53 protein-coding genes, 3 tRNA genes and 1 other RNA gene are annotated in these 55941 nt (G+C 71.4%); 36 read left to right on the top strand and 21 right to left on the bottom strand.

Annotated features, from left to right (window positions below; genetic code table 11):
* Positions 1 to 12: 12 nt before the first annotated feature.
* The gene (locus tag FHY05_RS06705) at positions 13 to 1398 is read right to left on the bottom strand and encodes a M17 family metallopeptidase (protein ID WP_183943626.1); all 1386 of its coding nucleotides are present in this window, start codon (positions 1396 to 1398) and stop codon (positions 13 to 15) included.
* A gap of 77 nt (positions 1399 to 1475) precedes the next feature.
* Here FHY05_RS06705 and trxB point away from each other — a divergent pair, with 77 nt between their 5' ends.
* Complete coding sequence (gene trxB, locus FHY05_RS06700; protein WP_183943625.1) at positions 1476 to 2444, top strand: thioredoxin-disulfide reductase; 969 nt, start codon at positions 1476 to 1478, stop codon at positions 2442 to 2444.
* A 3-nt stretch (positions 2445 to 2447) separates the two neighbouring features.
* On the opposite strand, the gene FHY05_RS06695 is transcribed toward trxB, so the two are convergent.
* Positions 2448 to 2705 (bottom strand): acyl carrier protein, encoded by a 258-nt coding sequence (locus FHY05_RS06695; RefSeq protein WP_183944006.1) that lies wholly within the window; start codon positions 2703 to 2705, stop codon positions 2448 to 2450.
* Positions 2706 to 2865: 160 nt separating this feature from the next.
* Here FHY05_RS06695 and FHY05_RS06690 point away from each other — a divergent pair, with 160 nt between their 5' ends.
* Positions 2866 to 4353 (top strand): acyl-CoA ligase (AMP-forming), exosortase A system-associated, encoded by a 1488-nt coding sequence (locus FHY05_RS06690; protein ID WP_183943624.1) that lies wholly within the window; start codon positions 2866 to 2868, stop codon positions 4351 to 4353.
* Positions 4350 to 5576 carry a pyridoxal-dependent decarboxylase, exosortase A system-associated gene (locus tag FHY05_RS06685; protein WP_183943623.1) on the top strand — a complete coding sequence of 409 codons (1227 nt, stop codon included), beginning with the start codon at positions 4350 to 4352 and terminating at the stop codon, positions 5574 to 5576. The genes FHY05_RS06690 and FHY05_RS06685 overlap by 4 nt, the downstream gene beginning before the upstream one ends.
* Positions 5577 to 5822: 246 nt before the next feature.
* Here the strand turns inward: FHY05_RS06685 and FHY05_RS06680 are convergent, their stop codons facing one another.
* Positions 5823 to 6899, bottom strand: a complete 1077-nt coding sequence (locus FHY05_RS06680) for a 1,9-bis(guanidino)-5-aza-nonane synthase (RefSeq protein ID WP_183943622.1) — start codon at positions 6897 to 6899, stop codon at positions 5823 to 5825.
* Positions 6900 to 7001: 102 nt separating this feature from the next.
* Positions 7002 to 8234, bottom strand: a complete 1233-nt coding sequence (locus tag FHY05_RS06675) for a type III PLP-dependent enzyme (RefSeq protein ID WP_183943621.1) — start codon at positions 8232 to 8234, stop codon at positions 7002 to 7004.
* A 140-nt stretch (positions 8235 to 8374) separates the two neighbouring features.
* Between FHY05_RS06675 and FHY05_RS06670 the strand changes: the two genes are divergently transcribed.
* Together FHY05_RS06670 and FHY05_RS06665 are read left to right on the top strand one after the other, a co-directional pair.
* The gene (locus FHY05_RS06670) at positions 8375 to 9382 is read left to right on the top strand and encodes a threonine/serine dehydratase (protein WP_311732386.1); all 1008 of its coding nucleotides are present in this window, start codon (positions 8375 to 8377) and stop codon (positions 9380 to 9382) included.
* Complete coding sequence (locus tag FHY05_RS06665) at positions 9379 to 9558, top strand: hypothetical protein (protein WP_183943619.1); 180 nt, start codon at positions 9379 to 9381, stop codon at positions 9556 to 9558. The genes FHY05_RS06670 and FHY05_RS06665 overlap by 4 nt, the downstream gene beginning before the upstream one ends.
* Positions 9559 to 9861: 303 nt before the next feature.
* On the opposite strand, the gene FHY05_RS06660 is transcribed toward FHY05_RS06665, so the two are convergent.
* Positions 9862 to 10518 (bottom strand): alpha/beta hydrolase, encoded by a 657-nt coding sequence (locus tag FHY05_RS06660; RefSeq protein WP_183943618.1) that lies wholly within the window; start codon positions 10516 to 10518, stop codon positions 9862 to 9864.
* 81 nt (positions 10519 to 10599) lie between these two features.
* Between FHY05_RS06660 and FHY05_RS06655 the strand changes: the two genes are divergently transcribed.
* From FHY05_RS06655 to mdoH, 7 genes are all read left to right on the top strand, one after another.
* Entirely contained in the window at positions 10600 to 11685 is a 1086-nt protein-coding gene (locus FHY05_RS06655) for a cysteine desulfurase family protein (RefSeq protein WP_260181324.1), read from the top strand.
* Entirely contained in the window at positions 11682 to 12758 is a 1077-nt protein-coding gene (locus tag FHY05_RS06650) for a cysteine desulfurase family protein (RefSeq protein WP_183943617.1), read from the top strand. Before FHY05_RS06655 ends, FHY05_RS06650 begins: the two co-directional genes overlap by 4 nt.
* A complete protein-coding gene (locus FHY05_RS06645; protein WP_183943616.1) occupies positions 12755 to 13066 on the top strand; it encodes a 2Fe-2S iron-sulfur cluster-binding protein in 312 nt (103 codons plus the stop codon). Before FHY05_RS06650 ends, FHY05_RS06645 begins: the two co-directional genes overlap by 4 nt.
* A gap of 55 nt (positions 13067 to 13121) precedes the next feature.
* The gene (locus FHY05_RS06640) at positions 13122 to 13439 is read left to right on the top strand and encodes a hypothetical protein (RefSeq protein WP_183943615.1); all 318 of its coding nucleotides are present in this window, start codon (positions 13122 to 13124) and stop codon (positions 13437 to 13439) included.
* Between the two features lie 39 nt (positions 13440 to 13478).
* An RNA gene (gene ffs / locus FHY05_RS06635) (signal recognition particle sRNA small type) lies at positions 13479 to 13576 on the top strand.
* Positions 13577 to 13673: 97 nt separating this feature from the next.
* Positions 13674 to 15185, top strand: coding sequence for a glucan biosynthesis protein (locus FHY05_RS06630; RefSeq protein WP_183943614.1), 1512 nt, complete (start codon positions 13674 to 13676; stop codon positions 15183 to 15185).
* On the top strand, positions 15182 to 16999 hold the full coding sequence (gene mdoH / locus FHY05_RS06625; protein ID WP_311732385.1) for a glucans biosynthesis glucosyltransferase MdoH: 1818 nt from the start codon (positions 15182 to 15184) through the stop codon (positions 16997 to 16999). The genes FHY05_RS06630 and mdoH overlap by 4 nt, the downstream gene beginning before the upstream one ends.
* 68 nt (positions 17000 to 17067) lie before the next feature.
* On the opposite strand, the gene FHY05_RS06620 is transcribed toward mdoH, so the two are convergent.
* The 6 genes from FHY05_RS06620 to FHY05_RS06595 all read right to left on the bottom strand — a co-directional run bounded on the left by FHY05_RS06620 (position 17068) and on the right by FHY05_RS06595 (position 23472).
* Positions 17068 to 17316 carry a hypothetical protein gene (locus FHY05_RS06620; RefSeq protein WP_183943613.1) on the bottom strand — a complete coding sequence of 83 codons (249 nt, stop codon included), beginning with the start codon at positions 17314 to 17316 and terminating at the stop codon, positions 17068 to 17070.
* Positions 17317 to 17450: 134 nt separating this feature from the next.
* Entirely contained in the window at positions 17451 to 18236 is a 786-nt protein-coding gene (locus FHY05_RS06615; RefSeq protein ID WP_183943612.1) for an SDR family oxidoreductase, read from the bottom strand.
* A 12-nt stretch (positions 18237 to 18248) separates the two neighbouring features.
* Positions 18249 to 19427, bottom strand: a complete 1179-nt coding sequence (locus FHY05_RS06610) for a zinc-dependent alcohol dehydrogenase (protein ID WP_183943611.1) — start codon at positions 19425 to 19427, stop codon at positions 18249 to 18251.
* The gene (locus FHY05_RS06605; RefSeq protein WP_183943610.1) at positions 19424 to 20014 is read right to left on the bottom strand and encodes an SRPBCC family protein; all 591 of its coding nucleotides are present in this window, start codon (positions 20012 to 20014) and stop codon (positions 19424 to 19426) included. Before FHY05_RS06605 ends, FHY05_RS06610 begins: the two co-directional genes overlap by 4 nt.
* A 96-nt stretch (positions 20015 to 20110) precedes the next feature.
* Positions 20111 to 21106, bottom strand: a complete 996-nt coding sequence (locus tag FHY05_RS06600; protein WP_183943609.1) for an SDR family oxidoreductase — start codon at positions 21104 to 21106, stop codon at positions 20111 to 20113.
* A gap of 329 nt (positions 21107 to 21435) precedes the next feature.
* A complete protein-coding gene (locus FHY05_RS06595) occupies positions 21436 to 23472 on the bottom strand; it encodes an NAD(+) synthase (protein WP_183943608.1) in 2037 nt (678 codons plus the stop codon).
* Positions 23473 to 23562: 90 nt separating this feature from the next.
* On the opposite strand from FHY05_RS06595, the gene FHY05_RS06590 reads away from it, so the two are divergent.
* From FHY05_RS06590 to FHY05_RS06555, 8 genes are all read left to right on the top strand, one after another.
* The gene (locus FHY05_RS06590; protein ID WP_183943607.1) at positions 23563 to 26445 is read left to right on the top strand and encodes a PAS domain-containing protein; all 2883 of its coding nucleotides are present in this window, start codon (positions 23563 to 23565) and stop codon (positions 26443 to 26445) included.
* A gap of 90 nt (positions 26446 to 26535) precedes the next feature.
* Positions 26536 to 27462 (top strand): RcnB family protein, encoded by a 927-nt coding sequence (locus FHY05_RS06585; protein ID WP_260181290.1) that lies wholly within the window; start codon positions 26536 to 26538, stop codon positions 27460 to 27462.
* Between the two features lie 58 nt (positions 27463 to 27520).
* Entirely contained in the window at positions 27521 to 28273 is a 753-nt protein-coding gene (locus FHY05_RS06580) for a 2OG-Fe(II) oxygenase (RefSeq protein WP_183943606.1), read from the top strand.
* Between the two features lies 1 nt (position 28274).
* Entirely contained in the window at positions 28275 to 29315 is a 1041-nt protein-coding gene (locus FHY05_RS06575; RefSeq protein WP_183943605.1) for a COX15/CtaA family protein, read from the top strand.
* A gap of 149 nt (positions 29316 to 29464) precedes the next feature.
* On the top strand, positions 29465 to 29944 hold the full coding sequence (gene rplM, locus FHY05_RS06570) for a 50S ribosomal protein L13 (protein ID WP_132907965.1): 480 nt from the start codon (positions 29465 to 29467) through the stop codon (positions 29942 to 29944).
* On the top strand, positions 29944 to 30492 hold the full coding sequence (gene rpsI, locus FHY05_RS06565) for a 30S ribosomal protein S9 (RefSeq protein ID WP_132907964.1): 549 nt from the start codon (positions 29944 to 29946) through the stop codon (positions 30490 to 30492). The genes rplM and rpsI overlap by 1 nt, the downstream gene beginning before the upstream one ends.
* Before the next feature lie 300 nt (positions 30493 to 30792).
* Positions 30793 to 31434 carry a class I SAM-dependent methyltransferase gene (locus FHY05_RS06560; RefSeq protein WP_260181282.1) on the top strand — a complete coding sequence of 214 codons (642 nt, stop codon included), beginning with the start codon at positions 30793 to 30795 and terminating at the stop codon, positions 31432 to 31434.
* Positions 31434 to 32078 (top strand): Mpo1-like protein, encoded by a 645-nt coding sequence (locus tag FHY05_RS06555; RefSeq protein ID WP_221191062.1) that lies wholly within the window; start codon positions 31434 to 31436, stop codon positions 32076 to 32078. The genes FHY05_RS06560 and FHY05_RS06555 overlap by 1 nt, the downstream gene beginning before the upstream one ends.
* Positions 32079 to 32217: 139 nt before the next feature.
* Here FHY05_RS06555 and FHY05_RS06550 read toward each other — a convergent pair whose 3' ends face one another.
* Complete coding sequence (locus tag FHY05_RS06550; protein ID WP_183943603.1) at positions 32218 to 33873, bottom strand: aminotransferase class III-fold pyridoxal phosphate-dependent enzyme; 1656 nt, start codon at positions 33871 to 33873, stop codon at positions 32218 to 32220.
* A 38-nt stretch (positions 33874 to 33911) separates the two neighbouring features.
* On the opposite strand from FHY05_RS06550, the gene asd reads away from it, so the two are divergent.
* Positions 33912 to 34763, top strand: coding sequence for an archaetidylserine decarboxylase (gene asd, locus FHY05_RS06545; RefSeq protein WP_183943602.1), 852 nt, complete (start codon positions 33912 to 33914; stop codon positions 34761 to 34763).
* Positions 34764 to 34948: 185 nt separating this feature from the next.
* Here the strand turns inward: asd and acs are convergent, their stop codons facing one another.
* From acs to FHY05_RS06515, 6 genes are all read right to left on the bottom strand, one after another.
* A complete protein-coding gene (acs, locus tag FHY05_RS06540) occupies positions 34949 to 36877 on the bottom strand; it encodes an acetate--CoA ligase (RefSeq protein ID WP_183943601.1) in 1929 nt (642 codons plus the stop codon).
* Between the two features lie 43 nt (positions 36878 to 36920).
* Positions 36921 to 37622, bottom strand: a complete 702-nt coding sequence (locus tag FHY05_RS06535) for an inner membrane-spanning protein YciB (protein WP_183943600.1) — start codon at positions 37620 to 37622, stop codon at positions 36921 to 36923.
* Positions 37619 to 38551, bottom strand: coding sequence for a signal recognition particle-docking protein FtsY (gene ftsY / locus FHY05_RS06530; protein ID WP_132907957.1), 933 nt, complete (start codon positions 38549 to 38551; stop codon positions 37619 to 37621). The genes FHY05_RS06535 and ftsY overlap by 4 nt, the downstream gene beginning before the upstream one ends.
* Positions 38548 to 39732 (bottom strand): MiaB/RimO family radical SAM methylthiotransferase, encoded by a 1185-nt coding sequence (locus FHY05_RS06525; protein ID WP_183943599.1) that lies wholly within the window; start codon positions 39730 to 39732, stop codon positions 38548 to 38550. The genes ftsY and FHY05_RS06525 overlap by 4 nt, the downstream gene beginning before the upstream one ends.
* Positions 39733 to 39818: 86 nt before the next feature.
* Entirely contained in the window at positions 39819 to 40385 is a 567-nt protein-coding gene (locus FHY05_RS06520; RefSeq protein WP_221191061.1) for a DUF2199 domain-containing protein, read from the bottom strand.
* A 155-nt stretch (positions 40386 to 40540) separates the two neighbouring features.
* On the bottom strand, positions 40541 to 41446 hold the full coding sequence (locus FHY05_RS06515; RefSeq protein WP_183943598.1) for a diacylglycerol kinase family protein: 906 nt from the start codon (positions 41444 to 41446) through the stop codon (positions 40541 to 40543).
* Positions 41447 to 41524: 78 nt separating this feature from the next.
* Here FHY05_RS06515 and hemB point away from each other — a divergent pair, with 78 nt between their 5' ends.
* From hemB to FHY05_RS06495, 4 genes are read left to right on the top strand one after another with little or no spacing between them, the layout of a single operon-like run.
* Positions 41525 to 42517 (top strand): porphobilinogen synthase, encoded by a 993-nt coding sequence (gene hemB / locus FHY05_RS06510; RefSeq protein ID WP_183943597.1) that lies wholly within the window; start codon positions 41525 to 41527, stop codon positions 42515 to 42517.
* Positions 42514 to 43047 carry a GNAT family N-acetyltransferase gene (locus tag FHY05_RS06505; RefSeq protein WP_183943596.1) on the top strand — a complete coding sequence of 178 codons (534 nt, stop codon included), beginning with the start codon at positions 42514 to 42516 and terminating at the stop codon, positions 43045 to 43047. Before hemB ends, FHY05_RS06505 begins: the two co-directional genes overlap by 4 nt.
* A complete protein-coding gene (locus tag FHY05_RS06500) occupies positions 43044 to 43577 on the top strand; it encodes a GNAT family N-acetyltransferase (RefSeq protein ID WP_183943595.1) in 534 nt (177 codons plus the stop codon). The genes FHY05_RS06505 and FHY05_RS06500 overlap by 4 nt, the downstream gene beginning before the upstream one ends.
* 46 nt (positions 43578 to 43623) lie before the next feature.
* Positions 43624 to 45771 carry a spermidine synthase gene (locus FHY05_RS06495; RefSeq protein ID WP_183944001.1) on the top strand — a complete coding sequence of 716 codons (2148 nt, stop codon included), beginning with the start codon at positions 43624 to 43626 and terminating at the stop codon, positions 45769 to 45771.
* Between the two features lie 171 nt (positions 45772 to 45942).
* Here the strand turns inward: FHY05_RS06495 and FHY05_RS06490 are convergent, their stop codons facing one another.
* Complete coding sequence (locus FHY05_RS06490; RefSeq protein WP_183943594.1) at positions 45943 to 46473, bottom strand: hypothetical protein; 531 nt, start codon at positions 46471 to 46473, stop codon at positions 45943 to 45945.
* 83 nt (positions 46474 to 46556) lie between these two features.
* Here FHY05_RS06490 and FHY05_RS06485 point away from each other — a divergent pair.
* Together FHY05_RS06485 and FHY05_RS06480 are read left to right on the top strand one after the other, a co-directional pair.
* Positions 46557 to 46633 (top strand) — tRNA-Arg (locus FHY05_RS06485).
* Between the two features lie 54 nt (positions 46634 to 46687).
* Positions 46688 to 46764, top strand: a tRNA-Arg gene (locus tag FHY05_RS06480).
* 74 nt (positions 46765 to 46838) lie between these two features.
* On the opposite strand, the gene FHY05_RS06475 is transcribed toward FHY05_RS06480, so the two are convergent.
* Together FHY05_RS06475 and FHY05_RS06470 are read right to left on the bottom strand one after the other, a co-directional pair.
* A complete protein-coding gene (locus tag FHY05_RS06475; RefSeq protein WP_183943593.1) occupies positions 46839 to 47021 on the bottom strand; it encodes a hypothetical protein in 183 nt (60 codons plus the stop codon).
* Positions 47022 to 47145: 124 nt separating this feature from the next.
* Positions 47146 to 47235 (bottom strand) — tRNA-Ser (locus tag FHY05_RS06470).
* A gap of 97 nt (positions 47236 to 47332) precedes the next feature.
* On the opposite strand from FHY05_RS06470, the gene FHY05_RS06465 reads away from it, so the two are divergent.
* The 9 genes from FHY05_RS06465 to FHY05_RS06425 all read left to right on the top strand — a co-directional run.
* Positions 47333 to 48391, top strand: a complete 1059-nt coding sequence (locus FHY05_RS06465; RefSeq protein WP_183943592.1) for a lytic transglycosylase domain-containing protein — start codon at positions 47333 to 47335, stop codon at positions 48389 to 48391.
* A gap of 64 nt (positions 48392 to 48455) precedes the next feature.
* Positions 48456 to 49628 (top strand): D-alanyl-D-alanine carboxypeptidase family protein, encoded by a 1173-nt coding sequence (locus FHY05_RS06460; RefSeq protein ID WP_183943591.1) that lies wholly within the window; start codon positions 48456 to 48458, stop codon positions 49626 to 49628.
* Entirely contained in the window at positions 49628 to 50266 is a 639-nt protein-coding gene (tmk, locus tag FHY05_RS06455; protein WP_183943590.1) for a dTMP kinase, read from the top strand. Before FHY05_RS06460 ends, tmk begins: the two co-directional genes overlap by 1 nt.
* On the top strand, positions 50263 to 51252 hold the full coding sequence (locus tag FHY05_RS06450) for a DNA polymerase III subunit delta' (protein ID WP_183943589.1): 990 nt from the start codon (positions 50263 to 50265) through the stop codon (positions 51250 to 51252). The genes tmk and FHY05_RS06450 overlap by 4 nt, the downstream gene beginning before the upstream one ends.
* 10 nt (positions 51253 to 51262) lie before the next feature.
* On the top strand, positions 51263 to 52813 hold the full coding sequence (metG, locus tag FHY05_RS06445) for a methionine--tRNA ligase (RefSeq protein ID WP_183943588.1): 1551 nt from the start codon (positions 51263 to 51265) through the stop codon (positions 52811 to 52813).
* On the top strand, positions 52813 to 53592 hold the full coding sequence (locus tag FHY05_RS06440; protein WP_183943587.1) for a TatD family hydrolase: 780 nt from the start codon (positions 52813 to 52815) through the stop codon (positions 53590 to 53592). Before metG ends, FHY05_RS06440 begins: the two co-directional genes overlap by 1 nt.
* A complete protein-coding gene (locus FHY05_RS06435) occupies positions 53589 to 54353 on the top strand; it encodes an MBL fold metallo-hydrolase (protein ID WP_183943586.1) in 765 nt (254 codons plus the stop codon). Before FHY05_RS06440 ends, FHY05_RS06435 begins: the two co-directional genes overlap by 4 nt.
* Positions 54350 to 54514, top strand: coding sequence for a hypothetical protein (locus FHY05_RS06430; RefSeq protein ID WP_183943585.1), 165 nt, complete (start codon positions 54350 to 54352; stop codon positions 54512 to 54514). The genes FHY05_RS06435 and FHY05_RS06430 overlap by 4 nt, the downstream gene beginning before the upstream one ends.
* Positions 54515 to 54665: 151 nt before the next feature.
* Positions 54666 to 55941 (top strand): ISNCY family transposase (locus FHY05_RS06425; protein WP_260181280.1); only part of this gene is annotated, 1276 nt, incomplete at its 3' end.

Here is a 55941-nt window from a genome sequence, read left to right as displayed (position 1 = left end):
CGCGCGCTCACCTTAGCCGAATCGCGCCTTCAGCAGCGCGTAGGCGGCGCGCAAGCCGTAGGCCTCGCCCCCACGGGGGCGCGCCGACTTGGCGGTGGGGCGCCAGGCGAAGGTGTCGAGATGCGCCCAGGGCAGCGTCGCGGGCACGAAGCGGCGCAGGAACAGCGCCGCGGTGATCGCTCCCGCGAAGCCGCCGTCGGGCGCGTTGACCAGGTCGGCGACGTCCGACTTGAGCATCTCGTCGTAGCCGTTCCACAGGGGAAGCCGCCACAGCGGGTCGCGCACCGCCTCGCCCGCGCCGAGCAGCTCGGCGGCGAGCGCCTCGTCCTGCACGAAGGTCGCGGGCAGGTCGGGGCCGAGCGCGACGCGAGCGGCGCCGGTCAGCGTCGCGAAGTCGATCAGCAGGTCGGGCGAATCCTCCACCGCGCGCGCGAGCGCGTCGCCCAGGATCAGCCGGCCCTCGGCATCGGTGTTGGTGTTCTCCACGGTGAGGCCGAGCCGGGTCCGAAGCACGTCGCCCGGGCGGAAGGCGCTGCCGGAGATCGCATTCTCCACCGCCGGGATCAGCACGTGGAGCCGCACCCGCAGCCGCGCCTGCATCACCAGCCCGGCCAGTGCCAGGGCGTGCGCGGCGCCGCCCATGTCCTTCTTCATCAGCCGCATGCCCGCCGACGGCTTGATGTCGAGCCCGCCTGAGTCGAAGCACACGCCCTTGCCGACGAGGGCCACGCGCGGGTGCGCAGGATCGCCCCACAGCAGCTCGATCAGCCGCGGCGCGCGCTCGCGCGTCGCCGCCCGCCCGACCGCGTGGATCATCGGGTAGCCGGCGGCGAGTGCGTCACCGCGCGTGACGGTGACGGTCGCGCCGTGCGCGCGGGCCAGCGCGTCCGCCTCTGCCTCCAGCTCGGCGGGTCCGAGGTCGCTCGCGCCGGTGTCGACCAGGTCGCGCACGCGCGCGGTCGCGGCAGCGAGCCGGATCGTCTCGTCGATCGCGCCGACGTCGGGTGTGAGCAGCACGCGCGGCCGCGCCGGCTCGGGCTTGCGGTAGCGTCCGAAGCGGTGCTGCGCGAGCAGCCAGCCGAGCCCCGCCGCGCCGAGCGGGGTCGCTCCGGCGAGCCGGTACGTGCCCTCCGGCAGGGACTCGCCGAGCGAGGCGATCCGCCACGGCGACGCCGGCTCGTCGTCGCACACCAGCAGCGCCGCCCAGTCCTCCGCACCGTCGCCGGGCAGGATCGCGCGGTCGCCCGCCTTGCCCGTCACGCGCGCCGCCGCCGCGGCGGCGCGCGCGCGCGCCGGCTGGGTGGCGAGCCAGGCGTCATAGGCGTCAGGGTGGAGGACGTGGAGCAGCCGCGCGGGCTGGCCGCGATCGGGCTGGAGGAGCGCGGTGAGATCGGTCATCGCGCGACCAAAGCAGGACTCGGCCCCCTGCGCAACGCGCGGTTCCCTTCGCGCCGCCGGCACCTTACATCGCCGCCATGACCACGCACACGACTCGCATGCTGATCCTCGGCTCGGGCCCGGCCGGGCTCTCGGCCGCCATCTACGGCGCGCGCGCCGGCATGGCGCCGATCGTCGTCCAGGGCATCCAGCCCGGCGGCCAGCTCACCACCACGACCGACGTCGAGAATTATCCCGGCTTCCGCGAGGTGATCCAGGGTCCCTGGCTGATGGAGCAGATGCAGGCGCAGGCGGAGCATGTCGGCACGCGGCTGATGTGGGACACGATCGTCGAGGTCGACCTGACGCGACGCCCCTTCCGTCTGATCGGCGACGGCGGGGACGTCTACGAGGGCGAGGTGCTGGTGATCGCCACGGGCGCGCAGGCCAAGTGGCTTGGGCTCGACAGCGAGGACGCGATGAAGGGCAAGGGCGTCAGCGCCTGCGCCACCTGCGACGGCTTCTTCTATCGCGGCAAGAAGGTGGCGGTGATCGGCGGCGGCAACACCGCGGTCGAGGAGGCGCTGTACCTCACCAATCACTCGGACGACGTCACGCTGATCCACCGCCGCGACTCGCTGCGCGCCGAGCGGATCCTGCAGCAGCGGCTCTTCGCCCATCCGAACGTGAAGGTCCTCTGGAACAAGGAAGTCCGCGAGTTCGTCGACGGCGGCGGGAACGCCGGCCTCGTGGCGCTGGAACTCGAGGACACCCGCACCGGGGAGCGTTCGCGGCTCGACGTCGACGGCGGCTTCGTGGCGATCGGTCATCATCCCGCGACCGAGCTGTTCCGCGGCCATCTCGCGCTCGACGAGGACGGCTATATCGCGGTGGAGACCGGCTCGACGCGCACCAGCGTGCCCGGCGTGTTCGCGTGCGGCGACGTCATGGACAAGGTCTATCGCCAGGCGGTCACCGCGGCGGGCACGGGCTGCATGGCCGCGCTCGACGCCGAGCGCTTCCTCGCCGCCGCGGAGTTCGCCGAGATCAGCGAGGCGGCCGAGTAAGGCTCAGACCAGCGCCTTGCTCGCGGCGAAGCGGGTCAGCGCGCCGAACGTCTCGAGCATCTCGCCGTCGACTTCGTCGTCCTCGATGACGATCCCCAGTCGGTCCTCCAGCTCGGTCAGCACGCCCGCCACCGCCATCGAGTCGAGCTCCGGGAGACCGCCGAACAGCGGCGTGTCGGCGCGAAAGCTGTCGACCCGCTCGGGGGCGAGCGCCAGCACGTCGGCGAGTACCGCGCGGACCGTCGCCTCGACCTCACACATGCCTTCCGGGATCACGCTGCCTCCTCGCTCGCGCCGCGGTGAGCGGCGATGCGCGCGGCGTTAGGCGGCGACGCGGCGGAGCGCAACCGCGGGCGCTTTCCTCCGTGCGTGACGACGCGGGTGCTACTGTCCGCGCGCGATCCGCTCTAAGGCTGAGATCATGGTACCGCTCGATCCCGTCCCGCTGCCGATCGACCATGTCCTGCGCGGTGAGCCGGACACGGTCGCGCTGGTGGATCGCGCCGGCCATGTTCCGTACGCCGCAGCGGAGCAGGCGGTCGCGCGGCTCGCCGGCTGGCTCGCGCAGCAGCGGCTCGCACCCGGGGCGCGCGTCGCGACCTGGTTGCCGAAGACGCGCGAGGCCTGCTGGATGCCGCTCGCCGCGGCCCGCGCCGGGCTCGTCCATGTGCCGGTCAACCCCCTGCTCAAGCGAGCGCAGGTCGCGCACATTCTCGCCGACAGCGGCGCCGCGCTGCTGCTCACCCACCCGCCGCGCGCCACCACGCTGGAGGAGGGCGACCGGCCGGGTGGCTGCGCGCTCCACGTCGAGGTCGGAGAGGGGGACCCGCTGCCACGCTCCGAGGCCGACGCGGACTCGCTCGCGGCGCTGCTCTACACCTCGGGCTCGACCGGACGTCCCAAGGGCGTCATGCTGAGCCACGCCAACCTGTGGCTCGGCGCCATCAGCGTGGCCCATTACCTCGGCCTTGTCCCGGACGATCGAGCACTCGGCGTGCTGCCGCTGAGCTTCGACTACGGCCAGAACCAGCTGCTCTCGACGTGGGTGGCAGGGGCGAGCGTCGCACCGCTCGATTATCTCACGCCGCGCGACGTCGTGAAGGCGGTCGATCGGTTCGAGATCACCACGCTCGCCGGCGTGCCGCCGCTGTGGGTGCAACTGCTCGAGACGGACTGGCCGGCGGCCACCGCGGCGCGGCTGCGGCGGCTGACCAACTCGGGCGGCGCGCTCACGCCGGCGCTGGTGCGAGGATTGCGCGCGCGCTTCCCCGACGCGCGCCTCTTCCCGATGTACGGGCTGACCGAGGCGTTCCGCTCGACCTATCTCGACCCGGCGCTGGTCGACGACTATCCCGAGTCGATCGGTCGCGCGATCCCCTTCGCTGACGTGCTGGTGGTACGCCCCGACGGCCGCCGCGCGGCGAAGGATGAGCCCGGCGAGCTGGTCCATGCCGGGCCGCTGGTGGCGCAGGGTTACTGGCAGGATGCCGAGCGTACCGCGGCGCGCTTCCGCCCCGCGCCGCCCTTCGCGCGTGCCCCCGGGGTGGCGGTCTGGTCGGGCGATACGGTGGTCGAAGGCGCCGACGGACTGCTCCGTTTCGTCGCGCGCGCCGACGAGATGATCAAGACCGCGGGCAACCGAGTCAGCCCGCAGGAGGTGGAGGAGGCGGTGACGGCCGGGGGCGAGACGAGCGAGGCGGTCGCGATCGGGGTGCCCGACGCGCGACTTGGACAAGCGATCCTGGTGGTCGCGCGCGGCGATGGCAGCACCGAGGCCGGGCTGCGCGAGCGGCTGAAGCGCGCGCTGCCCGGCTTCATGCAGCCCGCGCGGTATCTCTGGCGCGCCACGCTGCCGCGCAACGCCAACGGCAAGCTCGACCGCGCCGCGCTGCGCGAGGAAGTGGCGTGAAGCCGATCGGCCCGCTACCGCCCGCCTTCGCACGGCGACGCGGCGCGCTGACGATCGCGGGCGCGGACGCGGCGGCGCTGGTGGCGGCGCATGGGTCGCCCCTGTTCGTGTACGACGCTGGTGCGGTCGCGGCGCAGGTGGCGCGGTTCCGCGCCGCCATGCCGGGCGCGGTGGGGCTGCACTATGCGATCAAGGCCAACCCGTTCGCGCCGCTGCTGGCGGTGATCGCGCCGCTGGTGGACGGGCTGGACGTCGCCTCGGGTGGCGAGCTCGGGCGCGCGATCGCGGTCACCTCACCCGCGGCAGTGAGCTTCGCCGGACCTGGCAAGCGCGACGACGAGCTGGCGGCGGCGATCGCGGCCGGGGTGACGCTCAACGTCGAGTCGATCGGCGAGGCGCGCCGCGTGCTCGCCGTCGGCGAGCGGCTCGGCGTCACACCGCGTGCCGCGGTGCGGGTCAACCCTGACCTCGAGCTGCGCGGGTCGGGGATGAAGATGGGCGGTCGCGCCTCGCCGTTCGGGGTCGACGCCGAACAGGCCGCCGCGGTGGTGCGGCTGCTGATCGACGGCGGCGCTGCGTGGCGCGGCTTCCATATCTTCGCGGGCAGCCAGGCGCTCGACGCCGCGGCGCTGATCGAGACGCAGGCGGCGACGCTCGCGCTCGCGGCGCGCCTGGCGGACGAGGTCGGCGCCGCGCCGCCGCTGGTCAACCTGGGCGGCGGCTTCGGCATACCCTATTTCGCGGGCGACGTGGCGCTCGATGTCGAGCGCGTCGGCGCGGCGCTCGGCGAGGCGATCGAGCGGCGCGCCGACGTGCTCGCGCAGAGCGCGCTCGCGCTCGAGCTCGGGCGCTGGCTGGTGGCCGAAGCGGGGGTGTATCTCACCCGCGTGATCGATCGGAAGGTGAGCCGCGGCGAGACCTTCCTGGTGGTCGACGGCGGGCTGCACCATCAGCTCGCCGCCTCGGGCAATTTCGGCACGGTGGTGCGGCGCAACTACCCCCTGGCGGTAGCGAGTCGCCTGGGCGCGGACGGCGAGGAGGAGGTCAGCGTCGTCGGTTGCCTGTGCACCCCGCTCGACCGCCTCGGCGATCGCGTGCTGCTGCCACGCGCGGGAGAAGGGGAGCTCATCGCGGTGTTCCTCGCCGGTGCCTACGGTCTCACCGCCAGTCCAAGCGCCTTCCTCGGTCACCCCGCGCCGACCGAAGTGGTGGTCGGGGGCTAGCCGCGCGTCGTCCGTTCGTCGGGGCGCGCCGCACCGAGCCATGCGCGCGGGGACGCGACGCCGCGGCGACGCTCCGATCGACCCTCGCGCTCGAGTGGCCGCGGTCATCGGTGCGTGGGACGGCGATCCGCGCTGGTAGGTCCCCGCCGCGCCCCCGCGTGAACGACTTCGCGCAGCCTCGGGCGCGAGAAAGCCCCCGCCGGATCGCTCCGACGGGGGCTCCCCTGTTCCACGCGGACTAGCAGCTCAGGCGAACAGCTTCGCCCAGGCGCGCGTCTCGCGGTCCTTCCAAAGCCCGCGGTGATAGGCGTCCGACGCCAGCAGCGGCATCACCGAGCCGGCCTCGGCGAACACCATCTGCTCGATGCCGGTGTTGACCTTGCCCCAGCTCGCCGCCTCCTGCAGCGTCGAGGACGAGCAGGCGCCGTCGCGCACGTCCGCGACGGTGATCTGCACCGCGTACTTGTGCACCGCGACGTCGTCGTGGCCGAGGATCTCGGCGCACACCACCGTGTCCTGGATGAAGTTCTTCGGCACGCCGCCGCCGATCATCAGCAGGCCCGTGGTGCCCGCCTTGATCTTGATCTCGGTGAGCTCGCGGAAGTCCGCCACCGCGTCGATCATCAGGTAGGGCTTGCCCGCCTTGGCCGAGTCGACCTGGTGCTTGACCAGCCCGAAGCCTGCCGAGGAATCGACGAACGCCGGGCAGAAGATCGGCACGTCATGCTCATAGGCGAGCTTGACCAGGCTGTTCTCCTTCTTGCCGTGCTCGACGAGATACTTGCCCATCTCGCGGATGAAGGCGCGGCTGGAGTAGGCCTTGGGCTCCAGCGACTCGGCGATCTCGAAGATCGTGTGGTCGACGTTCTGGAGCGCCTCCTCGTCGATATAGGTGTCGTAGATGCGGTCGATGTAGAGCGAGCGCAGCGTGTCGTCGTCGGGGATCTCGAGCGCCTGATAGTGCTTGTGGCCGAGGCCCTCGAAGAAATCCATGTCGACGATGGTCGCGCCCGTGGCGACGATCACGTCCACCATGTTGTTGCGCACCAGCTCGGCATACAGGTCCATGCAGCCGCCGGCCGAGGTCGAGCCAGCGATCACCAGGCACACCGTGCAGTCCTTGTCGGCCAGCATCTGGTTGTAGATCTTGGTGGCGCGGCCGAGGTCACGGCTGGTGAAGCTCATGTCGCTCATCGCGTCGACGATCGGGCGCGCGTCGAAGCTCTTGATGTCGACGTGCTTGACCTGCTTCGACAGCAGCTCCGCCTTGCGCGTGTCGTTGATCGTCGCCTGGTCGTGCGAGGGGGCGAGGGTATCGGTCATGGGGTGCTCCCACTGGGGTACACGTCGTTCACGGGGACGCGGAAACCCATCTGACGGCGGCACGCCATCGCGCGCCGCCGCCGATTCCTTGAAGTCGTAAGGTTACAGCTTGACGACGTTGCTCGCGACCGCGGGTTCCACCACGGTGTAGAGCGACTCCATCGGCTCGTCCGTCGCGATCACCGTCTCGTCCGAGCCGAAGCCGTTGAACGCGGTGCGCATCGCCGAGCCATAAGCGCCCAGCATGCCGATCTCGACATAGTCGCCGACCGTGATGTCCGCGGGCAGCGCGAACGGGCCGGGCATATGGTCGAGGTCGTCGCAGGTCGGACCCCAGAAGCTGAACGGATGATCGCGGACGGTCGACTCCGGCTCGCGCAGCAGCGCCACCGGATAGCGCCAGCCGATGTGCGCCGCGTCGAACAGCGCGCCGTAGGCGCCGTCGTTGATGTACAGCTCCTCGCCGCGACGCCGCTCCACGCGCACCACCACCGAGCTGTACTCGGCGCAGAGCGCGCGGCCCGGCTCGGCCCAGAGCTCCGCCGAATAGCTGATCGGCAGGCTCTCGAACGCGCGGTGGATCGTCTCGAAATAGCGCTCCAGCGGCGGCGGGGTCATGCCCGGATAGGCCGAGGGGAAGCCGCCGCCGACGTCGATGACGTCGACCGTCACCGCCGCGCCGACGATCGCCTGGCGCACGCGCTCCATCGCGTTGCTGTACGCCTCCGGAGTCATCGCCTGGGAACCGACGTGGAAGCAGATGCCGAGCGCGTCCGCCACCTGGCGGGTCGCCAGCAGCAGCTCGCGCGCTTCGTCCGGCGCGACGCCGAACTTGGACGCGAGGCTGAGCTTCGAATGCTCGGACGAGACGCGCAGCCGCACGCAGAGCGTGAGGTCCGCGGCGCCGCGGGTGGCGCGCACGATCTTCGCCAGCTCTTCCATGCTGTCGAGCGAGAAGGTGCGGACGCCGTGCGTGAAATACGCCTCGGCGATCGCCTCTTCGGCCTTCACCGGGTGCATGAAGCACAAGGTCGCCTGCGGCAGCGTGCGGGCGACCAGACGCACCTCGGCGATCGAGGCGACGTCGTAGGTCGTCACGCCGTTGTCATACAGCGTCCGTAGCAGCTCCGGGCTCGGGTTCGCCTTGACCGCATACATGGTCCGGCCCGGAAACTTCTCCGTGAAGAAACGGGCGGCCCGTGCCGCGGCGTGCGGACGAACGATCGTCACCGGTTGAACCGGGTGACGGGCGGCGATGTCGAGGGCCCCGGCGACGGAATCGGCGGGAACGGTCGAGAGGGGCGCTAGCCCCAGCGCGCGATGATGCTGGTGCAATTCAAGGGACCTCCAATTGCCTTGCGGCATACGGTGACAAAAAGCTGCCTTGCGGTTGGAAGTCCCATGGGGCAGCGGAGGCGCGAATTAGGATCGCCGGACCGCCTTGTAAAGTGGTTCGGTGGATGAAAGGTTCAAATGTGACTGTTCTGCGACAACCGACGCGAGCGGGGGTGCGCGACGCCGCCGCCAAGGTCGCCGCGATCCTCCCGCCGACTCCAATTTTCGTTCGCGAAATCAACGGCGTAGATGTGGCCCTCAAGGCCGAGTCGTTGCAGCCGATCGGCGCCTTCAAGGTGCGCGGTGCGTGGCATCGGCTGACCGCCCTGGACGACGAAGCGAGGCGTAGGGGCGTCGTGGCGTTCTCCTCGGGCAATCACGCGCAGGGGATCGCCTGGGCGGCGCGCCGGCTCGGCATCGCCGCGACGATCGTGATGCCCGCCGACGCGCCGCGGGCGAAGCGCGAGTCGACGCTCGCGCTCGGCGCCGAGGTGGTCGACTATGACCGCGCGACGCAGAGCCGCGAGGCGATCGCGGCGCGGCTCGCCGAGGCGCGCGGTGCTACGCTGGTGCCGAGCTTCGACGATCCCTGGGTGATCGAGGGGCAGGGCAGCGCCGGGATCGAGGCGGCGCGGCAGATCGAGTCGCTCGGCCTGCCCGCGCCGCGCCGCGTCGTGGTGCCGTGCGGCGGGGGCGGGCTGGCGGCGGGGATCGCGCTGGCGCTGCCCGAGGCGGCGATCACCGTGGTCGAGCCCGAGGGCTGGGACGACATGCGCCGCAGCCTGGAGGCGAGCTGGATCGAACCGGTGGGCGCCAACCCGCCGCCGACCGCGTGCGACTCGCTCCAGACCCGAGAAGTCTCGCCGCTGACCTTCGACGTGTTGTCGCGCCGCGACGCGACCGGCGTGGCGGTGAGCGAGCGCGCGATACGCGACGCGCAGCGCTGGGCGGCGGCGCAGTTGCGGCTGGTGATCGAGCCGGGCGGCGCGGTCGCGCTGGCGGCGCTGCTGACGGGGCAGGTCGCCGCCGCGCCGGGAACGCTGGCGATCCTCTCGGGCGGCAACGTCGACGCCGCCGCCTATGCCGCGGTGCTCGCCGGCGAGCCGGTCGAGCATGCGGCGACGAACGAGTCCGTCGAGCCGGTATGACGCCGGCGTTCGGCAGTATCGCCGCGGCGGCGCCGGCCTTGGCGATGCTGGGCGCGCTCGCCTGCCTGATCGGCGGGGGCTATCTGATCGCGACCCGGCGCGACCGCACCAAGGGGATGCTGATGCTGGTGATGGCCGCGGTGCTGGTCGGCAACGTGTTGATCTGGGTGGCGTGAGCGCGGCGGCGCGGCGCGAATGTTGAGGCGCTGCGCGTTGGAGCGCGGGACCGATGTTGAGTCGACGCTGGAGTGAGGCGAGGGCCGGGCGCATCCGCGACGCGTACAGCGGCGACCGTTATGTAGGACAGCGCTCGGCTCTGGCAGAAATCCTCCCCGGAGCGGGGAGGGGGACCGCTCGCCGAAGGCGAGTGGTGGAGGGGGCTCGCCTCATAGCGCAATGCCTGTTGAAGCCTCCCTCTACCATGCTGCGCATGGCCCCTCCCCGCTGCGCGCGGAGGATTCAGGAGGCCCGCTCGCGGGTCACTTGATCGGCGAGTTCGGGTCCAGCCGCATGTCGAGGTAGTTGTCGACCGACTTCATCAGGTCGTCCATCTCGTGCTCGAAGAAGTGGTTGGCGCGCGGGATCACGTCGTGGTGGATCGTGATGTGCTTCTGCGTCCGCAGCTTGTCGACCAGCTTCTGCGAGGCGAGCGGGGTGACCACCTCGTCCTCCGCGCCCTGGATGATGATCCCCGACGAGGGGCAGGGGGCCAGGAAGCTGAAGTCGAACATGTTCGCGGGCGGCGCGATCGAGATGAAGCCGCGGATCTCCGGGCGCCGCATCAGCAGCTGCATGCCGATCCAGGCGCCGAAGCCGAAGCCGGCCACCCAGGTGGTCTGCGCCTCGGGATGGAAGCTCTGCACCCAGTCGAGCGCCGCGGCGGCGTCGGACAGTTCGCCGACGCCGTTGTCGAACACGCCCTGGCTCTTCCCGACCCCGCGGAAATTGAAGCGCAACGTGGCGAAGCCGCGGCGCTGGAACGTCTTGTAGAGCTCCTGCACGATGCGGTTGTTCATCGTGCCGCCCGCGTTGGGATGCGGGTGGAGGATCATCGCGACGGGCGCGCGCGGGCGCGGCGCAGGGGCGAAGCGGCCCTCGATGCGGCCTTCGGGTCCGGGAAAGATGACTTCGGGCATGGTGACTCGTCTGGAGGCGGGGCGTTGGGCCCGGCGAGAAGCGCGCTATATAGGCCGCGCGCCCGATAATGGAACGATTGGTTGACCGAACCCCTGTCCCCCGACGATGCGACCCGACCGGATACGCCGGTCTATCTCGATCACGCCGCGACCACGCCGCCGACCGCGCGTGCGCGCGCGGCGGTGTCGGAGGGGCTGACGCACTGGGCCAACCCGTCGTCGCCGCACGCCGCCGGCCGCGCCTCCCGCGCCGCGCTGGAGCGCGCGCGCGCGCAGGTGGCCGCGGCCTATGGGTGGCGACACGAGACCTTGCTCACCAGCGGCGCCAGCGAGTCGCTCGCGATCGCGCTGGGCCGCAGCGTGGCGGGGCGGCGCGTGGTCAGCGCGGTGGAGCATGACGCGGCACTGCGCGCCGCCGGGGCGGCCGAGGTGCTGCCGGTCGACCCGCTCGGCCGCGTCGATCCGGCGCGGATCGGCGACGTCGCCGGCGCGGTGGTCGCGGTGCAATGGTGCAACAGCGAGACCGGGGTGCGCCAGCCGATCGCCGCGATCGCGGCGGCGGTCCATGCGCGGGGTGGCATCCTTCTGGTCGACGCGGCGCAGATGCCCGCCTGCGACGAGCTCGCCGCGCACGCCGACATGGTCGCGCTGTCGGCGCACAAACGCGGCGGCCCGCCGGGCGTCGGCGCGCTGCTGGTGCGCGACCTCGCCGTGCTGCACCCCAGCGGCGGGCAGGAGCGCGGCTATCGTCCCGGCACCGAGAACCTGCCCGGCGCGCTCGGCTACGCCGCCGCGCTCGCCGAGCCCGAGCCCGATCACGCCGCGCTGCGCGCGCACCTCGACGACCTGATCCGCCGCTCGGGCGGCGAGGTGGTCGGCGCGGGCGCCGAGCGCCACCCCGCGATCGGCTCCTATCGCATGCCTGGGATCGCCGCGGCGGCGCAGCTGATCCGCTTCGATCTCGACCGCATCGCGGTATCGGCGGGCAGCGCCTGCGCGAGCGGCAGCCTCAAGCCAAGCCACGTGCTGCGCGCGATGGGCTGGGGCGAGGAGGCCGCGCGCGAGGTGGTGCGCGTGAGCTTCGGGCGCACCACCTCGGTGGCGGAGGTGGAGCGTTTCGCCGCCGCCTGGCGCGCGGTCGCGCGGACGCGGCGGTTCGCGGCATGACCTATCTCGACTATCAGGCGACCGCGCCGCTCGCGCCCGAGGCGCTGGACGCGATGCTGCCGTGGCTGCGCGACCAGCATGCCAACCCGCACTCGCCGCACCGTCCCGGCCGCACCGCGCGCGCGGCGGTGGAGCTCGCGCGCGACCGCGTCGCGGCGCTGCTGCCCAGGGGTGGGCGGGTCGCCTTCACCGGGGGTGCGACCGAGGCGCTCAACTGGGCGACCAAGGGCGCGCCGGCGGGCCGGGTGGTGACGATCGCCACCGAGCATGCCGCGGTGCGCGACAGCGTCGCGGCGCGCGGCGACTCGGTCGTGCTGCCGGTCGGCGCCGACGGCCTGGTCGATCTCGCCGCCGCCGAGCGCGCGATCGTGCCGGGCGTGGCGCTGGTCGCGGCGATGCTGGTCAACAACGAGATCGGCGTGATCCAGCCGCTCGACGCGCTGGCGGCGATGGCGAAGCGTGCGGGCGCGCTGCTGCTGTGCGACGCGGTACAGGGTTATGGCCGCGTGCCGATCCCCGCCGACGCCGACCTGGTCGCGGTGTCGGCGCACAAGGTCTACGGACCTAAGGGCATCGGCGCGCTGTGGATCCGCGACGGCGTGACGCTCGCGCCGCTGCTCCACGGCGGCGACCAGGAGGGCGGTCGCTCGGGCACGCTCTCGCCGGCGCTGTGCTCCGGTTTCGGCGCGGCGGCGCTGCTGCTGGCCGAGCGGCGCGAGGCCGATGCCGCGCACGTCGAGCGTCTGTGGCAGGTGGCGCGCGAGCGGCTGCCCGGCTGGACGGTCAACGGCACCACCGAGGCGCGCTACCGCGGCAATCTCAGCGTGCGACGCGACGGGGTCGACGTGGCGCGGCTGATGAGCGACGTGCGCGACGTGGCCTTCTCCGCGGGCTCCGCCTGCGCCAGCGGCTCGGGGCGGAGCAGCCACGTGCTGCGCGCGCTCGGGCTGGGCGAGGTCGAGGCGCGGAGCTCGATCCGGCTCGGCTTCGGCCGCTACACGCGCGAGGACGAGCTCGCCGCGGCGCTCGACCGCCTCGACGCCGCCGCGCGCGCGCAGAGGATCGCGGCATGAGGATATGCTTCACCGACGGTGCCGCGGTGCGCGAGGTCGAGGCGAGGCCGGGCGAGCGGCTGCTCGACGTCGCGCGGCGTGACGGTCAGCCGCTGGAGGGGACCTGCAACGGCGAGCTGGCCTGTGCGACGTGCCACGTCATCGTCGCCGCGGACGACTTCGGGCGCCTGCCGCCGGCAAGCGAGGAGGAGGAGGACATGCTCGACCTCGCGCCCGACGCGCGGCGTACCAGCCGGCTGGCCTGCCAGATCGTGCTCACCCCCGCGCTGGACAAGCTTTCGGTTCGATTACCAACAAGTTCAGCATGAGTGCAGCGCCACTCCGCGATGGTCCTCGCACAGGGACATGTGAGGAGTGTTGCACATGAGATGGATGATGATGGGCCTCGCCGGCGTACTCGCGGCGACCTCGCTGGTGCCGGCCGCGGAGGCGCAGCGCTGGCGCGACGACGACCGCGGCTGGCACGACAACGGCCGGCATCGCGGCTGGGACCGCGGCGACCATCGCCGCTGGGACCGCGAGCGCCGCTGGCGCGACGACCGCCACTGGCGCGGTGACGGCCGGCGGTACGGCTGGAACGGCTATGGCCGCGACCGCGGCTGGGATCGGGGCCGCACCGTCTGTCGCTGGCAGGACGGGCGCTACGGCCCGGTGAAGCGGTGTTTCCGCGTCCGCGGCTGACGCGGGCTTGATCGCGCCGCCCGGCTCCGCCATATGGCGCGCGGGAGTCGGGCGGACGTGGTCGTCGCCAACCTGGTCAGGTCCTGACGGAAGCAGCCACAACGATTTCGCCGCGGGTCGTTCCGGCTCCCACCGTCGCCAGCACCGCGACCGGGCACTCCGCTCGTCACCTTACCGGGTCGTCACATCGCTGCGGCGTTGCAACAAAGCCGGACGTCGCCTGTTTCGCTACGCATGCGAAACCTCTCCCGACGCGACCTGATCAGCACGGCCGGCGGCGCTTCGCTGGTCTCCAGCCTCACCTGGGCCGTGCCCGGCCTCAGCCAAGGCGGAGGGGGGGAGACCCCCTTCTCCTGGGCGATCCTGCAGCAGCGCGCCGCCGCGCTGGCGAAGCGCCGCTACCAGCCGCCGCGCGAGAGCGCCGCCGCGAAGGCGCTCGACTTCGACGACGTCGGTACCATCCGGTTCAAGCCCGCTCGCACCGTCGCGGGTGGCATCCGGCTGTTCCCGCTCGGCAATGGGGCCGTCACCCCGGTGGCGATCAACCTCGTCGAGAACGGCCGCGTGCGCCCGATCGTCTTCTCGCCCGAGCTGTTCGAGGGCGGCAAGGTCTCGCCCCCGCCGGGCTTCGCCGGGTTCCGCGCGATGGAGACGGGGCGCGAGAGCGACTGGCTCGCCTTCCTCGGCGCGTCCTACTTCCGCAGCGCCGGGTCGCAGGACCAGTACGGTCTGTCGGCGCGCGGCATCGCGGTGGACACCGGGTTGGCGCGCGAACAATTCCCCAACTTCACCGAATTCTGGATCGAGCGCGAAGGCGACCAGAGCTACACGATCTACGCGCTGATGGACGGCGAGAGCCTCACCGGCGCCTATCGCTTCGTCAGTCAACATCCGAAGGCGGTGGTGCAGGACGTCTCGTCGGTGCTGTTCCTGCGCCGCGCGGTCGAGCGGCTCGGCGTCGCGCCGGTGACGAGCATGTTCTGGTACGACGACCGCACCCGCCGCGGCGCGACCGACTGGCGTCCCGAGATCCATGACTCGGACGGGCTCGCGCTGATCAGCCGCGAGGGCGAGCGCGTGTGGCGGCCGCTGCGCAACCCGCCGCAGCCCGCCACCGACAGCTTCGCCGCCGACGACGTGCGCGGCTTCGGCCTGCTCCAGCGTGACCGCACCTTCGACCATTATCAGGACGACGGCGCCTTCTACGACAAGCGCCCCAACCTGTGGGTCGAGCCGCGCGGCTCGTGGGGGCAGGGACGCGTGATGCTCTACGCCTTCCCGACCGACAGCGAGACGGTCGACAATGTCGTCGCCTTCTGGACTCCGGCAGCGCCGGTGCGCGCGGGCCAGCGGCTCCAGTTCGACTATCGCCTGACCTGGACCTCGGACGATCCGAGCCTCGACCGCGCCGCGCACGCCACCGACGTGTGGGTCGGCGCCGCCGGTCGGCCGGGGCTGCCGGCGCTGGCGGGGGCGAGCAAGCTGGTGGTCGACTTCGTCGGCGAGTCGCTCGCCGGTCTCGACCGCGACAGCAAGGTCACCGCCGAGATCGGCGTCACCCGCGGGACGCTGCTGAGCAGCGCGGTCTACCCCGTCGTCGGCCAGCGCAACCGCTGGCGTGTCACCGCCGACATCCGCCCCGCGGCGGCGGGCGGCTCCGCCGGCCCGGTCGACGTACGACTGTACCTCAAGCGCGGCGAGGCGGCGTTGAGCGAGACGTTGCTCGTGCCGATCTACCCGGCGTGAGCGCGCTGCCGTCGCGACTGCCGCCGGAGGCGCCGCTCGCGATGCCCGAGCAGCGCTTCGACGGTCCGCCGCCGGTGCCCTCGGCACCGCCGCCGATCGTGGGCGCGATCGGCTCGCCGACCGACGTGCTCGCGCGTCGCGCCATCCTCGTGCTGCTGACGCTGGTGCTGGCGCTCTTCGCCTCCACCTCGCTCAAGGAATCGGTGCTGAGCGACGGCATCGGCGTGACCGACGCGATGCTGCTCGCGATCTTCTTCCCGCTGTTCGCGCTGCTCGCCTTCGGCTTCATCAACGCGACCGTCGGCTATGTCGTGCTGACGACCGGTCTCCACCCCGGTTTCCGACCGGTGCCGCGCTGGTCCGAGCCGTTGCAGGGGCGTACCGCGGTGCTGATGCCGGTCCACAACGAGGACGTCGCCGACGTGTTCGGCCGGCTGGCGCACATGGCGGACGCGCTCGAGCGCGCCGGCGCGGCGGGATCGTTCGACTTCTTCGTGTTGAGCGACTCCGCTGCCGCCAACGAGGCCGAGGAGCTCGCCGCCTGGGAGATCCTGGCTCGCCGCAGCGCCTGCGCGATCTATTACCGTCGGCGGACGGAGAATGTCGGCCGCAAGCCGGGCAACATCGCCGAGTGGCTGCGCCGCTTCGGCGCCAGCTACGACTATATGCTGATGCTCGACGCCGACAGCCTGATGGGCGGCGAGACGATCCTCGGCATGGCGCAGATCATGGACCGCCGTCCCGCCGTGGGTCTGCTCCAGACCGTGCCGCAGGTGATCGGCGCGCGCACGCTGTTCCAGCGCTGGATGCAGTTCGCCAGCCGCATCTACGGCCCGATCGCCACCGCCGGTCTGGTGTGGTGGTCGGGGCCCGAGGCCACCTTCTGGGGCCATAACGCGCTGATCCGGGTCCGCGCCTTCGCCGAGAGCTGCGGCCTGCCCGTGCTGCCCGGCCAGCCGCCCTTCGGTGGCACGATCATGAGCCACGACGTCGTCGAGGCGGCGCTGCTGCGCCGGCGCGGCTGGCGCGTGCACATGGTCATGACCGAGGACACGTTCGAGGAATATCCGCCGACGATGATCGACGCCGCGGTGCGCGATCGGCGCTGGGCGCAGGGCAATCTCCAGCATCTCGCGCTGCTCCACGCCTCGGGCTTCCACTGGATCAACCGGCTCCAGCTGCTGCTCGGCGCCGCGGGCTATCTCGCTTCGCCACTGTGGCTGCTGCTCATCACGGTGAGCGTGGTGCAGGCGGTGCGCGGCGAGCGCGGGCTGATGTCGGGCGACTCGACGGGGACGGTGCTGTTCGTCACGCTCGCGCTGCTGTTCGGGCCCAAGCTGCTCGGCGTGCTCCACGCGGTCGCCGACGTGCGGCTGCGGCGATCGATGGGCGGGACAAGCGCGATCCTGCGCTCGGTCGCGCTCGACGTGCCGCTGTCGACGCTCGCCGCGCCAGCGATCGCGCTGACCCAGACGATCGACCTGATCGGCATCGCGCGCCAGCGCCGCGCCGAGTGGCAGCCGCAGAACCGCCGCGGCGACTCGCTCGCGCTCGCGGCGATCCTGCCGCGCTATCGCTGGCACCTGGGCCTCGGCCTGCTGCTGCTCGCGCTGACGCCGCTGATGCCGCTCACCGCATTGTGGCTGGCGCCGGTCACGCTCGGGCTGCTGTTGTCGCCGCTGGTCGTGCAATGGACGGCGAGCGAGCGCTGGGGGCGGCGGGTCGCCGCCGGGCGGCTGTTCCTGACCGACGTGGGTGTGCCCGAGCCGCAGCCGCTGCCGATCCTGGAGGGCGCGACCGGTCACCGTGCCTGAGCCCGTCACGAAAAAGGGGAGCGCCCGGGCGGGCACTCCCCCTTCCTCATCATGCGTGCTCGGTCAGCTCAGTTGCTGTCCGAATCGTCGCCGTCGTCGGCGATGATGATGATGCCGGCGACGACCGCCGCGGCGGCCACGGCCGCCACGATCAGCCCGCCGCCCGCGAGCGCCTTGCTGTCCTTCGACGTGGCCGAGCCGGCGCGCGCCGCCTTGGCGACCGACAGGCTAGCCGCCGGGTTGGCCGGCGCCGCGACCGCGGGAGCGACCGAGAGCGAGGCGGCCGCGGCCGCGACCAGATACTTACCGAGCTTCATTAGCTATCTCCCAGGGAAGAGTGGCGTGTCTTTCACGCCCTGATCGATAAGGCAATTCTGAACTGACCCAAAACGCGACCGGTTGAATACCCCCGGCGGCGGCGTGCCGGAGCAGGCGCCGCCCGCGGACGCGGTCACTCCTTGGCGGTGCCGGGCTCGGCCATGTTGCGGTGCATGTGCGCCGTCACCTCGGCGGGTAGGACATGCGCCGCCGCGGCCTGCAGCTTGTTCTTCCAGCCCGACACGATCGAGTGCTTCCCCGCCAATAGCGCGTCCCAGCCGTCGCGCGCCACCTTGGCCGGATCGGACTTGCTGTCGGATGTGCCGACGTCGGTGTCCATCATGTCGGCGCGGTCGAAGAACTCGGTATCGACCGGTCCCGGCATCAGTGTGGTCAACGTGATGCCCGGATGATCCTTGAGCTCGTCGCGCAGCGCGTCGGTGAAGTGGTCCACGAACGCCTTGGTGCCGTTGTACACCGCCTGGAAGCTGCCCGGAATGAACCCGGCGATCGAGCCGGTCACCAGCACCTTGCCATCGCCGCGCGCGACCATCTGCCGAAGCACCTTCTGGAGCAGATAGGTGGTGCCGGTGATGTTGGTGTCCACCACGCGCCGCCAGTCGGCCACGTCCTGGTCAAGGAAGGCGCGGCCGAGGCCGACACCCGCGTTGGCGCAGAGCAGGTCGATCGGCCGCCCGTCGGCGGCGGCGAGCAGCTGGTCGACGCCGTCGATCGTCGCCAGGTCGGCCTGGACCGAGCTGACCTGCGTGCCGAACTGCTCGAAGTCCGCCGCGGCGGCGTCGATCAGCGGTTCGTCGGCGACGACGAGGATATCATATCCGTCCTGGGCGGCGAGCGTCGCCAGTTCGAACCCGATGCCCGTCGACGCGCCGGTGATGATCGCGAATTTGTCCGCCATGCGTCTCTCTCCTCAGTCCAGACCGGGCTTGAGCACGATCTTGGTGACCTCGTTCTGCTGGTCGTGGAACATCTTGTAGCCCTTCGGCCCCTCGCTCAGCGGCATGCGGTGCGAGATCAGGAACTCGGTGTCGATCTTGTCCTCGAGGATCGCCTGGAGCAGCGCGGGCATGTAATGCTGGACGTGGGTCTGGCCGGTCTTGAGCGTCAGCCCCTTCTCCATGAAGGCGCCGAGCGGCCATTTGTCGACGAACCCGCCGTACACCGCCGGCATCGAGACCCGGCCGCCCTTGCGGCAGGCGATGATCGCCTGACGGTTGGCGTGCGCGCGGTCGGTGCCGAGGAAGGTCGACGCCTTGATCTGGTCGAGCACGTTGTCGACGAAGAAGCCGTGCGCCTCGAGCCCGACCGAGTCGATCACCGCGTCAGGACCGATCCCGCCTGTCATCACCATCAGCGCCTCGTAGACCGCGGTCTCCTCGAAGTTGATCGTCTCCGCGCCGAACCGCTTGGCGAGCGCGAGCCGGTTGGGGAAGTGATCGATCGCGATCACGCGCTCGGCCCCCATCAGGAACGCGGACTGGACCGCGAACAACCCGACCGGGCCGCAGCCCCAGACCGCCACCGTGTCGCCCGGCTCGATGTCGGCGTTCTCCGCCGCCATCCAGCCGGTGGGCAGGATGTCCGAGAGGAACAGCACCTTGTCGTCCTCGACGCCGTCCGGGATGACGATCGGGCCGACGTCGCTGAACGGCACGCGGACATATTCCGCCTGGCCGCCGGCGTAGCCCCCGGTCATGTGGCTGTAGCCGAACAGCCCCGCCATGGGCTGCCCGTACAGTTCCTGCGCGATGTCCTGGTTATCGGCGGGGAGGCCGTTGTCGCAGGCCGAATATTGGTGCTTCGAGCAATGATAGCAGCTGCCGCACGAGATGGTGAAGGGCACCACCACGCGCTGCCCCTTCTTCAGCGTCGATTTGGGGCCGACCTCGACCACCTCGCCCATGAACTCGTGGCCGAGCACGTCGCCCGACTGCATCGTCGGGATATAGCCGTCGTAGAGGTGGAGGTCCGAGCCGCAGATCGCGGTGGAGGTCACCTTGATGACGCAGTCGCGCGGGTTGACGATGCCCGGATCGTCGACGGTGTCGACGCGGACGTCATGCTTGCCATGCCAGGCGATCGCCTTCACAGCCCCATCTCCTCATATTGCTGGCGGTTCATCGCGGGGGTGGCGATCTCCCCGGTCTCGAGCAGCTGCTTGAGCCGGCGCAGGTCGCGGCGCGCCTGGATCGCGGGCTCGCGCTGGAACATCTTGGCGATCACCTTGCCGATCACGCCGCCGGGCGGGTCGTAGAGGATCGTCGCGACGACGACGGTGCCGCGCGCACCGGCGTCGTGGAACTCGACACGGCCCGAGTTGGGCACTTCCGCACCGTCCTCGCTGGTCCAGGCGAGAAGGCGGTTCTCCTCCTCCGCGGTGAGCCGCGCGTCCCACTCGACCGTGCCGCCCGCGGGCGCCTTCACGACCCAGTGCGAGCGCTGCCGGTCGAGCACCTCGATCCGCTCGACATTCTCCATGAAGCTGGGGAAGTTGGCGAAGTCGCGGAAGTAGGCGAACACCTCCGCGACCGGACGGTTGATCGTCACCGCGCGCGCGGTGATCTGCGTGCCGCTCGCCTCGGGGATCGAGGCCTTGGCGCGCTCGACCGCGTCGCGCTGCTTGGAGGTGGCGAGGGGGGCATCGTCGGACTGCTGGTGGAGCAGCTGGTCGGCCATCACGGGCTCCTTCGTGTCTGCTGCCCCACCAAGCGCCTGCTGGCGCGATGTGTTCCTCCCTTCTTCAACGACTTAATCTCGCTCAATGAGCTTCTATCATGGATTGCCCTTGCCACCGTGCGCGCCGAAGGCGGTGCCCGTGGTGAAGCTGGTCCCGTCCTCCGCCAGCGCGACGTAGAGCGGCGCCAGCTCGGCGGGCTGGCCGGCGCGGCCGAGCGGCGTCTCCTGGCCGAACTTGCCCATCTCACCCGGCAGCTGCCCACCGGCGACCTGCAGCGGCGTCCAGATCGGCCCCGGCGCCACCATGTTGACGCGAATGCCCTTCTTCGCGAGCTGCTTGCCCAGGCCCTTGGTGAAGATCAGGATCGCGCCCTTGGTCGAGGCATAGTCGAGCAGTTCCTCCTCGGGATCGTAGCTGTTCACCGAGCCGGTGTTGATGATCACCGAGCCGGGCGGCAGCGAGGGGATCGCCGCCTTGGCGATGCGGAAGGTGGCGAAGATATTGGTCTCGAAGGTACGCACCATCTGCTCGTCGCTGATCTCGGCGATGTCCTTCTTGCTCTGCTGGTAGGCGGCGTTGTTGACGAGCAGGTCGAGGCCGCCGAGCCCGCGCACCGCGTCGGCGACCAGTTTGGTGCAGGCGCGCTCGCTACGGATATCGGCGGGGAGCAGCACCGCCTTGCGCCCGGCCTGCTCGATCAGCGCCTTGACCTCCTGCGCGTCGGGCTCCTCGGTGGGATAATAGTTGATCGCCACGTCGGCGCCCTCGCGCGCGAAGGCGATCGCGACGGCACGTCCGATCCCACTGTCGCCGCCGGTGACGAGCGCGCGCCGGCCGGCGAGCTTGCCCGAGCCGCGGTAGCTGGTCTCGCCGCTGTCGGGACGCGGGTTCATCTTCGATTGCAGCGCGGGCCAGGGCTGGCGCTGCTCGGGAAAGGGCTGGTTGGTGTATTTGGTGCGCGGGTCGCTGAGCTTGGCGGGGCCGGACGGCGGCGTCCCCGCGGCCTGCGCCGCCGCACCGCTGGCGGAGAAGGCGAGGCCGGCGGCGGCGCCGCCCAAGATGGTGCGGCGGGTCGTACCCTGATCGTCCATGTCACTGATCTCCAGAGAGGATTTGCGCCGAACGGGTGAGACGCGCGGAGGTTCAGGGGGGAGGGCGAGGGCGCGCGAATGTTGCGAATGTTGAGTCGCCGGCGCGGCCGGTGGGTCGAACGTCGCGCGACTGACGACCGGGTATCAGTGGCTTGACGAGGGCGGCGACGTGGATGTTGCGGATCTTGAGTCACGGGCGCGTGGGGTACGGGGCACCTTGCTGCGGACGACATCGACCATGTTGAGGAGCGGCCGTCAGGATAGCTCGCTCCCCGCCAGGTAGGACAGCCCAGATCCTCCCCGCTGAGCGGGGCGGATCTAGGCGCTCCTCACGGCCCGTTCGCCGCCAGCTCCGCCAGCCATGCCCTGGCGGTCCCGTCCGAGGGCGCGCGCCAGTCGCCGCGCGGCGACAGCGCGCCGCCCGCCGACACCTTCGGCCCGTTGGGGATCGCCGAGCGCTTGAACTGGCTGGTCTGGAAGAAGCGGACCAGGAAGCGCTCGAGCCACAGCCGCACCGTGTCGAGATCATAGGCGGTGCGCGCGGCCTCGGGGTAGCCGATCGGCCAACGCCCCTGCTCCACGTCGCGCCAGGCGTGCCAGGCAAGGAACGCGATCTTCGACGGCGCCAGCCCGTGGCGGATCACGTAATGCGCGAAGAAGTCGTTGAGCGCGTAGGGGCCGATCTTGCTCTCGGTGCTCTGCAGCTCCTCGCCCGGCACCAGCTCGGGCGAGATCTCCTGCGACAGGATGGCGTCGAGCACGGCGTTGGTCGGCGCGTCATATTGGCCGGTCGCGATCGCCCAGCGGATCAGGAACTGGATCAGCGTCTTGGGGACGCCGGCGTTGACCGCATAATGGCTCATCTGGTCGCCGACACCATAGGTGCACCAGCCCAGCGCCAGCTCGCTGAGGTCGCCGGTGCCGACCACCAGCCCGTCGCGCTGGTTGGCGATGCGGAAGAGATAGTCGGTGCGCAGCCCCGCCTGGACGTTCTCGAAGGTGACGTCATAGACCTTCTCGCCGCGCCCGAAGGGATGGCCCATGTCGGCGAGCATCCGCGTCGCGGCAGGGCGGATGTCGATCTCCTCGGCGGTGATGCCGAGCGCGTCCATCAGCCTCCAGGCGTTGCTCTTGGTGCCCTCGCTGGTGGCGAAGCCGGGCAGGGTGATGCCGAGGATGTCCGCGCGCGGCCGCCCGAGCCGGTCGAGCGCTTTGGCCGCGACGATCAGCGCGTGCGTGCTGTCGAGCCCGCCCGAGACGCCGATCACCAGTCGCCGGGCGTTCGCCGCGATCAGCCGCTTGGCGATGCCCTCGACCTGGATGTTGAACGCCTCGTAGCAATCCTCGTCGAGCTTGGCGGGATCGTTGGGCACGAAGGGGAAGCGGCGCAGCTCGCGCTCCAGCCCGACGTCGCCGAAGTCGGGTCGGTGCGCGAAGCCGATGCGGCGGAAGCGCGTCTCGGGATGGCCGAGCAGCGCGGCGCTGTCGTTGAAGGTACCGTTGCGCAGCCGCTCCTGCGCGAGCCGCTCGAGGTCGACGTCGGCGATCACCAGCTCGGGCTCGTGCGCGAAGCGGGTCGAGTCCGCGAGCAGCTCGCCGAGCTCGTGCACGGTGCCCTGGCCATCCCAGGCGAGATCGGTGGTGCTCTCGCCCGGACCCGCGGCGGAATAGACATAGGCGCACATCGCGCGCGCCGACTGCGACGCCGAGAGCATCATCCGCTCGCGCGACTTGCCGATCACCACGTTCGAGGCGGAGAGATTGGCGCACACCAAAGCGCCGGCGAGTGCGCCGAGGGTGGAGGGTGGGGTCGGGGACCAGTAGTCCTCGCAGATCTCAGCGTGGAACACGAAGCGCGGCAGGTCCTCCGCGGCGAACAGCAGGTCGGTGCCGAACGGCACCTCCTCATCGTCGAGCCGGATCGTCAGCCCGGCCAGCCCGGCGCCGCTCGCGAACCAGCGCTTCTCGTAATATTCGCGGTAGTTGGGCAGGAAGGTCTTGGGCACCACGCCGAGCACGCGACCGCGCGCGATCGCCAGCGCGCAATTGTACAGCCGTCCTTCCCGCACCAGCGCGGCGCCGACCAGCAGCACGGGGCGAAGCTCGACCGACGCCGCCACCACGGTCGCGATCGCCGCTCGGCTCGCGCGCTGCGATGCCGACTGGAGGTGCAGGTCGTCGATCGCGTAGCTGCTGAGATTGAGCTCGGGGAAGACGACGAGGTCGACCGCGCCTGCGTGGGCGCGCCGCGCCAGTGCGACCGTCGCCTCGGCGTTGAAGGCGGGGTCGCCCACGCTGGCGGGCGGGGTGGCCGCGGCGACGCGCAGCAGGCCATGGTGATGGATCGAGCGGAAGGCCGGGTTCATGTCAGTGACCTAGCGGCCCGCGCGCCGCCTCACCACCCGGCGCATCTTAACTTCTCTCAGTCGCCGCAGCGCGCTAGGCTGGCCGACGCGATGAACCAACCGCTAACCTCGGCGAGCGACCCGACTTTATTGTTCGCGCACGGCGGCGAGATGGGCCAGCGGATCCTGGCGCACGACTGGTCATCCTCGCCGCTAGGCCCGATCGCCGGCTGGCCCGCGGAGTTGCGCAACGCGCTGGCGCTGGCCTTGCCCGCGCGAGTCGAGATCGTGCTGTTCTGGGGAGCCGACTACGTCGCGCTCTACAACGACGCCTATGCGCCGACGATCGGCGCCAAGCACCCGCGCGCGCTGGGCCGCCCGGCGCACGAGTCGTGGAGCGAGCTGTGGGACGATCTCGAACCGCTGCTCGCGCACGTGCGCACCAGCGGCGAGACCTTCGCCGCCAAGGACCGCCCGTTCTACATCGAGCGCGGCGGGCTGGGCGAGACGGTCTATTTCGACGTGAGCTACTCGCCGGTGCCGCTGGCGGACGGCGGCGTCGGCGGGGTGCTGTGCATCGTCTCGGAGACCACGGCGCGGGTGCGTGCCGCGCGGGCGATGGCGGAGGACCGCGAGCGGCTGCGCGAGATGTTCGACCAGGCGCCCGGCTTCATCGCGGTGCTGCGCCAGCCCGGCCATGTCGTCGAGCTCGCCAACGCGTCCTACCGCCGGCTGGTCGGCGGGCGCGACGTGGTCGGCCGCGCGCTCGCCGAGGCGGTGCCCGAGGTGGCGCAGCGCGGGCTCATCGACAAGCTCGACGGCGTGGTCGCGACGCGGCGACCCTATCGCGGGACCGAGGTGCCGCTGCTGCTGCCGCGCGACGACGGCGGCAGCGAGGAGCGGCGGCTCGATTTCATCCTCCAGCCGGTCACCGACGCGGACGGAGCGGTCACCGCGGTGTTCGTCGAGGGCACCGACGTCACCGAGCGGCACCGCGCCGAGAGCGCGCTGGCGCTGAGCCGCGACTCGCTCGAGCTCGCCACCGAGGCGGGCGAGATCGGCACCTGGGACTATGACCTCGCCGCCGACCGCTTCTCCTGCTCGCCGCGGACCTGGGCGATGTACGGCATCGCGCCGGGCCCGGCGCAGTCGCTCGCTGAGTTCGCTGCCTTGCTCCATCCGGAGGACCGGCCGCGCGTGCGCCAGGCGTTCCTCGCCACGATCGATCCGGCGCGTCGCGCGCGCTACGACATCGAATATCGCACCTGCCCGGCACCCGACGGGTCGTTCCGCTGGCTAGCGGTCCGCGGGCTCGGGCTGTTCGAGGGCGAGCGCTGCGTGCGCGCGATCGGCACCGTGATCGACGTGACCGCGCGCAAGCGCGAGGCCGACGCGCTGCGCGAGAGCGAGGCGCGCTTCCGCATGCTCGCCGACAGCCTGCCCGCGCTGGTGTGGCTGACCGACGCCGAGCTCAACCTCACCTTCGCCAGCGAGGGCTTCCGCACGATCCTCGGCGTCGCCCCCGACGCGGTGGTGGCAGGCGGCTGGCTCTCGCTGCTGCCGAGCGAGCTGCGCGCGTCCGCGGCACGGCGGCTGGTCGAGCGGCAGCGCGCGCGCGACCCGCTCAGCGGCGACTATCGCCTGCTCACCCGCGCGGCCGGCGAGCGCTGGGTCCATGCCGAGGCGCGACCGCGCTTCCTGGACGGCAGCTTCCTCGGCTATGTCGGCTGCGCGATCGACGTCACCGAGGCGCATCTCGCCGGCGAGCGGCTCGAGGCGCGGGTGGAGGAGCGCACCGCCGAGCTGACCCGCCAGATCGCCGAGCGCGAGAAGGTGGAGGAGACGCTCCACCAGCTCCAGCGGCTCGAGGCGGTCGGCCAGCTCACCTCGGGCGTGGCGCACGACTTCAACAACCTGCTCACCGTGGTGCTCGGCAACGTCGAGATGGTGTCGCGCGCCGCCGCACGCGGTCCGCTGACCCCGCGCGCGCTCGAGCAGCTCGATCACGTCCGCGCCGCGGCCGAGCGCGGCGCCACGCTGACGGCGCAGTTGCTCGCCTTCTCGCGCCGCCAGCGGCTCGAGGCCAAGGTGGTCGACCTCAACGCCGCGGTGACCGGCCTGGTCCCGCTGCTCGAGAGCACGCTCGGGCGGTCGATCGCGATCGAGGCGGCGGTGTGTGCCACGCCGTGGCCGGCGATGGTCGACCCGACCCAGCTCGAATTGATCCTGCTCAATCTCGCGATCAACGCGCGCGACGCCATGCCGGGGGGCGGGACGCTGCGGGTGAGCACCGCCAATGTCACGCTCGGTGCCCCGGTGCGGCCGGAGGAGCCGTCTGCCGGCGATTACGTCCGGGTCGCGGTGAGCGACACCGGCACGGGCATGACGCCCGAGGTGCTGGCGCGCGCGTTCGAGCCCTTCTTCACCACCAAGGAGGTGGGCAAGGGGTCGGGGCTGGGGCTGGCGCAGGTGTTCGGCTTCGCCAAGCAATCGGGCGGCGGGGTGCGGATCGACACCGCGCCGGGCGAGGGGACCCGCGTCTCGGTCTATCTGCCGCGTGCGACGGCGGCGCCGGAGGAGGCGGCGCGACGCGAGGAGCGCGGCGCCGGCGGCTCGGTGGCGGGACGCCGTGTGCTGGTGCTCGACGACGAGGACCGCGTGCGCGAGATCACCGCCGCCGCGCTGCGTGACGCCGGCTGCGGCGTGGTCGAGGCGGCGGACGGCACCGCCGCGCTCGACGCGCTCGACGCCGATCCCGCGATCGAGGCGGTGGTCGCGGACGTGGCGATGCCGCTGATGACGGGAATCGAGTTCGCGCGGCGCGCGCGCCAGCGGCGGCCGACGCTGCCGGTGCTGTTCGTCACCGGCTACGCCGACGCGGAGGAACTCGCCGACGTTCCCGCGCCGCAGGTGATCCGCAAGCCCTACACGCGCGCCCAGCTCGTCGAGCGGCTTGCCGCGCTGCTCGCGCCCGCCGAGCTGTCCCAAGGCTGACTCGCCGGTTCAGCGATCATTCTACCATCACGCGCTAGACCGTGCGCATGATGGGGCCGGCTGGTGCGCCGGCGAGCGAGAGTGGAAGCCATGATCAAGGCGTTGGTGGTGGGACTGCTGGCGAGCGCCGGGCTGTTGCCGGCGGCGTCGGCGCAGCAGGGCACGCTACGCGACGCGATGCGCGCGCGCATGCAGGCGCGGGTCGAAGCGCGCGGCGACGTGCCGCGCGGGCCTGGGCCGCAGGCGCCGGGGCCGCGGGGCGAGTGGAACCGGCCCGACCGTCCCGAGCACGTCGACACCGGCGGCCGGGGTCGGCGCGACCCCGGCAGCGGCGGGCGCGGTGGCGACCGTGCCGGCTGGGGCGCCCCTCCCGCGCCGGCGCCGGCGCCGGCGCCGGTGCCGCGCCCCGACGCGCGGCCCGGCGGGTGGAGCTATGGTGCCGCGCCGAGCGGAGGCCGCGGCGACGTCGACCGCTCGCGTGCCGAGTGGCGCAGCGGTCGCGACCGTTCACCCGGATGGGACCGCCGCGACGACGTGCGCCCCCGCGCGGACGGCGACTGGCGCAGCACGCGCCGCGACGGCGCCTGGGAACGGCGCGACCGGGACGATGGCGCGTGGCAGCGGCGCGACCGCGGCAACCACGCCTGGGGCGGCGGCGGTGACGGCGGCTTCGGTGGAGGCTGGGGCGGCCGCGACGACCGCGCGCGCTGGAACCGCGACTGGCGCCGCGACCAGCGCTACGATTGGAGCGGCTATCGCAGCAGCAACCGCTCCGCTTACCGCCTGCCGCGCTATTACGCGCCCTACGGCTGGGGCGGCGGCTACACGCGCTTCGGCATCGGCGTGCGGATCGCGCCGACCTTGTTCGCGCGCAGCTACTGGATCGACGATCCCTACGCGTATCGCCTGCCCGACGCCTACGGCCCGTACCGCTGGGTGCGCTACTACGACGACGCGCTGCTGGTCGACCTCGACAGCGGGCAGGTGGTGGACGTGATCTACGACATCTTCTGGTAAGGCGAGCGGGGACGCGGGGCGGCTTGCGCGCCGCCCCGCGCCGCGCGATGGACCCGGCATGGCACTGACGACCCTTCCCCCGGGCGGCCCCTCCGCCGCGCGCGCCGCGATCGGCGCGGCGGTGGCCGCCAAGCTCGACGCCGATCCCCGCATGCAGCGCCTGCCGAGCGACAGGGTCGCGGCGTGGCGCTGCCTCGACTTCCTCGACCAGGCGTGGTGCGACTGGCTCATCCAGGTGATCGACTCGAACCGCCGCCCGTCGTCGCTGCTGAGCGACCGCGGCGACCCGAGCAATCGTACCAGCGAGAGCTGCGACATGGACCGGTTCGCCGAGGGCATCCGACAGGTCGACGAGTCGATCGCCGCGCTGCTCGGCATCGCCCCCGACTACGGCGAGACGATGCAGGGGCAGCGCTATGCCCCAGGCCAGCTGTTCCGCACCCACCACGATTACTTCCACGAGGGCGAGAGCTACTGGCCGCGGATGCGTGAGAACGGGGGGCAGCGCACCTTCACCGCGATGATCTACCTGAACGCGGTGGAGGAGGGCGGCGCGACCTGGTTCCCGCAGGGCGGCCTGCGCGTGGCGCCGCGCCGCGGGATGCTGCTCGCCTGGGACAACATGAACCCGGACGGCAGCCCCAACACCGCCACGCTGCACGAGGGCATGGCGGTCGTCGAGGGCACCAAATACGTCGTCACCAAGTGGTTTCGCGAGGAGCCCTGGGGCCGCGCCGCGCGCGCGGCGGCGGAGGCTGCCGCGGCCGCCGCCGCAGCGTCGACGGGCGCGCCCGCCTCTGCTAAGCGGTGACATGCTTCAGGCCAGCCCCGGTTTCTCGCTCAGCACCCGCCCGCGCGCGATCGCGCGCTGGCTCTACTGCGTCGCCGCGCTGATCGTCGCGATGGTGGTGGTCGGCGGCGTCACGCGGCTGACCGAGTCCGGGCTGTCGATCACCGAGTGGAAGCCGATCTCGGGCGTGATCCCGCCGCTCACCACCGCGCAATGGCAGGCCGAGTTCGCCAACTACCAGCGCATCCCCGAGTATCAGCAGCTCAACCGCGGCATGACGCTCGATGGCTTCAAGGCGATCTTCTTCTGGGAATATGCGCACCGACTGCTCGGCCGCGTGATCGGACTGGCGTTCGCGCTGCCCTTGCTGTGGTTCGCGGCGAAGCGCCAGGTGCCGCGCGGCTATGGCTGGCGGCTCGGCGCGCTGCTCGCGCTCGGCGGGCTGCAGGGCGCGATCGGCTGGTGGATGGTCGCCTCGGGCCTCTCGGTGCGGACCGACGTCAGCCACGTGCGGCTCGCGGTGCATCTCGGCACGGCCCTGTTCATCCTCTCCGGCATCGTCTGGACCGCGCGCGACCTGGTCGCGCTCGCCGACAACCCGCTCGCGCGACCGGCGCCGTTGCGCGCGGTGCCCGCGCTGGCGCTGGCGCTGCTCGCGGTGCAGATCGTGTTCGGCGCCTTCACCGCGGGGCTCGACGCGGGCTATGCTTTCGCGAGCTGGCCGCTGATGGGCGACGCGCTGTTCCCGGCGGGTACGCCGATGGTCGCGCCGGCGTGGCGCAACGCGGTCGACAACCCGATCGTGGTGCAGTTCATCCATCGATGGTTCGCCTTCGTCGCCGCGGTGGGGCTGCTGTTGCTGGCGCATCGAGCGCGACAGGTGCGCGTCTACCGCGCCGCCGCGGCGGTGACGCTGTTGGTGGTCGCACAGGTGGCGCTCGGCATCGCCACGTTGCTCAGCGGTGTCGAGCTGCCGATCGCGGTGGCGCATCAGGCGAATGCCGCGCTGCTGCTGATCGCGGCGGTGGTGGCGGCGCACGGGGTGAGCCGCAACCGCGCCTGATCAGGCCTCGGGTATCACAATACCCGTCGACAAAGTGGCGGAAACCTTGACTTCGCGGGGTGGGGGCGGCATTGCCGCCTCATCGGCGCGCACGCCCGGCGGGGCGGCGCGTCTTTTCTATTCGAACGCGAACAGAGGTCACAGGCACCATGAAGGCGCTGATGAAGACCACCAAGGCGGCCAAGCCGCACGAGGTGGAGAAGAAGTGGCACATCGTCGATGCCGACGGCCTGGTGGTCGGTCGCGCCGCGGTGGTGATCGCCAACGTGCTGCGCGGCAAGCACAAGACCAGCTTCACCCCGCACGTCGACTGCGGTGACAATGTCATCGTGATCAACGCCGACAAGGTGCGCTTCACCGGCAACAAGCTGGGCGACAAGGTCTATTACAAGCACACCGGCTACGCCGGCGGCATCAAGGGCGTCACCGCGGCCAAGGTGCTCGAGGGGCGCTTCCCCGAGCGCGTGCTCGAGAAGGCGGTCGAGCGGATGATCCCGCGCGGCCCGCTGGGTCGCCAGCAGATGCGCAACCTGCGCATCTACAAGGGCACCGAGCACCCGCATGAGGCGCAGAACCCCGCGGTGCTCGACATCGCCGGCATGAACCGCAAGAACAAGGTGGGCGCATAATGTCCGACAACCGCCAGTCCCTCTCCGATCTCGGCGCGGCGCTCCAGCAGCAGCGCGAGGTCCAGACCGACGCCGCCGACGCCTCGGCCGAGGCTTATCTCGCCGGCAGCATCGACGAGCCGGTCCAGCGCGCCCCGCTGCGCGCGCAGGAGCTCGACAAGCAGGGTCGCGCCTATGCCACCGGCCGCCGCAAGGACGCGGTCGCCCGCGTGTGGCTCAAGCCGGGCTCGGGCAAGATCACGATCAACGGTCGTGACCAGGAGATCTATTTCGCGCGTCCGACGCTGCGTCTCGTCATCAACCAGGTGTTCGGGATCACCGAGCGCGAGGGCCAGTATGACGTGGTCTGCACCGTCAAGGGCGGCGGTCTCTCGGGCCAGGCCGGCGCGGTGAAGCACGGCATCAGCCAGGCGATCACCAAGTATGAGCCGGTGCTGCGCGCGCCGGTGAAGGCGGCGGGCTTCCTCACGCGCGACAGCCGCGTCGTCGAGCGCAAGAAGTACGGCCGCGCCAAGGCGCGTCGCAGCTTCCAGTTCTCGAAGCGCTAAGCGGCGGCGTGGCCCGGTGCTCCTGCGCACGCAGGGGCCCGAGGCCGCGCGCACCAGCCTTCGTCGCCCCGGGCTCCTGCGTGCACGGGAACACGGTGCGACGGGAGAAGAACAGAAAGGGCGGTCCGGCGACGGGCCGCCCTTTCCGCATCCGGCGCATGTCACTTCCGTAACAGCGGCGTGACAGCGCGCGTCACCGATCCGTCGTCAAGCTGACACGCAACAAGTGGAGAGAGGTCGGACATCACCGTCGCCCGACAGAGGGTCCAACGAAGGTAATGCGCTGACATGACAGCAGTGATGACGACGGCCGGGGTCGCCCAGGCCTATGATCGCTGGGCCCCGATCTACGACCTGGTGTTCGGGCCCGTCTTCCGCCAGGGCCGCGCCAGCGCGATCCGCGCGGCCGACCGGATCGGCGGCCGCATCCTCGAGGTGGGGGTCGGCACCGGCATATCGCTGCCGGGCTACGCGCGCACCAGTCGGGTGACCGGGATCGATATCTCCGAGGACATGCTCGACAAGGCACGCGCGCGCGTCCGCCGGCAGAACCTCCACAACGTCGACGCGATCCGCGTCGGCGACGCCGAGGCGCTCGACTTCGAGGACCAGTCGTTCGACGTGGTGGTCGCGCAATATGTGGTCAGCGCCGTCGCCAACCCGGCGCGCGCGCTCGACGAGTTCGCGCGCGTCTGTCGGCCGGGCGGCGAGATCATCATCACCACGCGCGTCGGCGCCGAGAAGGGCATGCGCGGTACGATCGAGAAGACGCTGATGCCGGTGACCAGCCGGCTCGGCTTCCGCACCGACTTCCCCTTCGCGCTCTACGCCGACTGGATCGCGCGGCGCGAGGATGTCGCGCTGATCGAGCGCCGCGAGATCCCGCCGCTCGGCCATTTCTCGCTGGTGCGAATCGCCAAGCTCGACCGGGAGGACCAGTGATGCCGACGATCCGCAAGCTCCGCTTCGAGGACGAGCAGGGAAATCCCGGCTTCCGCGCGCAGCTGAAGGAGCAGCGCTGGGACGACCATCGCTTCTACCACCACAATCTGGTCAACCAGAGCCTGCACTTCGTCAGCGCGTGCACCTTCCTGGTGGCCTACGCACTGCTGTTCGTCGACGCCGCGCTGGCGAGCCTGCTCGCCTGGGGAGTCGCGATGACGAGCCGCCAGGCCGGTCATTTCTTCTTCGAGCCCAAGGACTACGACCACGAGAACGGGGTCAGCCACGAGTATAAGGAAGAGGTCAAGGTCGGCTACAATCTCACGCGGAAGTACGTCCTGATGGGGCTGTGGCTGGCGATCCCGCTGGTGCTCGCGGCCGAGCCGACGCTGTTCGGGCTGCTCGAGCGGCCGGACACGGCGCTCGACTTTCTCCGGCACGTCGGGTTCGGCTGGCTGTGCTTCGGCGTGGCGGCGATCCTGTTCCGCGTGACGCAGCTGTGGATCGAGCGTGACCTGGAGACGGGGATCGTCTGGGCGACCAAGATCGTCACCGATCCGTTCAGCGACTTCCGCCTCTATCGCACCGCGCCCGCGCGGCTGCTCAAGGGCGAGCGCAGCGAGGATCACCACGCCGCGGCGTGAGGCTGTTAGGGGCGACTTCTGCTGCTCCTGACTGTTCCCCGGCGGAAGCCGGGGTCCAGTTGGGGTACGCTGGTGAGACCCACTACGGCCTTCCCAGCTGCGCCCCGGCCTTCGCCGGGGAACGGTCAGCAGCAGCGTTTCACCGCCTCAGCCGCGCCCGCAGCGACTCGCGCAGCGCCATTCGCCGCAGCTGCCTGTCGCTGACCGCAGGCCCGCTCCACCAGCCGTCCGCCTGCATCGCGCGCGCGGCGGCGACGAAGCGACGGACGATCTCGTCGAACAGGGCCTCGTCCACGTCGAGGCTGAAGATCAGCCGCCCGGTGCCGACCCAGCTCAGCGCCAGCCCCTCGGCGCGGAGGTAGTATTGCAGCATCCAATTGTAGCGCGACGGCCGCGCGTACAGCACGGTCCAGATCGTCGAGAGGTTGGCGACCGCGACCGGCAGGTCCTCGGCGGCGAGGGCGGCGTTGAGCTGCGCCGCGCGCGCGTCCCAGCGGGCGTCGAGCCCGTCGTACAGCGCCTGCACCGGGCGCGTCTCGAGCCGGCGCAGGAACGAGTCCATCGCCGCCATCACATAGGGATGCGCGTTGAAGGTGCCGCGCGCGAAGCAGATGTCGACCGGGCGGTCGTCGCGCCAGCGCTTCATCAGCGCGGCGCGCCCGGTGAGCACGCCGACCGGCAGCCCGCCCCCCAGCGTCTTGCCCCAGGTGATCAGGTCGGGCTCGACCCCGACGCGGCGGAGCAGACTGCCCGGCGCGAGCCGGAAGCCGACGAACACCTCGTCCGCGATCAGGACGATGCCGTTGGCGCGGCAGGTCTCGGCGAGGCGGTGGAGCCAGCGCGCATAGCCGTCGAGGTCGGCGCCGGCGCGGCGCGCGCTGTCGACCAGCTGGCTGTCCGACGGCGCGCCCGCATTGGGGTGGAGCGCCTGGAGCGGGTTGACCAGCACGCAGGCGATGTCCTGCCGGGTGGCGAGCACGCGCAGCGTCTCCTCACGCATCTCGGCGAGCGTCAGCGTGTGGTCGGCGGGGACGGGGTTGCCGATGCCGGGCTGCACGTCGCCCCACCAGCCGTGATAGGCGCCGGCGAAGCGCACCAGCCGGCGCTTGCCGGTGTGATAGCGCGCCAGCCGCACCGCCTGCATCACCGCCTCCGTGCCCGACATATGGAACGACACCTCGTCGTGCCCCGACAGGGCGCGCAGCCGGCGGACGTTGTCGGCCACGACCGGGTGGTAGGCGCCGAGCAAGGCGCCGAGCGGCTCGGCGGTGGCGACTGCCTCGCGCAGCGTCTCCTTGTAGAAGTCATTGCCGAACAGGTTGACGCCGTACGAGCCGGTGCAGTCGATCAGGCGGTTGCCGTCGAGGTCGATCAGCCACGCGCCCTCGGTCCGCTCGACGAAGGCGCCCGTCGGCAGCTTGGCGCGCACCACCTCGGCGAAGGGGAACGGGACTCGGTAGCGGCCGGTGAACTGCAGGTCGGAGAGTCCCGCACGCGTCTCCGCGGTGAGCGCCAGCGTCTTCGGGAAGCGTTCGGCGTAGCGCTCGCTCAACCGGCGGAAGCCGTCGCGCCGCCGCGCGGCGACCGCGTCGTCGCAGCCGTCGGCGCGGAAGAAGCGTTCCTCCGGGTGGCTGTAGTAAGGGATCTGGCCCGCCACCCGCTTGGCCATGCGGACGTGCCCGCCGAGCGAGGGATGTTTGGCGCGCGACAGGCGCAGCCGCTCGCGCGCCTTGCTGACCGCGAACACGGTGGTGGCGACCGCGCCGGCCACCGCGACGAACGTCTTCTTCTCCATGCCTCCCCACAGACCCTCACGATGACGCAGGTGTGACAATGCGCTCGGCTTTCCTCCGTCTGCTGCTGCAGGAGGATCTCAACTTCCTGCTGACGAACCGCATTCCGCGGCGCTGGGCGACCGCGCTGGTCGGCCGCATCGCCGCGGTGGAGCACCCGCTGGTGGCGCGGCCCGCGCTGGCGGCATGGCGCTTCTTCTCCGACGTCGACCTCTCCGACGCTGCGACCACCGAGTTTCGCTCGCTGCGCGACGGTTTCGTCCGCCGATTGCGCCCCGGCGCGCGCGCCTATGACCGTGACCCGGCGACGTTGGCGAGCCCGTGCGATGCCATCCTCGGCGCGCACGGCCGGATCGAGGGCGACCGCGTCTATCAGGTCAAGGGCTTCCCCTATCGGCTGGGCGATCTCGTCCCGGACCCCGCGCTGGTCGATCGCTTCCGCGACGGCTGGTACGTGACGCTGCGGCTGACCGCGGCGATGTACCACCGCTTCCACGCGCCGGCCGATCTGACGGTGGAGGGCGTGACCTATCTCTCGGGCGACTGCTGGAACGTGAACCCGATCGCGCTACGCCGGGTGGAGCAGCTCTTCTGCCGCAACGAGCGCGCGGTGATCGAGGTCAGCGCGGGCGGGCGGCCGCTGCTGCTGGTGCCGGTCGCGGCGATCCTGGTGGCGAGCATCCGGCTCGGCTTCCTCGACGTCGAGACCGTGCTGCGCGAGCAGGGCAGCGCGCGCGTGGCCTGCGACGCGCGGATCGGGAAAGGCGACGAGATGGGCTGGTTCGAGCACGGCTCGACCATCCTGCTGTTCCTGCCGCACGCGGCGCGGCTGCGCGACGGGCTGCGGCTGGGCGACACGATCCGCGCGGGGCAGGTGCTGGCCGACTGGTGAGGGGGAGGGGCTATTTGCCGCCCTAGCTTTTCCTGCCGCGGTCGTCGGCGCTCGCCTCGGGATCCACGGTGCCGCGCACTCAGAGGCTCGAGCGTGCGCGGGCCGGTGACGCCGCAAACGAGCTCAGGATGACGCCAGAAGAGGCAGGCGGGAGAAGGACAGACGCCCAGCTATCCCGCCGACCTTCACCCCACCCGATCCGCCACCAGCGCGTCCACCACCGACGGGTCCGCCAGCGTCGAGGTGTCGCCCAGCGCCCCGAGATCGTTCTCCGCGATCTTGCGCAGGATGCGGCGCATGATCTTGCCCGAGCGAGTCTTGGGCAGCCCCGGCGCGAACTGCAGCGCGTCGGGCGTGGCGATCGGCCCGATCTCCTCGCGCACCCACTGCCGCAGCGCCGCGCGCAGTTCGTCGGACGGCTGCTCGCCCGCGTTGAGCGTGACGAAAGCGTAGATGCCCTGGCCTTTCACCTCGTGCGGCATGCCCACCACCGCGGCTTCGGCGACGCTGGCATGCGCCACCAGCGCGCTCTCCACCTCGGCGGTGCCCATGCGATGGCCGCTGACGTTGATGACGTCGTCGACGCGGCCGGTGATCCAGTAATAGCCGTCGGCGTCGCGGCGGCAGCCGTCGCCGGTGAAATATTTGCCGGGATAGGTGGTGAAATAGGTCTGGAAGAAGCGCTCGTGGTCGTTCCACACGGTGCGCATCTGCCCCGGCCAGCTGTCGATCAGGCAGAGGTTGCCCTCGGTCGCCCCCTCGAGCACCTTGCCCTCCGCGTCGACGATCTGCGGCTGGACGCCGGGCAGCGGCCTGGTCGCCGAGCCGGGCTTGAGATCGGTGGCATAGGGCAGCGGCGAGATCAGGATGCCGCCGGTCTCGGTCTGCCACCACGTGTCCACCACCGGGCAGCGCGAGCCGCCGACGACGCGGTGGTACCAGTTCCACGCCTCGGGGTTGATCGGCTCGCCGACGCTGCCGAGCAGCCGCAGCGAGGCGCGGCTGTGGCGCGTCACCCAATCGTCACCCTCGCGCATCAGCGCGCGGATCGCGGTCGGCGCGGTGTAGAGGATATTGACGCCGAGCCGGTCGACCGTCTCCCACAGCCGGCCGTGGTCGGGGTAGTTGGGCACACCGTCGAACATCACGGTGGTGGCGCCGTTGGCGAGCGGGCCGTAGACGACATAACTGTGCCCGGTGACCCAGCCGATGTCGGCGGTGCACCAGAACACCTCGCCGTCGCGATAGTCGAACACCTCCTTGAAGGTCTTGGCGACCCAGACGAGGTACCCGCCGGTGGTGTGGAGCACGCCCTTGGGCTTGCCGGTCGAGCCCGAGGTATAGAGGATGAACAGCGGGTCCTCGGCGCCCATCGGCTCGGGCGCGCAATCGTCGTCAACGCCCTCGAGCGCGTCGTGGAGCCAGACGTCGCGGCCCGCGGTCATCGCGACGTCGCCGCCGGTACGGCGGATCACCAGCACGTGCTCGACGCCGGGGCAGTGCGCCACCGCCTTGTCGACGTTGGCCTTGAGCGGGATGCGCTTGCCGCCGCGGCAGCCCTCGTCGGCGGTGATGACGATCCGGGAGTCGCAGTCCTGGATCCGGTTGGCGAGGCTGTCGGGGGAGAAGCCGCCGAACACGATCGAGTGGATCGCGCCGATGCGCGTGCAGGCCAGCATCGCCGCGGCGGCCTCGGCGATCATCGGCAGGTAGAGCGTCACCCGGTCGCCGCGGCGCACGCCGAGCGACTTGAGCACGTTCGCGAAGCGGCACATGTCGCGGTGCAGCTCGCGATAGGTGAGCGTGCGGGTCTCACCGGGCTCGTCGCCCTCCCACACGATCGCGACCTGGTCGCCGCGCGTGGCGAGATGGCGGTCGACGCAGTTGACCGAGACGTTGAGCGCGCCGTCGGCGTACCAGCGGATGCGGAAGTCGGCCTCGTCGAACGACGTGTCCTTCACCTGGGTGAAGGGCGTGATCCAGTCGACCCGCCGCGCCTCGTCGCGCCAATAGCCCTCCGGATCGGCGACCGAGCGGCGATAGGCCTCCTCATAGCCGGCGCGGTCGATGCTGTCGGGCAGGCCCGCCGGCGCGGGGTGACACGTCTCGCTCATCGCTCGTTCTCTCTCCTCGATCCTCGTCGTCGTCGCGCCGGGCTCAGCCCTCGGGCGGTACCGGCGGCGTCTCGTCGCCAAGATTAAGCCCGTGACGCATCAGCATGGGCACGTTGGCCACCGCGAACAGCATCGTCACCGGGATGACCACCCATACCTTGTAGATCGCCCACAGGTCCCAGCCGCGCTGCGCGCCGAACGTGGCCGCGGCGCCGCGCCACACCGCCTCGTTGGCGAACGCCATGGCGACGAAGAACCACACCCAGTTGAGCGTCAGCCGGTGCCATCCGCGCTCGCTCAGCCCGGGGTAGCTCGACCCCATCAGCTGCTGGAGCAGCGGCCGCCCCGTTGCCGCACCGAAGCCCAGCGTGGCCGCCAGCAGCGCGTAGACGATCGTCGGCTTGGTCTGGATGAAGCGCGGGTCGCGGAAATACATCGTCAGCCCGCCGAACACGATCACCAGCCCGGCCGAGATCAGCAGCATCGGCGGCACGCGCCCGAGCTTGGCCTTGGCGATCACCAGCGCGACCACGCTCGCCAGCACGAAGGCGGCGGTGGCGACGATCACGCGCGCGAGCAGCAGCGCCTCGACGCGGGTGAGGTCGGACAGCGCGGGCGTCACCGCGGCGACGAGCCGCCGCGCGCTCTCGCCCGGCAGCAGGAAGTTGACCGCGAAGAACACCGCCAGCGGGCCGTAATCGACCAGAGCGCGCGCGCCCGCCGACTCCTTCGGCGTCGCGGTCACTTGCGCGGCCCCGTGTCGACCCCGGCGATGATGCGGCTGACCTCGCGCGCGTCGAACGGGCGCAGGTCGTCCATCTGCTCGCCGACGCCGATGGCGTGGATCGGCAGGCCGTAGCGCTCCGCCGCGGCCACCAGCACGCCGCCGCGCGCGGTGCCGTCGAGCTTGGTCATGACGAGCCCGGTGACGCCCGCCACCTCCTTGAACACCTCGATCTGGTTGAGCGCGTTCTGCCCGGTGGTGGCGTCGAGCACCAGCAGCACGTCGTGCGGCGCGGCGGGGTTGAGCCGGCCGAGCACGCGCCGGATCTTGGCGAGCTCGTCCATCAGCTCGCGCTTGTTCTGGAGCCGGCCGGCGGTGTCGACGATCAGCACGTCGGTGCCGATCTCGGTCGCCTTCTTCACCGCGTCCCACACGATCCCGGCGGCGTCGCCGCCCTCCGGGCCGGTGACGATCGGCACGCCGATCCGCTCCGCCCAGGTGCGCAGCTGGCCGATCGCGGCGGCGCGGAAGGTGTCACCCGCGGCGAGCATCACCTGATAGTCCTGCTCGAGGAACAGGTGCGCCAGCTTGGCGATCGTGGTGGTCTTGCCCGAGCCGTTGACGCCGATCACCAGCACCACCTGCGGGCGGGGAAAAGCGTCGATGCCGAGCGGCTTGGCGACCTGCGCCAGCACCTTCTCCACCTCCTCGGCGACGACGAGGCGGATGCCGAGCTCCTCCATGTTGCGCTCGAACGTGCCCTCGGCGAGCCGCGCGCGGACCCGGCCCGCGGTCTCCGGGCCGAGGTCGGAGCCGATCAGCGCCTCCTCGACCTCGTCGAGCGTATGCTCCTCGAGCCGAGCGCCGCCGAGGCCGGCGAGGTTGCCGACCAGCCGGTCGGAGGTGCGGCGGAAGCCGCCCAGCAGCTTGTCGTGCCAGCTCGTGCTCATGCGATGGTTCCGGTGAGATGGTCGGGCGCGGCGGCGACGATCGCGACGTCGTGCACGCTGCCGAGAGGGAGGGGGGCGGCGAGGCGGACCTCGCTGAAATCGGGGGCGTGGCCGCGGTCGCCGGGGCGCTCGACCAGCACGCGCTGCACCGTGCCGACCTGGCGCGCGAGGCGGCGTGCGAGCCGCGCGGCCGAGGCGGCGCGCAAGGTGGCGGCGCGGGCGCGCGCTACCTCGGGCTCGACCTGCGGCATGCGTGCCGCGGGCGTGCCCGCGCGCGGCGAGTAGGGGAACACGTGCGCGTGGGTGATGTCGGCCTGCTCGACGATGGCGAGCGTGTTGGCGAACATCGCCTCGTCCTCGGTCGGAAAGCCCGCGATCAGGTCGGCGCCGATCGCCATTTCGGGTCGTGCTGCCCGCAGCCGCTCGATGAGCGCGAGCGCCTCGGCGCGGCGATGCCGCCGGCGCATCCGCTTGAGGACGAGGTCGTCGCCCGCCTGGAGCGAGAGGTGGACGTGCGGCATCACGCGCGGTTCCTGCGTGAGCAGCGCGAACAGCGCGTCGTCGATCACGTGCGGGTCGAGCGAGGAGAGGCGGACCCGCTCCAGCCCCGGCACGCCGGCGAGCAGCCGCTCGACCAGCGCCGCGAGCCCCATCCCGCGATCGTCGTAGCTGGCGAGATCGACCCCGCTCAGCACCACCTCGCGCTGCCCCGCCTCGACCAGAGCGGCGACGCGCGGGACGATCGCGGCGATCGAGTCGCTGCGGCTCGCGCCGCGCCCCTGCGGGATGGCGCAGAAGGTGCAGGCATGGTCGCAGCCGTTCTGCACGCCGACGAAGGCGCGGGTCTGCGCGCGCGGCCGCGGCGCGTTGGCGCGCGCGCTTCCCCAGCTGCCCGGCAGCAGCTTGGCGGCGTTCGGGACCAGACGATCGACCTCGGGCATCGCGGCGAAGGCGGCGCGGTCCATCTCCGCGGCGCAGCCGGTGACCACCAGTTCGGCGTGCGGCAGGCGGCGCCGCAGCCGACGCACCGCCGCGCGGGTGTCGCGCATCGCCTGGTTGGTCACGCCGCAGCCGTTCACGACCGCCACGCCCGCGCCGGCGAGCTGGCGGATCGCCTCGCTCTCGGCGATGTTGAGGCGGCAGCCGAGCGTCACGACCTCAGGCTGGGAAACGACGGACATGGCGCGCGATCTAGGGGGCGGCGCGGTCGAAGTCGACCCTATGCTGTGGCGGAGTGAGGCGGTGAGCAGAGATCGGCCGGGCCGGGCTAGCGCCGCCCGATGGCCGCGAGGATATCGTGATAGCGGCCGTCATCGATCCCGTCACGCTGGTGTCGGGCAAGCCGGCTCTCATCCCTGCGCGTCAGGAAGAGCGACGGGCGCGTCGCCGGGTCGCGGAATGCGATGATCACCGGGGAGCCCAGCGAGCCGGTGTAAGGCGGCAGCGCGTTCGCCAGCACGCCGTCGCGCCGCGGCTCGGCGGTCGCATCCTCGTCGAAGATGTCGAGGTAGCGGTCGAAGGTCGGCCGATCGACCTCCGCCCAGGCGCCCCATCCGAACCGATCGGAGGACTGACTCAGCGGAACCTCGAGCACGCACCGGATGAAGCGCCGCTCGCCGAACTCACATAGGTCGTCGTTGAAGCGCGCGACCTCGCCGCGATCGGCTTCCGAATGGACCAGACCGCGTCGGGTAGCTTGTAGGCCACGTCGGTCAACAGACCGGCGTGGCCGTCGCCGCAGATCGAACAGGTATACTTCTCGCTCACGATCGATGTCAAAGTCGTTCCTAGGGTCGATAGCAGCTCGTCGTCGTGCGCCAAAGCGCGAGTACACCGCTTCGCCTCAGGGGGCTGACGACAGCGAGCGCCCGATGAGGTGGGAGGCTCTCGACCGTACCGGATCCGGTCATGCGAGACCGCGGCTCGGCGAGATAAAGCGCGCGATCGCCCTCTCAGCGAACTGGCCCTCGACCATTGGGGCGGCGACCTTCAGGACAGCGGCGGCGAGGAGTCCCGCGGCGCCATCACCTCGATCACCCCGGCCGCGACATGCGCGGTCACCGGCGTGTGCGCCAGCACCTCGCCGTCGATCGAGATCGGCAGCGGTGGGTCGCTGCGCACCCGGATCGACGTGCCCGAGAAGGTCACCACCTCGTGGTGGCGCTCGGGACGGCCGAGCCAGCTCGCCGCCCAGTTGGTCACCAACCGGCGCTTGTAATGGCCCTTCACCACCTGGACGACGATCCTGCCCGAATCGACCGCGGCCTCGTCCACCAGCCAGGTACCGCCGTGATAGGGACCGTTGGAGATCCGCACCTCGACCGCCTTCAGCCTCTGCTCGCCCTTGCCGTCGCCCGCGTCGACGTAAAGCGTGAAGGGCCGGAAGCGGGTCAGCTGATAGCCCGCCCAGCCGAGATAGCCGAGCCGCCCTGCCACCTTCTTGAGGCGATGCGGGACCGTCTCCGCGATCTGCGGGCTCAGCCCCATCGCCGCGCAATTGGCGAAGTAGTCGTCGTCGATCATGCCGAGGTCGATCCGCCGCGGCGCGCCGGTGCGGAACACCTCGATCGCGCCGTCGATGTCGAGCGGCAGCCCCAGCGTGCGCGCGAAGCTGTTGGCGGTGCCGAGCGGCAGCACGCCGAGCACGACGTCGTGGCCCACCATGAGGTCGACCAGCCCGCTGATCGTGCCGTCGCCACCCCCGAGGATGAGCAGGTCGGGCTTCTTCTCCAGCGCCTTGCGCACGGTGCGATCGAGGTGCTTGGGGTCTTTCACCGCGTGCGGCTCGACCTTGAACGGCAGCTCGCGCAGGCGCCGGCAGGCGCGGCGGAAGAGCTTGCGCCCGCGCCGCGACTTGGCGTTGACGACGAGCGCGGCGGAGCGGATCTCTCTCATGCTCGGGCTAACGCGCGAGCGGCAGTTCCGCTGCCGTAACGCTTGCATGGCGCGTCCGATTGCGGGAAAGCCGCTGGCATGCACGCTGCCTATCCCGCGCTGCGCCTGCGCCGCACCCGTGCCGCCGGCTGGAGCCGCCGCCTCCACGCCGAGCATATCCTCACCCCGGCCGACCTGATCTGGCCGATGTTCGTGACGGACGGCGAGCAGGTCGAGGAGCCGATCGCCACGCTGCCGGGCGTGTCGCGCTGGTCGATCGACCTCGCGGTGGCGCGCGCGAAGGAGGCGCACAACCTCGGTATCCCGTGCCTGGCGCTCTTCCCGAACACCCCGCGCGACCGCCGCAGCGACGACGGTGCCGAGGCGCTCAACCCCGACAATCTGATCTGCCGCGCGACGCGCGCGATCAAGGACGCCGTCCCCGACATCGGCATCCTCACCGACGTCGCGCTCGATCCCTATACGGCGCACGGCCACGACGGCCTGATCGACGCGGCCGGCTATGTCCGCAACGACGACACGGTCGAGCTGCTGGTCGGGCAGAGCCTCAATCAGGCGCGCGCGGGCGCCGACATCATCGCGCCGAGCGACATGATGGACGGCCGGGTCGGCGCGATCCGCGCCGCGCTGGAGCGGGACTCGCACGTCAACGTCCAGATCATGGCCTATGCCGCCAAATATGCCTCGGCCTATTACGGCCCGTTCCGCGACGCGGTCGGCACGCGCGGGCTGCTCAAGGGCGACAAGACCACCTATCAGATGGATCCCTCCAACCGCGAGGAAGCGCTGCGCGAGGTCGCGCTCGACCTCGCCGAGGGCGCGGACAGCGTGATGGTCAAGCCCGGCCTGCCGTATCTCGACATCGTGCGCGCGGTGAAGGACGCCTTCGCGGTGCCGGTGTTCGCCTATCAGGTCTCGGGCGAGTACGCGATGATCGAGGCCGCGGTCGCCGCGGGCGCGGCCGACCGCGACGCGATGGTGCTCGAGACGCTGCTGGCCTTCAAACGCGCGGGCTGCGCGGGCGTGCTGACCTACCACGCGGTGCACGCGGCACGGCTGCTCGGCGCGTGATCGTCACCGAGCGCCTGATCCTGCGCCCGGCCGAGCCGCGCGATCGCGCCGCGCTCCACGCGATGTGGGCCGACCCGCGCGTGATGACGGAGCTCGGGCCGGTGAAGGACGAGGCCGCGAGCGACGCCGCGATCGCGCGCCACGCCGGCTACCGCGCCGACGCCGGGCTGGGCTTCGGCGTGGTCGAGCGACGTGACGACGGGGCGGTGCTCGGCTTCTGCGGGCTCAAGCCGGGGGCGCCGACCACGCCGATCCGCGGCGAGCTCGAGATCGGCTGGATGCTCTCGCGCGCCGCCTGGGGTCAGGGCTACGCGCGCGAGGCCGCCGCGGCGTGGCTCGAATGGGCGTGGTCGCGCCGCGACGAGCCGCGCGTGGTGGCGATCACCGCCGCGAGCAATACGGCAAGCCGACGCCTCATGGCGCGGCTCGGCATGGCCTGCCTGGCCGGCGGTGACTTCGATCACCCGGACTTCGCCGCGAACGACCCGCGCCGCGCGACGGTGACCTACGCGATCGACCGGCCGCGATGATCGAGACCGAGCGGCTCACGCTGCGCGGCTGGCGCGCCGAGGACGTCGAGTCCTTCCACGCGATGGCGCAGGACGCCGAAGTCATGCGCCACATCGGCCCGCCCGAGACGCGGCGCGAGAGCCGCCGCGCGTGGCGGCGCATGGCCGCGGCGCAGGCGCGCTACGGCCATTGCTTCTGGGCGGTCGAGCGACGCGCCGACCGCACCTTCATCGGCCTGTGCGGGCTGCTGCCGCTGCCGCGCCCGGTGGCGGACGAGGTCGAGATCGGCTGGCGGCTCGGCCGCGCGCATTGGGGCAGGGGCTATGCCCATGAGGCCGCCTCTGCCTGCCTCGAGTGGGCGTGGGAGCATCTCGACGTGCCCACGATCGCGGCGGTGACGGTGCCCGGCAACACGCGCAGCCGTCTGCTGATGGAGCGGCTGGGCATGACTCGCGTGATCGGCGGCGACTTCGACCATCCCGAGCTGGAAGCGGGCGATCCGCTGCGGCGCCATCTGCTCTATCGCATCGCCCGGCCGACGCGTGGCTGAGCCGCGGTCGCGGCGCGGCGCCGTGGCGCCGCTGTTCGTGGCGACCATGCTGACGGGCTCGTTCCTGCTCTTCCTGGTGCAGCCGATGATCGCCCGGCTGGCGCTGCCGCGGCTCGGCGGCGCGCCGGCGGTGTGGAACTCGGCGATGCTGGTCTACCAGGCGTTGCTGCTCGGCGGCTACGGCTACGCGCATCTGATCAGCCGGCTCGCGCCGCGACGGCAGCGCGCGATCCACCTCGCGCTGCTGCTCGCCGCCTGTGCCTTCCTGCCGATCGGGCTGAGCGACCGCACGCTGCCCGCCGGCGCCGAGCCGGCCCTGTGGGTTCCCTATCTCTTCGCGCTCTCGATCGGTCCGCTGTTCTTCGCGGTCTCGTCACAGGCGCCGCTGATGCAGCGCTGGTACGAGCTGGCGCGCCCGGGCACCGACCCGTACCCTCTGTACGCCGCCTCCAACCTCGGCAGCTTCGCCGGGCTGATCGCCTTCCCGCTGCTGGTCGAGCCGCTGCTGCCGGTGACGCAGCAGCGCTGGCTGTGGAGCGGCGGCTACCTGGTGCTGGTCGCGCTCGTCCTGCTGTGCGCGACGCGACTGCCGCCGCGCGCCACCTCCGCCGCCGACGTGGCGCCGAGCGCGCCGCCGCCGCCGCGGTCGCGCGTGCTGCTGTGGGTGGTGCTCGGGCTGGTGCCCTCGGGCATGATGCTGGCGACCTCGACCTTCATCAGCACCGACCTGGTCGCGATGCCGCTGCTGTGGGTGATCCCGCTCGCACTCTACCTGCTCAGCTTCTCGATCGCCTTCGCCGCGCGACGCTGGCCGGCGGACTCGCTGACGCGCGCGGCGCCGGTGACGATCCTGCTGTTCGGCGGGATCATGATGGGCGGCTTCGCCGACAGGGCGACCGCGAGCACGCTGATGGCGCTGCTGCTGCTGTTCATGATCTCGGTCGCGCTGCACACGCGGCTCTACCGGCTGCGCCTCGAGCCGGCGCGGCTGACCGGCTTCTACCTCGCCATGTCGGTCGGCGGCGCGTTGGGCGGCGTCTTCGCCGGGCTGGTGGCGCCGATCCTGTTCGACTGGACCTGGGAATATCCCATCCTGATCCTCGCCGCGGGCGCGCTGGTCCCGCAGGCGCCGCTCGCCGCCGGCCTGCGCGTGTTCTGGGGGCGGCGCGGGGCGCGCTGGGCCGCCGTGGCGGCCGTCGCGGTCGCGCTGGCGGTGGTGGCGGGCGTGTTCGCGCACGAGGCCGGCGGACTCCGCACGGTGCGGCACACCGGCGCGACCTTCGCGGTGGTCGCCGGCATCGGGCTGCTGACGCTCGGGGCACGCGCGCCCTACCTGATGGTGCTGGCGAGCGCGCTGCTGCTGTTCGGCGGCTTCCGGTCGCTGTCGCTCTCGCTCGAGCCCGGCGCGCGGCTGCGCAGCTACTTCGGTGTCTACACGCTGGTGGAGGAGCCGCGTCGGCGCACGCTGGTCCACGGTACCACGCTCCACGGCGTCCAGCTCACCGGCACGCCCGCGCGCGAGCGCACGCCGACCAGCTATTACACCCCCGCCACCGGGGTCGGCCGCGCCATGCGCGCCGCGCCGCTGCTGTTCGGTGACACAGCGCGCATCGGCGTCGTCGGGCTCGGGACGGGGACGCTCGCCTGCTACGCGCGGCCCGGCCAGCGCTGGCGCTTCTACGAGATCGATCCCGCCATGGCCGAGCTCAGCCGCACGCACCGTTTCACCTTCCTGGCGGATTGTGCGCCAGACGCGGCGATCGAGCTCGGCGACGCACGCGTGTCGCTGGAACGTGCCGCGACGGGCAGCCTCGACCTGCTCGCGCTCGACGCTTTCTCGTCCGACGCGGTGCCCATGCACCTGCTGACGCGCGAGGCGTTCGCGGTCTACGCCCGCGTGCTGGCCCACAATGGCGTGCTGGCCGTGCACATCTCCAACCGCTTCATCGATCTCGGACCCGTCGTCGCGGCGGCGGCGCGCGCCGGCGGGTGGCGCGCGCTGATCCTCAACCATGTTCCGGGCGACGGCGAAGAGGAGGGGACACCCTCGTCCTGGATCGTGCTGACCCGCGATCCCTGGACTCAGGCGCTATTGGCCGGGGACGACGCCGACTGGCACGTGCTGCGCCGCCGTCCCGGGTTCGCGCCCTGGACCGACGACTACGCGACGATCCTGCCGCTGCTACGGTTCTGAGCGTGCGCGGCCGGGGAGACCCGACCTTCCCTCCGCCCTCTTCTTGAACCTCTCTCAGGATCGAGCGGCTGGCAAACGTCGCGACCGCCGGGCCGGAGCCGTGGATCCTAAGACGAGATCAGGATGACGCCGGCCGGACAGCTGACGCGTGATCCAGGCCTCTCGCCGTACTCAGCCGCTCGGGAGGGAGGCGGCGAGGGTATCGATGCGCTGGGTCTGTGCCGCGGCCGCGGCGCGCGCGGCGTCCAGCGCCTGCTCGAGCGCGGGATAGTCGGGCTGCAACGCCTGCGCCCGCGCGGCGGCGAGTTCCTCGAGCTGGTTGAGCGAGTCGGCATGGGCCGAGCGCAGCGAGTCGAGCTCGGCGATCGCGGTCTGCGCGTCGAGCCAGCGCTCGCTGCCAGCGGCGGCGCCGCGCGCCGCGGACGCCCGGGTGGCGGCGCGCTCGGCCGCGGCGTCGAAGTCGCGCGCCGCGGCCGAGCGCGCGGTCGCGATGGTGGCGAGCCGCGCGTCGAGCGCGGGGTCGGGGGCGACGGGGGCGGGCGGCGGGGCGGCGGGTTCCTCGAAGCCGAGCTTCTCGACCGGCCGCGGCGCGAGCGAGGGATAGCCGCTCATGTCGGCGCTGCAACCTGCCAGCGACAGCAGGGCGGCGCCGATCAGCGGGACGGTGGCGAGCGGCGACGGGGCGCGCGGGGAGCGTGGCATGCGATCTGCGTAGAGGCGCGAAAAACTTACCGCAACGCTCTTGCGCCCCCGCGCGGCGGCGTCTAACAGCGCCGCTCCATTGCGCGCCCGTAGCTCAGCTGGATAGAGCATCAGACTACGAATCTGAGGGTCGGACGTTCGAATCGTTCCGGGCGCGCCAATGGATACCCACCGCGAGGTGGGGCAGACGGCCGGCATCATGCCATGCCGCGATGCGCCCGTAGCTCAGCTGGATAGAGCATCAGACTACGAATCTGAGGGTCGGACGTTCGAATCGTTCCGGGCGCGCCATCGCTGACTACCGAAGAGCGGGCGGAGGCCGCGCCAGTGGCGGCCCGGCTTCGCGGCGTTCGAGTGGCGCCGCGTCAGGCGCCGCTGATCTTCTGCCCGCTGTTGTCGGCCTCGGTCGGCGTCTTCTTCTTCGTCGCGGCCTTCTTCGCGCCCGTACCCGTCCCACCGCCGCGCCCCGTCCCGAGGCTGCCGCGCGCGCCGTCGCCGCCTTTGGCGGTCACCGCTCCCGGGTTACCGCCCGCACCTTTCTGTGCCATCGTCTGTCTCCTCGATTTGCCACCCGAAGAACGTCGAGGCAGAGTGAGCAGTTTCAAGAGAATACAGTGACTTGGATCGACAATCTCGATCGAGCCGCAGCATGGCGATGGGAGATCGAGAGGGTGGCGGAGAGGGTGGGATTCGAACCCACGGTGAGCGTGAACCCACGGCGGTTTTCAAGACCGCTGCCTTAAACCACTCGGCCACCTCTCCGCAGGCGACCCGCTTACGCGCGACGCGGCGGCGAGTGCAAGCGCTCGCTCGATTTGCGGTTCCGTGCGCCGACCCGCTGTGCCAGAACGCCCCGACCATGACAGCGGTCGCAACGCTCGCCCGCGGCATCGCCGCCACGTTCCTCCTGCTCGCCGCGCCCGCCTCCTCGGCGCAGGGCGTCACCTCCGCCGGGATCGACGCAGAGGCCTCTGGCTTCCAAGCCTATCTCGCCCAGGTGCGCGCCCGCGCCGTTGCCGCGGGCGTGCGGCCCGCGACCGCGGACAGCGCGCTGGCGGGGCTCAGCTTCAACCCGCGCGTGGTCGCGCTCGACCAGCAGCAGCCCGAGGCGCGGCCCAACGCGCCGGTGCCGCTGTTCGCGCCCTATCGTACCGCGCACGTCGACACCGCGCGGATCACACGCGGTCGGAGCGCCTATCTTGCCAACCGCGCCAGGCTGGCGCGCGTGGAGGCCGAGACCGGGGTGCCCGAGCAGATCATGGTCGCGATCTGGGGGCATGAGACCAACTACGGCTCCTACACCGGCAATTTCGACCTGCTGCGCAGCCTCGCGAGCCTCGCCTACGAGGGGCGGCGTCGGCCGCTCTTCGAGGGGGAGCTGATCGCCGCGCTCAAGATGATCGATCGCGGCGTGCCGCGCTCACAGCTGACCGGCAGCTGGGCAGGGGCCATGGGCAACCCGCAGTTCCTGCCCTCGGTCTACCTCCGCCTCGCGCGCGACGGCGACGGCGACGGGCGCATCGACATCTGGAACTCCTCCGCCGACACGCTCGCCTCGATCGGCAATTACTTCACCCAGGCGGGCTGGCGCGCCGGCGAGCCCTGGGGTGTCGCGGTGAGCGTGCCCGCCGGCTTCTCGCGCGCGAGGGTCGCCAATCGCCTCGTCTCGCCGCGCTGCCCGCGCGTGTTCGAGCGGCACAGCGGCTGGCGCAGCATGGCGGAGTGGCGCGCGCTCGGTCTCGCGCCGCTCGGCGGCCGCTGGCCCGGCGACCAGGTGCAGGCGGTGCTGATCGAGCCCGACGGGCCCGGCGCGACGGCGTATCTGCTCACGAGCAACTATCGCGTCATCCTCGACTATAATTGCTCCAACTTCTACGCTCTGTCGGTGGGCTTGCTCGCCGACGCGATCGCGCGCTAGGGCGCGAGCCTCGACGCGCCTCCACGCACCCCCGACGCCTGCCATCGAACCGGATTTACGCCCCATGACCAAGCTGCTGACCGTCCTCGCGCTGCCCGCCGCCGTCCTCGCGGTCGCCTATCCCGCCATGGCGGCGGCGCCGCAGTTCGACACGCCCGCGCCGGTCGCCTTCATGGAGGACCTGTCCTCGGGCGCGGTGCTCTACGCCAAGGACGCCGACCGCCGCATGCCGCCCGCCTCGATGGCGAAGATGATGACGGTCTACACCGCGTTCCAGATGATCAAGTCGGGCGACCTCAAGCTGTCGACCGAGTTCGAGGTCCGCCCCGAGACCTGGAAGCGCTGGCACGGCCCCGCCGCGGGATCGACCATGTTCCTCTCGGTCGGCGAGCGCGTGTCGGTAGCGAACCTGTTGTACGGCATCGTCACGCTGTCGGGCAACGACGCGTGCGTCGTGCTGGCCGAGGGCGCGTCGGGGACCGAGCAGGCCTTCACCGAGCGCATGAACGAGAACGCCCAGAAGCTCGGGCTGACCAACAGCCATTTCGGCACCTCGAACGGCTGGCCCGACGGCGGCGTCACCTATGTCACCGCTCGCGACCTGGCCAAGCTGGCGGCCGCGACGATCACCGACTTCCCGCAGCTCTACAAGCAGTTCTACTCGCGCCGCGACTTCACCTGGGGCAAGACCATGGGCGCCGGCGCGGCGATCACGCAGGCCAACCGCGACCCGCTGCTGGGCCGCGTCGCCGGCGCGGACGGGCTCAAGACCGGGCACACCGACGAGGCGGGCTACGGCTTCACCGGCTCGGCCGAGCAGAACGGGCGCCGGCTCGTGATGGTGGTCGCGGGGCTGACCAGCTTCAACCAGCGCGCGCAGGAATCCATCCGCTTCATGGAATGGGGCTTCCGCGCGTGGCAGGCGCGCCCGGTGGTGAAGGCGGGGAAGACGGTCGGCACCGCCGCGGTGCAGCTGGGTGACTCGAGCGAGGTCGAGCTGGTCGCGCCCAAGGCGCTGGCGGTGACGGTCCCCTCGGGCACGCGCCCGCAGCTCTCGGGCAAGATCGTCTATGACGGGCCCGTGAAGGCGCCGATCAAGCAGGGCGCGCATATCGCCGATCTCGTCGTCTCCGCCCCGGGCCTGCCCGAGCAGCGCATGCCGCTGGTGGCGGCGCGCGACGTCGGCCAGGCGGGCTTCTTCGGGCGCGCCATGGCGGGCCTGCGCGGCCTGTTCTGATGCCGCGGGGGCGCTTCCTCAGCCTGGAGGGCGGGGAAGGGGCCGGCAAGTCGACCCAGGCGCGCGCGCTCGCCGCGGCGCTGCGCGAGCACGGCGTCGAGGCGGTCGTCACACGCGAGCCCGGCGGCAGTCCCGGCGCGGAGGCGATCCGCGCGCTGCTGCTCGAGGGCGAGCCGGGACGGTGGAGCGCGCGCGCGGAGACGCTGCTGTTCGCCGCGGCGCGCGCGGATCACGTCGAGAAGGTGATCCGACCCGCGCTGTACGCTGGGCACTGGGTGATCTGCGACCGCTTCGTCGACTCGACCCGCGCCTATCAGGGCGTGGCCGGCGGCATTGACGACGCCGACGTGCTGGCGTTGCACGCCTTCGGCAGCGAGGGACTGCTGCCGGACCGCACTTTCCTGCTGACGGTCGCGCCCGAGGTCGGAGCGGCGCGGGCCACGGAGCGAGATCGCGGGGCAACGGATCGCTTCGCGTCGCGCGACGCAGCATTTCACGTCGCCGTCGCCGCGGCGTTCGCTACCTTCGAGGGGCGCGCCGAGGGTAGCCCCGAGCGATTCCGCCGTATCGACGCCTCCCAGCCACCCGAACAGGTGACCGCCGCCATGCTCCACGACATGGCGGACTGGCTGCCGTGACCATCCTGCGCGGCCATCGCGCCGCGGTCGACGCCTTCGCCGCCGCGCTGCGCGGCGGCAACGTCCACCACGGCTGGCTGCTCGCCGGTCCCGAGGGCGTCGGCAAGGCCACGTTCGCGCGCGCCGCCGCGGCGCGGCTGCTCGCCGAGGCGATGACGCCGGGGCAGCTCGCCCCCGGTCTCGCGGTGCCGCCCGACCATCGTGCCGCCTCGCTGCTCGCCGCCGGCTCGCATCCCGACTATCGCGAGCTGCGCCGCCTGCCCAAGAGGGACAAGGACGACGAGCTGGCGCGCTCGATCACGGTCGATCAGGTGCGCGCGCTCGGCCCGTTCCTCGGCACCATGCCCTCGCTCTCCCCGCGGCGCGCGATCGTGATCGACGCCGCCGACGACCTCGAGCGTCCCGGCGCCTCCAACGCGTTGCTCAAGAGCCTGGAGGAGCCGCCCGCGGGCACGGTGTTCCTTCTCGTCAGCCACGCGCCCGGGCGGCTGCTCGCCACCATCCGCTCGCGCTGCCGCGTGCTGCGGTTCGAGCCGCTCGGCGAGGACGATTTGACCGCCGTGCTGCGCGGGGCGCTGCCCGAGGCCGAGCCCGAGGAGATCGCGGCGCTGGTCGCGGCGGGAGACGGCTCGCCCGGTCGCGCGCTCGGCTATGCCGGACTCGATCTCGGCGCCATCGAGCAGGCGCTGGCAGCGATCGCGCGCGACGGCGACCCGACGCTGACGCGGCGCGCCGCGCTCGCCAAGTCGCTCGCGCTCAAGGCGGCGCAGCCGCGCTACGAGGCCTTCCTCGATCGCGTGCCGACGCTGATCGCGCGCGCCGCCGCGACGCGCGTCGGCCCCGACCTGCGCGCCGCGCTCGACGGCTATGACGAGGCGCGCGCGATCGCCGCGGCGGCGCGCGCGCTGTCGCTCGACCAGCAGGGCACCGTCCACGAGCTCGCCGGCATCGTCGCGCGGCTGGCATCGCGCGAGGGAGAGCGTTAGGAGGCGCGGCATGGGCCATCCCTTCTACATCACCACCGCGATCAGCTATCCCAACGGCCGTCCGCACATCGGCCATGCCTATGAGGCGATCGCCGCCGACGCGATCGCGCGCTTCCAGCGGCAGGCCGGGCGCGACGTCCGCTTCCAGACCGGCACCGACGAGCACGGGCTCAAGATGGTCCAGACGGCCCGCGACCGCGGCGTCGAGGTGCGCGCGCTTGCCGACGAGATGTCGGGCCATTTCAAGGCGATGTGCGACAGGCTTGCGATCAGCTACGATCGCTTCATCCGCACCACCGACGCGGACCATCACCGCGCCAGCCAGGCGATCTGGCAGGCGATGGCGGACGCCGGCGACCTCTACCTTGACCGCTACGAGGGCTGGTATTCGGTGCGCGACGAGGCCTTCTACGACGAGAAGGAACTGACCGAGGGAGAGGGGGGCGCCAAGCTCTCGCCGCAGGGCACGCCGGTGACCTGGACCGCGGAGGAGACGTGGTTCTTTCGCCTCTCGAAGTATCAGCAGCCGCTGCTCGACTTCTACGCGGCCAACCCCGACTTCATCCGCCCCGAGGCGCGCCGCAACGAGATCCTGCGCTTCGTCGAGGGCGGACTGTCGGACCTGTCGGTGTCGCGCACCAGCTTCGACTGGGGCGTGGCGGTGCCGGGCAGCCCCGGCCACGTCATGTACGTCTGGGTCGACGCGCTGACCAACTATCTCACCGGCGCCGGCTACCCCGACGGCGAGCTGCGCTACTGGCCCGCGGACCTGCACCTGATCGGCAAGGACATCGTGCGCTTCCACGCGGTCTATTGGCCCGCGTTCCTGATGTCGGCCGGGATCGCGCTACCGAAGACGGTGTTCGGCCACGGCTTCCTGCTCCACCGCGGCGAGAAGATGTCGAAGAGTCTCGGCAACGTGGTCGAGCCGCTCGATCTCGCCGAGGCGTTCGGGGTCGACGGACTGCGCTACTTCCTGCTGCGCGAGGTCAGTTTCGGGCAGGACGGCAGTTACTCGGCCGAGGCGATCGTCACGCGGGTCAACGCCGAGCTCGCCAACGCCTTCGGCAATCTGGCGCAGCGGACGCTGTCGTTCATCGCTAAGAACCTGGGTGGCGCCTTGCCCGAAGAGGGCCGCGCGGAGGAGGCGGACGCCCAGCTGATCGAGGAGGTGGTCGTGGCCTGCGCCGGGCTGCGCGCCGGCTTCACCGACCTGCTGCTCAGCCAGGGAGTGGAGGCGTGGCTGCGCGGCGTGTTCGCGTGCAACCAATATATCGACGCGCAGGCGCCCTGGTCGCTGCGCAAGACCGATCCCGAGCGGATGCACGCGGTGCTGCGGACGCTGGTGCGCGCGATCCGCATGCTCGCGATCGCGATCCTGCCGGTGGTGCCCGAGGGCGCGGGAAGGGTGCTCGACCAGATCGGCGCCGACGAGCGCGACCACGCCGCGATCGATGACGACGGCTGGTACCAGCGCCGCCGCGATGGGGGCGGGGTGATCGCGCCGCCGACGCCGGCCTTCCCGCGGCTCGAGCTGCCCGCCGAGACGGAGACCGCCTGATGCTCGCCGACAGCCACTGCCACCTCAACTACGAGGGCGTGTTCGAGCAGCAAGTCGCGGTGCTCGAGCGCGCCCGCGCGCGCGGCGTCACCGCGATGCTCAACATCGCCACGCGCGAGCGCGAGTGGGACGCGGTGCTCGCCACCGCCGAGCGCGAGCCCGACGTCTGGGCCAGCGTCGGTATCCACCCGCACGAGGCCGACCAGCACCCGCATATCGACACCGCCAGGCTGGTCGAGCGCGCGCGCCACCCGCGCGTGGTCGGCATCGGCGAGAGCGGGCTCGACTATCACTACGACCATTCCGACCGCCAGCGGCAGCAGGCGAGTTTTCGCGCGCATATCGCCGCGGCGCGCGAGAGCGGCACGCCCATCATCGTCCACACCCGCGACGCCGAGGAGGACACCGCCGCGATCCTGCGCGAGGAGATGGAGCAGGGGAGCTTTACGGGCGTGATCCACTGCTTCACCGCGAGTGACAGCTTCGCCGATCAAGCGCTTGATGTTGGTATGTTTATCTCGATCTCGGGTATCATCACCTTCCGCAACGCCGAGGCGTTGCGCGCGACGGCGGCACGGATCCCGCGCGAGCGGTTGCTGATCGAGACCGACGCGCCGTTCCTCGCGCCGGTACCGCACCGGGGCAAGACCGGCGAGCCCGGTTTCGTCGCCGACACCGCCGCTTTCCTGGCGCAGCTCCGCGGCGAAGATGTCGAGGAACTTCAACGTTATACCGCGGAAAACTTCCACACCCTCTTCAGCAAGACCCGGTCCGCGTGAGAGTTCGCATCCTCGGCTCTGGCACGTCGTCGGGAGTGCCGCGCATCGGTGGAGACTGGGGCGCGTGCGACCCGACCGAGCCGCGCAATCGTCGCACACGCTCCTCGCTGCTGGTCGAGCAGGACGATGTTCGCGTCCTCGTCGACACCAGCCCCGATATGCGCGAGCAGCTGCTCGCCGCCGGGGTCGGCCGGGTCGACGCGGTGATCTGGACGCATCAGCACGCCGACCATGTCTTCGGGATCGACGATCTGCGGCAGGTGTATCACGCGCTCGGGCACGCCGTGCCGGGCTATGCGCGCGAGGGCTGCGCGGCGGCGCTGCGCCAGCAGTTCGGCTATGTCTTCGAGGGCGCGGGCGGCTACCCGCCGACGGTCGAGCTCACGCCGCTGCCCGACCGGCTCACCGTTGGGGACCTGACGATCGACGTGATCGACCAGCCGCACGGGTCGATCAGCTCCGCCGGGCTGCGCTTCACCTTCGCCGGGTACTCGGTCGGCTACGCCACCGACATCAGCGGCATGACCGCGCCCATGCGTGAACTGTATCGCGGCGTCGACCTGTGGATCGTCGACGCGCTGCGCCGGCGGCCGCACCCGACGCACCCCGATCTCGCCACCGTGCTCGGCTGGGTGGAGGAGCTGCGGCCGACGCGAACGGTGCTGGTCCACATGGATCAGTCGATGGACTATGCCGGCCTGTGCGCCGAGCTGCCTGCCGGCGTCGAGCCGGGCTTCGACGGATGGGAGAACGCGGCGTGAGCGATCGCGCGGGCACCGCACTGATCCTGCTGCTCGTGCTGGTGTTGCCGTTGTCGGCGCTGATCGCCCGACGCATGCCGGGGCGAACGCTACTTCGCTACGCGGTGGCGTGGAGTGGGGTCTTCCTCGCGCTCTTCCTGATCGTCGCTCTCTTTACATAATACATATTATCGCTTTCGCGGCATGTAAGCGCTAAGTACAGATGGCACCATCCCGCTAGATAGAAATGGCACTCTGCGGTGCTATCGGCGGGTCGCCGGTGTCATAGCCGTTCTCGGCAACGAGGACGCGCATTGTATGACGGTGCTGGCGATGAGTGCTGCTGAGATCACACGGTTCGACACGCTGATGCGGCTCGACCGCGGCGAGATCCGGGTCGCGGAGGCGATGGAGCTGCTCGGCCTTGCGAGGCGGCAGGTGTACCGGCTGCTGAGCCGCCTGCGAAAGGACGGCGCCAGCGGCCTGGTGTCGCGCAAGCGAGGACGCCCGAGCAACCGACGCTACAGCGACGCCTTTCGCGCCGACGTGGTCACGCTCGTGCGCGAGCACTACGCCGACTTCGGACCGACGCTCGCGCGCGAGTACCTCGCCGAGCGCCATGGCATCGGCCTGTCGTGCGAGACCCTGCGGCGCATCATGCTGGAGGCTGGGCTGTGGCAGGACCGAGCGGCCAAGCGCCCTCGCCCGTACCAGCCGCGCTATCGGCGCGACTGTCGCGGCGAGCTCATCCAGGTCGACGGCTCCAAGCACTGGTGGTTCGAGGGCCGCGGTCCGCAATGCACGCTCCTGGTCTTCATCGACGATGCCACCAGCGAGCTTATGCACGTCGAGATGGTCGAGAGCGAGAGCACCTTCTCCTACATGCGCGCGACGAGGACGTACCTGGAGCGCCACGGTAAGCCGGTGGCCTTCTACACCGACAAGCACAGCGCCTTCCGCAACAACACGGCCTCGGCGAAGGGCGACGGCATGACCCACCTTGGCCGTGCGCTCGACCGGCTCAACATCGAGCTGATCTGCGCGAACTCGCCGCAGGCGAAGGGACGCGTCGAGCGGGTCAACGCGACGCTGCAGGACCGCCTGGTCAAGGCGATGCGGCTCCACCGCATCTCGACCATCGACCAAGCCAACGCCTTCCTCCCCTCCTACATGGCACAGCACAATCGTCGGTTTGCCAAGGCACCGTTCGACCCGCGCGATCTCCATCGGCCGCTGGCCATCCACGAAGACCTCGAGGCGGAGCTGGTCTGGCGCGAGCAGCGCACCGTCACCGGCGCTCTCACCTTGCACTACAACAAAGCCATGTTCATCCTCGAGCCCTCGCCTGCGGCACAGGCGCTCGCGCGCAAGAAGGTGGACGTGTGCGAGTACCCGGACGGCCGGCTCGAGATCCAGCACGAGGGCACGGCCCTACCGTATCGCATGTTCGACAAGATGCGCCGCGTGAACCAGGCTGCCGTGGTCGACAACAAGCACCTGGACGCCGCGCTGGCGCTAGAGCGGTTTCCGGCCTTTCTGAATCATCGAGGATTCACACGGGCGCGGTTTTCTGATTCAGGCTCTGGGCCGGGTCAGGAGGCCGGCACGG

Origin of the sequence: Sphingomonas sp. BK580, from assembly GCF_014194975.1 — a bacterium.
Taxonomy (GTDB): domain Bacteria; phylum Pseudomonadota; class Alphaproteobacteria; order Sphingomonadales; family Sphingomonadaceae; genus Sphingomonas.
The sequence above is the reverse complement of the archived record's forward strand: the minus strand, read 5'-3'. Positions and strand labels throughout refer to the sequence as shown.

What these genes read in the sequence shown, in the direction of transcription:
- FHY05_RS06705 (WP_183943626.1), bottom strand. Translation starts at nt 1,398, where the DNA reads ATGACCGATCTCACCGCGCTCCTCCAGCCCGATCGCGGCCAGCCCGCG.
- trxB (WP_183943625.1), top strand. Translation starts at nt 1,476, where the DNA reads ATGACCACGCACACGACTCGCATGCTGATCCTCGGCTCGGGCCCGGCC.
- FHY05_RS06695 (WP_183944006.1), bottom strand. Translation starts at nt 2,705, where the DNA reads ATGTGTGAGGTCGAGGCGACGGTCCGCGCGGTACTCGCCGACGTGCTG.
- FHY05_RS06690 (WP_183943624.1), top strand. Translation starts at nt 2,866, where the DNA reads ATGGTACCGCTCGATCCCGTCCCGCTGCCGATCGACCATGTCCTGCGC.
- FHY05_RS06680 (WP_183943622.1), bottom strand. Translation starts at nt 6,899, where the DNA reads ATGACCGATACCCTCGCCCCCTCGCACGACCAGGCGACGATCAACGAC.
- FHY05_RS06665 (WP_183943619.1), top strand. Translation starts at nt 9,379, where the DNA reads ATGACGCCGGCGTTCGGCAGTATCGCCGCGGCGGCGCCGGCCTTGGCG.
- FHY05_RS06660 (WP_183943618.1), bottom strand. Translation starts at nt 10,518, where the DNA reads ATGCCCGAAGTCATCTTTCCCGGACCCGAAGGCCGCATCGAGGGCCGC.
- FHY05_RS06650 (WP_183943617.1), top strand. Translation starts at nt 11,682, where the DNA reads ATGACCTATCTCGACTATCAGGCGACCGCGCCGCTCGCGCCCGAGGCG.
- FHY05_RS06645 (WP_183943616.1), top strand. Translation starts at nt 12,755, where the DNA reads ATGAGGATATGCTTCACCGACGGTGCCGCGGTGCGCGAGGTCGAGGCG.
- FHY05_RS06640 (WP_183943615.1), top strand. Translation starts at nt 13,122, where the DNA reads ATGAGATGGATGATGATGGGCCTCGCCGGCGTACTCGCGGCGACCTCG.
- FHY05_RS06630 (WP_183943614.1), top strand. Translation starts at nt 13,674, where the DNA reads ATGCGAAACCTCTCCCGACGCGACCTGATCAGCACGGCCGGCGGCGCT.
- FHY05_RS06620 (WP_183943613.1), bottom strand. Translation starts at nt 17,316, where the DNA reads ATGAAGCTCGGTAAGTATCTGGTCGCGGCCGCGGCCGCCTCGCTCTCG.
- FHY05_RS06615 (WP_183943612.1), bottom strand. Translation starts at nt 18,236, where the DNA reads ATGGCGGACAAATTCGCGATCATCACCGGCGCGTCGACGGGCATCGGG.
- FHY05_RS06605 (WP_183943610.1), bottom strand. Translation starts at nt 20,014, where the DNA reads ATGGCCGACCAGCTGCTCCACCAGCAGTCCGACGATGCCCCCCTCGCC.
- FHY05_RS06600 (WP_183943609.1), bottom strand. Translation starts at nt 21,106, where the DNA reads ATGGACGATCAGGGTACGACCCGCCGCACCATCTTGGGCGGCGCCGCC.
- FHY05_RS06595 (WP_183943608.1), bottom strand. Translation starts at nt 23,472, where the DNA reads ATGAACCCGGCCTTCCGCTCGATCCATCACCATGGCCTGCTGCGCGTC.
- FHY05_RS06590 (WP_183943607.1), top strand. Translation starts at nt 23,563, where the DNA reads ATGAACCAACCGCTAACCTCGGCGAGCGACCCGACTTTATTGTTCGCG.
- FHY05_RS06585 (WP_260181290.1), top strand. Translation starts at nt 26,536, where the DNA reads ATGATCAAGGCGTTGGTGGTGGGACTGCTGGCGAGCGCCGGGCTGTTG.
- FHY05_RS06580 (WP_183943606.1), top strand. Translation starts at nt 27,521, where the DNA reads ATGGCACTGACGACCCTTCCCCCGGGCGGCCCCTCCGCCGCGCGCGCC.
- FHY05_RS06575 (WP_183943605.1), top strand. Translation starts at nt 28,275, where the DNA reads ATGCTTCAGGCCAGCCCCGGTTTCTCGCTCAGCACCCGCCCGCGCGCG.
- rplM (WP_132907965.1), top strand. Translation starts at nt 29,465, where the DNA reads ATGAAGGCGCTGATGAAGACCACCAAGGCGGCCAAGCCGCACGAGGTG.
- rpsI (WP_132907964.1), top strand. Translation starts at nt 29,944, where the DNA reads ATGTCCGACAACCGCCAGTCCCTCTCCGATCTCGGCGCGGCGCTCCAG.
- FHY05_RS06560 (WP_260181282.1), top strand. Translation starts at nt 30,793, where the DNA reads ATGACGACGGCCGGGGTCGCCCAGGCCTATGATCGCTGGGCCCCGATC.
- FHY05_RS06555 (WP_221191062.1), top strand. Translation starts at nt 31,434, where the DNA reads ATGCCGACGATCCGCAAGCTCCGCTTCGAGGACGAGCAGGGAAATCCC.
- FHY05_RS06550 (WP_183943603.1), bottom strand. Translation starts at nt 33,873, where the DNA reads ATGGAGAAGAAGACGTTCGTCGCGGTGGCCGGCGCGGTCGCCACCACC.
- asd (WP_183943602.1), top strand. Translation starts at nt 33,912, where the DNA reads ATGCGCTCGGCTTTCCTCCGTCTGCTGCTGCAGGAGGATCTCAACTTC.
- acs (WP_183943601.1), bottom strand. Translation starts at nt 36,877, where the DNA reads ATGAGCGAGACGTGTCACCCCGCGCCGGCGGGCCTGCCCGACAGCATC.
- ftsY (WP_132907957.1), bottom strand. Translation starts at nt 38,551, where the DNA reads ATGAGCACGAGCTGGCACGACAAGCTGCTGGGCGGCTTCCGCCGCACC.
- FHY05_RS06525 (WP_183943599.1), bottom strand. Translation starts at nt 39,732, where the DNA reads ATGTCCGTCGTTTCCCAGCCTGAGGTCGTGACGCTCGGCTGCCGCCTC.
- FHY05_RS06515 (WP_183943598.1), bottom strand. Translation starts at nt 41,446, where the DNA reads ATGAGAGAGATCCGCTCCGCCGCGCTCGTCGTCAACGCCAAGTCGCGG.
- hemB (WP_183943597.1), top strand. Translation starts at nt 41,525, where the DNA reads ATGCACGCTGCCTATCCCGCGCTGCGCCTGCGCCGCACCCGTGCCGCC.
- FHY05_RS06500 (WP_183943595.1), top strand. Translation starts at nt 43,044, where the DNA reads ATGATCGAGACCGAGCGGCTCACGCTGCGCGGCTGGCGCGCCGAGGAC.
- FHY05_RS06495 (WP_183944001.1), top strand. Translation starts at nt 43,624, where the DNA reads ATGCTGACGGGCTCGTTCCTGCTCTTCCTGGTGCAGCCGATGATCGCC.
- FHY05_RS06490 (WP_183943594.1), bottom strand. Translation starts at nt 46,473, where the DNA reads ATGCCACGCTCCCCGCGCGCCCCGTCGCCGCTCGCCACCGTCCCGCTG.
- FHY05_RS06475 (WP_183943593.1), bottom strand. Translation starts at nt 47,021, where the DNA reads ATGGCACAGAAAGGTGCGGGCGGTAACCCGGGAGCGGTGACCGCCAAA.
- FHY05_RS06465 (WP_183943592.1), top strand. Translation starts at nt 47,333, where the DNA reads ATGACAGCGGTCGCAACGCTCGCCCGCGGCATCGCCGCCACGTTCCTC.
- FHY05_RS06460 (WP_183943591.1), top strand. Translation starts at nt 48,456, where the DNA reads ATGACCAAGCTGCTGACCGTCCTCGCGCTGCCCGCCGCCGTCCTCGCG.
- tmk (WP_183943590.1), top strand. Translation starts at nt 49,628, where the DNA reads ATGCCGCGGGGGCGCTTCCTCAGCCTGGAGGGCGGGGAAGGGGCCGGC.
- metG (WP_183943588.1), top strand. Translation starts at nt 51,263, where the DNA reads ATGGGCCATCCCTTCTACATCACCACCGCGATCAGCTATCCCAACGGC.
- FHY05_RS06440 (WP_183943587.1), top strand. Translation starts at nt 52,813, where the DNA reads ATGCTCGCCGACAGCCACTGCCACCTCAACTACGAGGGCGTGTTCGAG.